Origin of the sequence: Roseofilum capinflatum BLCC-M114 (assembly GCF_030068505.1) — a bacterium.
Lineage (GTDB): Bacteria > Cyanobacteriota > Cyanobacteriia > Cyanobacteriales > Desertifilaceae > Roseofilum > Roseofilum capinflatum.
The window spans coordinates 1-46,248 of record NZ_JAQOSO010000032.1; the positions used below are offsets into that span (position 1 = coordinate 1).

Here is a 46,248-nt window from a genome sequence, read left to right on the forward strand (position 1 = left end):
AATGGGGAATGGGGAATGGGGAATGGGGAATGGGGAATGGGGAATGGGGAATAGGCAATAGGGGGGAAGGCAATAGGCAATAGGCAATAGGCTATCCTCCCCATCTCCCCACTTCCACTTGCTGGAATCCTAAAGAAAGAGTAAAGTTTCTTTAAGATTCCCTCACACACGCTCTGTTGATGATCAACTATGCACAAATCTAGCTTATTCTTGGCCACTCTATTGGTTTGGGGAGGTTTTCAGGGGGTTGCGCCCTCGACAGTCCAAGCCTCTGAAGGGGTAGAATGGATTGCCCAGCGATCGCCCAATAATGCCCAACTTGATGCCCTCTTAGAACAGGGGAATCAGTTTGTCGAAGCCAGAGATTATCCTAGGGCCATTCAAGTTTATCAACAAGCCCTGCGATTAGATCCTCAAAATGCTCGTCTCTATTCCGGTATTGGCTACCTGCAATCGATGCAAGGGAATTTTGCCGAAGCTGCCCAAGCCTATCGCCAGGCGGTGATATACGATCGCGAAAATGGAGATTTTTACTATGCCCTCGGCCATAGTTTAGCCAAGATTGGCGATAATGCCTCTGCCCAGATTGCTTATCAACAAGCCATTCAGTTAGACCAAAGCAATTTGGAGGCCTATCTGGGTTTAGGGGTGGTGCAATGGCGACAGAATAATTTTGATGCTGCAAAACGAACCTATGAACAGGTACTTAGTGCCGATCCTCGGAATTTTCAAGCCCATGAGTTACTCGGAGCGATGTACCTCAAAGTAGGGGAACTCGATACGGCGATTCAACACCTGCGACAAGCGGAACAACTCAATCCTCGTTTGGGTAGTATTCAGGTCAAGTTAGCAAGTGCCTGGTTAGCTCGCGGTAATCTGGATTTGGGCCAAGAAGCTCTGGAGAAAGCGGCTCAACTGGATTCCCAAAATCCGGTGATTTATATGACCATTGGTAAAATCCAAGAGAGTTTTGAGAATTGGCCGGAAGCCTATCAAGCCTATCAACGGGCGGTATCCTTGGATCGGAATTTGGTAGATGCCTATCGAGCCATGGGGGATATTCTGATGCAACGGAATGATATCCTGTTGGCGATCGCTACCTATCGTCAAGTGGTGCAATTGGCTCCCCAAAATCCTGAAGGGTATTATAAGTTGGCGTTGGCGCTGAAAGAGCGCGATCGCACTCAGGAAGCGCGTTCCTTTTTAGAGCGTGCCCTACAACTGTATCAGGTTGCCGGCGATCGCGAGGGCATCGACCAGGTGAAAGCTCTGATGGAGGAGTTAGATTGATAATGAACAATTAACAATTTTCATGTCGGCGACAGCCGAAACAATTAACAATGATTCATTTGTAGGGGCGATTTTTTTTTCACCCCTGCTTCTAAATGCTCTTATTCCAATATTCCAAACCAGTCAAAATCATCTCTTCTAACCACTTCTGAAAACGTTCGATTAAGTTGTCTTGTGCATCTGCATAGGAAAATTGGAATGGAGAATCTGTCAAAGACTGAATATCGCTAATATTGCGCTCTCCTTCCTCCCCATTATCTCTATGGTAAGCACATGCTGTGCAGACCAGTAATCCTTGATATTCACGACCTAGAACATGAAAAGAGAGCAGAAGAGTCGTTGCTGCGCCTACATTGAGGACTAATTGTAGCCAACTGTGATAAGGGCGAAGATTGGCAAAATAATCCAACTGTTTCGCGGTTTCTAAAACTTGGTAGCGATGGTAATCTGATCGAGGATCGCCAATGGGGGCAGCTACGGTAAAGACTGATGCATTATCGACCACATTTTGCAGCGATCGCCGAATTTCCTCCGCTATGGCTTGTAAGCGATTAGATGCCACATCAAAAAGAATTGAAGCAAAATGCTCTACTTTCTGACACCGCTCTTGCAAAGAAGCTGACTGATTCTGCTTTAACTTTTCGGCAATTGAAGCAATAATCACTTGGGTGCGTCTACCCTCAGATAGCACTTGTTCTGATAAACCCAGACTTCTTAAAAAAGCTTGTTTTTGACTCTTCGCAAAGAGATTCACTAAACTTGACAAATTCCCCCGATCGCCCTCTTCCAACGCTGCAATGTAAACCGCACGATCGTCACGGGTGAGAACCAAAGGAAACCAACTCGCTTGGATAAACACTAAACTCGCTAAACATCGAGCTACCCGACCATTTCCATCCTGAAAGGGATGAATTTGGGTAAAGCGATGATGTAACCAAGCGGCTTCAATTTCAGGAGGAATGTTTTCAGTGCTATGTTGATGATGCAGCGAGATCAGTCGATCCATTTCAGAAGCGACTTGTTCTGGGGGACAATATTCATGAACCGAACCATCGAGTCGTAGAGGATTATTCGGTTGACGTTTATAATCGCCTTGAATTAAGGAGACTTGAAATATTTGGTCGGTGAGTGTATCTAGGGCTTCTATACTGTCTTGACTTTGAGTTAACAGTTGATGGAGTTGCTTGATATAAAAAGTCGATAGGGTTCGTTGTCCCCCGACAAAATCAAATAACCCTTCGATCGCCGCTTCTTGATCTTTAATCAGCGAAATGACTTGTTTAACGGGGCGATCGGTCGAACCATGGGGAATGAGGGCCTCATTAATTCCCTGCTCAATCAGTAGACGAGTAATCCCGCGATCGATGGTGTATAAACGCTCAATAATTCCGGTTTCGATCGCGATTTCTCGCCGCAGTTTGTCGTTAAATGTTTGAAATTCACCAGACTGACGCAATCGATCCGCTTGCTCGTTCCAAACGGTCACCAGGGGCGGTAATTCAGAACTGGCAAGGGTTTGCCAATTTAGGGGTAAGTCTTGGATCGGTTGCCAGGTCATGCTCGCTGTTGCAGAATGCGTTCGGCGATCGCCAAATCAATGGGAGTGGTAACCTTAATATTGGTTTCTTCTCCCCTCACAATTTTTACCGGTAACTGGCATTGCTCAAATAAGGCGGCATCATCGGTGACTTCCCAGCCATTAGCGCGTCCCTTCTCATGGCACGCTTTAATCGCTTCTACCGCAAAGCCTTGGGGAGTTTGGGCGGCCCAAAGATCGGCACGGTTAGGGGTACTTTCGATCCAGCCCTCGCCATTGACCACCTTAATGGTATCTTTGACGGGGATAGCGGCAATTAATCCTTGGCACTCTTGAAGGGCGATCGCGCACCGGTCAAATAAATCCGGAGTCGCCAAACACCGGGCCCCATCATGGATCAACACCCCTTTAGCGCCCTCTGGCAGCGCCTGTAAGCCGTTGTAAACCGATTCTTGGCGCGTTGAACCCCCCACAATCAAATGGACGGGTTTTTGCAAGCCTAAGCCGCCGATAATCTCCTCGAAGGCCGGAAAATCCGTCGGTTGTCCCATAATCCCCACCCATGCCACCGTTTCAGCCGCTTCCGTTGCTCGTAGCGTCCAAGCCAGCAAAGGATCGCCCAATACGTTCAACAGCATTTTATTGCGATCGCTCCCCATCCGCTTCCCCATCCCTGCTGCTGGAATCAATACATGCATAATCGTTATCAATTAGAAATTAAAAATGGGTCGGTAGGGGCGGGTTAACTCATAACTAGAATACACACCAGCCCAGTAAACTCGCCTTCTTCCTTTGTCTCCCCATAGTTTACCATCCTAATATTAGCGATCGCCATATTCATAACCGTCTTCATAGCCTTTAACATAGCCTTCTGCCCATCCTTGGATCAGGGGACGGGGGTTAGTGTTCATCAGCATTTGATAATTATTTTGGTTGGGTTGGTTCGCTGTTCTGGCAGCTAAACCCGCTTCAAAACCTTCGTTGAAGCCTTCATTAAAGCCTTGATAATACTCGGCATTTCTGGGGCGAGTATCCATAGTTTCTAGTTGGGCGCGGATCGTTTCTGGAGAAAATGGGTTGTCTGAGGGAAGGGTTTGAGCCTTAAGAGGTAGGTAGGGGATTAAACTCAACAATAAGGTAGTCATTGATAGAATTTGGTATTTCATAACCCTGATACTCCGGTAAACTTGATATCTTTACTTTCACCGGATTGGGTATGAAGGGGGGCACAGATCGTGCCACTTTTAACGCAGGCGCAAGTGGACAGGGGGTAGAGGGTTCTGGACAGACGGATTTAGGCGATCGCCTTCAGGACAGTTGCACGACTGGCGATCGAGGCTTTGTCTTATTCCTAGTCTCTCCCCCTACTGGGTAACCTATGCCTATTGCCTAGCTGTCTGGGTTAGTCCACTAGACCTTTAATCTTCAATCAACAGGGCAATTTTGCCCATCATTGAGCCTTTCTCTAATAGCTCATGGGCGGCTGCCGCATCTCTGAGAGCAAAGGTGGTTCCTAAATGGATTTTCAGGTCTCCCCGGTCAATTAAACGGGCGCACTGCTGGAGAATTTTAGCTTGATCTTGTTGGGCAGAGACCAGACCTTGCACCATGGGGGTGAGCATTAATTCTAAGCTAATGCTGAGGTTTCGGTCTCTGGCAATTTTCCAATTGGTCTCAGCAGCCGGAGACAGAATAGTGACCAGATTGCCATAGACGCGAACAGCCGGAAAAGTTTGGGCAAAGGTCGATCCGCCTACGGTATCGAAAGCAACGTCAACCCCTTCCCCCGATGTCCAGTTGAGGGTTTCTTGAACAAAGTCCGTATCTTTGTAAAAGATGGCTTGGTCTGCTCCCAAAGATTGCACAAAGTCCGCTTTTTCTACGGAACCGACTGTGGTGCAAACCGATGCCCCTTGCAGGGTTGCCAATTGTATGGCGACGTGACCGACTCCACCCGCACCCGCGTGGATGAGGGCGGTTTGCCCCGGTTGTAGCCGGGCCCGGTCATAGAGAGATTCCCAGGCAGTAATTAGCACCAAGGGAGCGGCGGCAGCTTCGGCAAAGCTGAGGGAGGTGGGTTTGTGGGCCACAAACCGTTCGTCAACGGTGGCATATTGGGCGTAGTTGCCTGGATGGCCACCGAGTCCGGCGTTGCAAAAGTAGACGGCATCGCCCACTTTGAAGTTTTGTACCCCTGAGCCGATCGCCTCCACAATGCCTGCCCCATCACAGCCGAGAATGGCGGGCATTTGATCGGGATACAAGGTTCCTCGGTTCCGCAGCTTGGTGTCAATGGGGTTGACTCCGGCAGCTTTGAGATGAACGAGTAGTTCCCGGTTTCCTTCGAGTTTAGGGTCGGGGACATCCTGGAGTTGTAGCACGTTTGGCCCTCCAGGAGCCGTCATGACAATAGCTTTCATCAGCACCTCCGAATAATTAACGATGGGAAACTAAAACTCCAGGTTCTTTCTGAATGGGTAAAACATAGAGACTATCGAGTTGGGCGCAATACTCAAGATCCGCCGTACCATTTAAGCCCAGTAAACGTTTGCCATGACTGGCTTGTTGCAGCAGATCGACTAATTGTTCTTGCCATTGGCGATAGAGGGCAACAGCAGCGATTACTTCGTCGTTGACTTCGGAGATGGGAGAAGAAAGGGTAAATTCTGTTAATAGACTATGGGCGATCGCTCCCGCACAAACTGTATCTTCTAGGGAGAATTTCCCTTCCCATCCCGATCCCACGATCCAGATGCTCTCCGGTTGGTGGCTGGTAATATAATTAACGACAGATTGACGATTAATCAAGGCTCCAGTAAGGACGGTTTTAGCTGCTTCTACCCGTTGCAGAGCGCGAGTCCCATTGGTTGTACTCATAAAAATACGCTTCCCTTGGACAACCTCTGGAGTACAACTTAAGGGAGAGTTCCCCAAGTCACATCCTTCAACCTTTGCTCCCCCTCGTTCTCCAAACCGGAGACGCTGTTCTTGGGGCCATTCAGCACTGACATCCATCAGTTTTTGGATATCGCTAAAGACTTGCACCGCTTCTGCCCCAGCGTGGAGGGCAGTGGCAATGGTAGTTGTCGCTCGCAGGACATCTACGGCGATCGCACATTCGGGTAAATGATCCGTGGGGGTTAATTCGGGCGTATGGTAAACAAAGAGTTTCACAACCTAACCTGGAGTTTTGAGTAACAATCAACATCTCATTTTAGGATTGTTTGAACCTTTCCGCTCTTGAGAGGCGGCAATAATCTGATTCTTTGCTCTAGATACAGCCTACATACAGGACTAATGGGTGTATCTAGATAGCTAGGGATACCCAACGGTGCGTGTCTTTTAAGATAGAGTTATCAGTAATCTCTATCTAGTACACTTAATCATACATTCATGCCTGCTAAAGATTTCTTTCATCAAGCTGTACGCCATGCCTTAGAAAAAGAAGGATGGATAATCACCCACGACCCTCTGATGCTAAGATACGACCTTGGTAAACTTTATGTTGATCTGGGTGCAGAAAAAATCCTAACCGCAGAACGAGAAGGGCAGAAAATTGCCGTGGAAATCAAAAGCTTTATTCAAAACTCTACGATTTCCGAATTTTATACAGCGGTTGGGCAATTTATCACTTACCGTACTCTCCTACACAAGCAATACCCAGAATATAATCTTTATCTCGCTATCTCTCTAGATACTTACACTTCTTTTTTTGCCATAGAGGTAGTCCAGGAGATTATCGACGCTCAACAGTTAAAACTAATCATCTATGAAGCTCAAAAGGAGAGCATCAACCGATGGATACCCTAAACCACTATCGCCAAATTATTCAGCAACTCCTAGAAGACTATGCTTGTTTAAGCGCCGATAGTCAAGACGGAGTGGAAACCCAATTGATTTTTGATCCGGCCAGAGATCATTACCAGCTTTTTCATGTGGGCTGGATAGGAGATTACCGAATTTATGGCTCGATCTTACACTTTGATATTAAAGACGGGAAAATTTGGATACAGCACAATGGCACAGAACAGGATATTGGCCAAGACTTGCAAAATAGGGGAGTGCCCAAAACAGATATTGTTATTGGTTTCCATACGCCATTTAAGCGACAGTTTACCGAATATTCTGTAAGCTGAAGGGTGATTAACGAGAAAGCAATTGTAAACTGGGATGAAACCCCTCTAGCGATAAGCGCTAGGGAATAGGGAATACGATGGTGGTCTGTAGGAGTGTATATGTTAAGTTGGTTCGTTCTGCTCTTGTTTGCGTTCGATGGTCTGCTGTGGGCAGAGTGGATGAATACAGTGGATCGGTTGAGTTGGTTGAGTTTAGGCTGGGGATTGCTGGCGATCGCCGCAGTGGAGTGTGTGCGCGATGTCTATCATGCTTTCTGCCATGCTTGGAAACCTCTCTATCGCTTGCATGTTTGGCATCATCGGGTGTTTCGCCCCGATTTAACCCCGGTCAATGCAGAGATTTATCAAAAGGCCCATTGGTACAATGATGTGCCCGAAAGTGTGGTGATGATCCTCTCGGCCAGCTTAGGGTCTGCCATAGCTGTATACTTCAACGATCAACTTTGGGGAACGGGAGCAGCCATCATTTATTCTGTTACATTTCTCTTGACTGCCATGGGACGAGGATGGGGGGTTCCGGGAATGGAGGAGTGGACAGACTCAACCCATCGTCCGGGGGCGTTTGATGCCATTCCGAGCCAGGGAATGGTCAATCGTAGTTATCATTGGCGACATCATTTTGATAATCAGAATGCTTATTTTTGTGGCACGTTTACCTTGGTGGATCGAATTATGGGAACAGCTTTATCTTTGAAAGGGAAAACGGTAGCGGTAACCGGTGCGTCTGGAACGTTGGGGCGATCGCTCCTTTATCAGTTACATCTACAGGGTGCAAAACCGATCGCCCTCACGTCTGGCGATCGCCCGATTCAGATTACCGTTGACGATCGAGCAGTGGAGATCCCCACGGTTTCTTGGCAAGTGGGTAAAGAGTCGGAACTCGAAGAGCAATTCAACTCGATTGATATTCTGATTCTCAATCATGGGATTAACGTCCATGGCGATCGCACGGCAGAGGCGATCGAAACATCCTACCAAGTTAACGCCTTTTCCACTTGGCGCTTCATGGAACTCTTCCTCAAAACCATTCACAGCAACCGGGATATGGCCTGTAAAGAAGTTTGGGTCAATACCTCAGAAGCCGAAGTTTCCCCCGCCTTTAGCCCCTTATATGAACTCACCAAGCGCACCATCGGCGATTTAGTCACCCTGCGCCGTCTGGATGCTCCTTGTATTGTCCGCAAACTGATTTTAGGGCCGTTTAAGAGCAATTTGAATCCCATTGGAGTATTATCGGCTAATTGGGTGGCCGAGCAAATTATTCATCAAGCCAAAGCCGATAGTCGCAACATTATTGTCACCATTAACCCGCTCACCTTTTTAGCCTTTCCGATTAAGGAATGGTGCAATTCCTTATATTTCCAATTCTTTAGTCAAAAAGCGTCTGATCTCAGTCCAGACCCAGAAACAGAGCAACAAGGGATCTAGAGGAATAGGGAGAGGTTTACAATCAATTCTTTAGTCCTTTTCTGTTCCCGATTTCCCTGACTATGAGATCCAGATTTTCTTTATGCAATAAGCTTTCCCTGCGTGCGGTCTTAATTGTGCCGTTTATTTTGCAAATTTCTGCCGCCGTGGGGATTACTGGATATCTGTCTTGGCGCAATGGACAACAGGCCGTTAATGATTTAGCCTATCAGTTACGGGATGAGGTGACAAAACGAACTGAGCAACATCTCACGGATTATCTACAACAACCCCCTAGGATTAATCATGTGAATCGGCAGGCAGTGGAAGCGGGTAAATTGGATGAGGATAACTTTCAGCAGTTGCAAAACCAGTTTTGGCAACAAATGCAGCTTTTCCCGCGATCGCGGGAAATCTATGTCGGTAAACCCAATGGCAGTTATTTAGCCGTCAGTCGGGAACCCGATGAAAGCTTAATTGTGAAGGAAGTTTTTGGTGAAGGCGATCCCATCGGGCGCTTCTATAGTCTCTCGGAAACCGGCGATCGCCAGGATCTGATTCGGGAAACGGCTCCCTACGATCCCCGCCAAAGACCTTGGTATAAAGCTGCCCTCGAAACCCGGCAGGCAACCTGGAGTGAGATTTATTTATTTCGCTATGGCGATCTGGGAATCACTGCTTCTGAATGGTTTTTGAATACGGATGGCAATGTCGGTGGGGTGATGGCAGTGGATTTGGTTCTCAGTGGGATTAGTGAGTTTTTAGCGACGATTGAAGTCAGTCCTTCCGGAAAAATCTTTATTGTGGAGCGATCGGGTTTTCTGGTGGCTAGTTCTAGCGAGGCTCCCCCTTTTCTCTTAGGAGCAGGGGGAAGAAATCCTGAACGATTAATGGCTACAAACATTTCCGATCGCCTCATTCGAGCAACGGCTGAATTTTTGATGGAGGACAATAAACTAGAGGCGATCGCCACCCCAACACAATTTAATTTCGAGCAAGGGGGCGATCGCTCCTTTGTACAAGTGGCTCCCTACCCAGATGACTCCGGTTTAGATTGGTTAATTGTGGTCGTGGTTCCAGAATCCGATTTTATGGCCCAAATTCACGCCAATACCCGCCGCACCATTGAACTGTGTGTCCTTGCTTTGCTCGTAGCTACCGGATTTGGATGGATGACAGCCCATTGGATCAGTGAACCCATTATGCAATTGATTGCCGGCAGTCAAAAGTTAGCCAAAGCCGCCTTAAGTCGGTGTGACAATCAAACCCTAGCCCAGAATGTGGAAGTGAGAGGGGTAGAAGAGGTGAAAATTTTAGCCCACTCTTTTAACCAAATGGCCCAACAGCTTCAAGAATCCTTTGCTGCCCTAGAAAGAAGCAATCAAGAACTAGAGTTACGGGTCGAAGAGAGAACCGCCGACTTACGCCGGGAACAGGAAAAATCAGAAGAATTACTGCTCAACATTTTACCGGAGGCGATCGCCGAGCAATTGAAACAGGAGACCCAGGCGATCGCTGAATACTTTGAATCCGTCACCATCCTCTTTTCCGATATCGTTGGCTTTACCTCCTTATCCGCTCGCATGGCTCCCATTGATTTAGTCAATTGTTTAAATGAAATGTTTTCCAGCTTTGATTATTTAGCAGAAAAACATAGCTTAGAAAAAATAAAAACCATTGGCGATGCCTATATGATTGTCGGCGGACTCCCCATCCCCCAACCCGATCATGCCGCCGCCATGGCCGCCATGGCCTTAGATATGCAAAAAGTCCTGCAAGATTTTGCCCTGGAAAATGGAGAATCTCTACAAATTCGCATCGGTATCCACACCGGGCCCGTAGTGGCCGGGGTGATAGGAGTCCGCAAGTTTAGTTACGATTTATGGGGCGATACAGTCAATACCGCCTCGCGCATGGAATCTTCCGGAACGCCAGGGCGAATTCATGTCAGCCATCAGGTTTATGAAGTCTTAAAAGACCGTTTTCAATTTGAAGAGCGGGGCATCATTTCCGTTAAAGGAAAAGGTGAAATGAAAACCTATTGGTTAGTTGACCATGTGATGGGGTAATATCAAGTCCGTTGGAACAGTTACAGCAGTTTTCGCTGTTATGTTAGGTTTGCTATAGTATGTCATTGCGAATGGAGCGGAGCGGAATGAAGCAATCTCCCCAATTTTGGAAATTTCAGCGTTAGCGAAGCTTGCGTGAAACGCGAAGCGCGAATGCTTCCCTGCGGTCGCAATGACAACTATTCAAACGGACAGGATATCACCCCATATCATCATCTCCTTCTTTTGTCTGCACACCTCGAACAATCCGCGACAGTTCACTTTTTTCATTCACAGAAATTCGACTCGGTGAACCACTAATAATCCCTTCATAGTGACGGAAAGAATCCTTGATTTCTGCACCATGCTCCGTAATCGCATATTCACGAATCCCTTTATCATGCCAGGAGCCGCGCATTTTGAAAACATTAATAGCTCGCGACATTTCTCCACGAATTTCCACATATTGCAACATTAAAATCGTATCGGTAATTGTCGAAATATGGGATTCCGTAATCGAATGAGATCCCATAAACTGATCCGTCGTATTAGTAAAGAAACCAGTGATTTCTTCCTGTTTGGCATATCCCGTCACCCCAATCACGAATTGACGGAAAGCATTATTACTAACCCCCCGTGCTAAAGCTGAAAGAGAATCAATAGCAATGCGAGACGGTTTAAACTCTGTAATTTTAGATTTAATCATTTGTAAATGATCTTCTAATCCTGCCGACTCTGGATAAGCACAGAGAATTTTCAGCAGTCCTTGATTTTCCAGAGCCTCAAAATCAATTCCCCACGAGTTGGCATTGCGGAAAAGCTGGGCCCTAGATTCTTCATAGGCAAATAAAATCGCCCGTTCTGAGTTTTTACAGGCATTTTCCAAAAACTTACTAACCAATAAGGTTTTACCTGTTCCTGTTGCTCCTGTAGCCAAAATAATCGAATCTTTGAAAAATCCGCCGCCACACATTTCATCTAAGGTACTGACTCCAGACGAAACCCTAGCATTAGAAGAGCGTTGAGTGAGTCGCATCGCACCAAGTGGAAAGATATTAATTCCATCATCAGTAATAGTAAAAGGATATTCTCCTTTCATATGTGTGGTTCCCCTAAGTTTGAGGATTTCTACGGTTCTGCGTCTTCGTTCCCCTTCTAAAGCATTGCGAACAATTACCACATTATCAGAAACAAATTCTTCTACCCCAAAACGAGCGACTTTTCCATATTCTTCTTCTCGTTCTGTAGTCATCACTGTGGTTACACCCAACTGTTTAAGTCTGGCAACCAGGCGAAAAATTTCCCGGCGAACCACAGACACAGCATCATATTGTTGAAATACAGCCGTTACGGAGTCAATCGAGACCCGTCTAGCTTTGTATTTACGAATTGCATATTGAAGCCGTTCTATCAGAGCAGAGAGATCGAAGTTACCGACAATATCTTGTCCTTCTGGGTCAGGGGAAGCATCTAATATAAAAAGTTTTCCATCATCTATGAGTTGCTGTAAATCCCAACCAAAACTGGCAGAGTTCTGAATAATATCTGTAGGGGATTCTTCAAAAGTCACAAAGATTCCAGGTTCATTAAAATAGGTAATTCCATTATAGAGAAATTGAATAGTCATCATCGTTTTACCTGTGCCTGATGTCCCGCTAACCAGGGTGCTACGACCTTGGGGCAGACCGCCATGACTAATGTCATCAAATCCTTCGATCAAGGTTCTGATTTTGGTAATGCCGGTGAGTTTTGTATTTACCGTTTTTTCGGGTTCACTCAATTGTTCAAATGTATTCATAGGTGATCTGGCTCTAAATTAGAATAATAAAAGGGATGATGGGACGCTCCAATGGTCTCAATTATTGCTGTTTTAGACCATATTTTCATCATCGCGCAGTTCATCATATAATAAATCGAGTCCAATCAGCACTTTTTCGCGATCGGAAAGATCTCCAATAATTTTACGGACGGGAGGGGGGAGTATTTTAGCAAGGGTAGGAGTCGCTAAAATTTTGTCTTCTTCCGCCAATTGAGGGTTTTTGAGGACATCAATCACTTTCAGGGCATAAACTCCTTGAAACTCCTGCTCTAGAATGTCATTGAGAGTTTTTAACGCCCGCACGGAGTTGGGGGTGTTTCCGGCAACATAGAGTTTGAGGATGTAGGTCTTTTTCAGAGGACTCATGGTAGTTCTGTGTCAATGGGTTCTAAGGTAACGTGGTCATTCAAGACTTATGAATTAACAAGATTTAGGATTGGCGAGGAATTGAGCGTCGATACATTTCACATAAATGGGCAATGGTATCGATTAGGGTTAAACGATAGTCAAGTAAAATTTCTTCACTTCGTCCTTCTAGCTGTAACTGCTTGGAATATTCTTCCATGAGTTCCATGTGAATTTCAACGATTTGAGACACAGAAATATCAGCGAAAAAAGCAATATTTACAAAGTCGTCAATTTTGGCATTAGTTCCTTCATCGTCGGAGAAGTAGTTTAGTATTATATCCTCATAGTCTTTTTTTAAGCAATCCAGTAAATCTTGTTGTTTTTCATGAGACAAACGACGGAAAAAGTTTTTGGGGTCTCGTTTGTAATACACGCCGAGATATCCTAGTCGTTCTTTGAGCTTTTCCCCTAAACGTCGTTGTTGACGTTTGAGGGAGTGTTGGGTGGCGATCGCCTCGATCGCGTTTCCCTGTTGTGTGCTGGTCGATTTTGGAGTGGTTGATAATTCCAGAAATTGCTCGATCGCCCGATCGATGACGGATGCAACTTGTTGAAGCCGATCCGTTGTGACTTCTAATATGGCATCGTGGTATAATCGCCTCATCCCTGTTAAATCCGGAACGTCTATACTGCCTCTTTCTTCTGGATTCTTTGAGTCAATAGGGAAGATTTTGGCATTTTCAACAGATTCCCGGATCGCAACCATAGGTAAATAGGTTTTTTGTTCCCGTAATTTACTTAAAAGTTCCAGGATCTCAGGCATCTGTTCAACCACCAAACAGTCAATTTGCTGTCTGTGTTGATCCAAATATTCTATCAACTCACCTTCAGAACCTAGGCGAGTGTGGGCATGGCGAGTATCATCTAGGTATTGATCCATTGAATGACCTAGAGACTCCGATCGGATAAAGCTACAGATAGACAGTTGAGAGGGCACGCCAAGGTGTTAAAAGAAACTACAGGTATCAGCAACACTGATATAAAAAAGTGTTGATTCAATAATCCAGGAAATCAGGTTTTGTTACAAGTCTTTATATAAATGTAAACATTGTACCCTTAATTGTAAATAACTTGTTATGTTTTGACGAGTTTTTCCGATTTGCTTGCACTGCTCTAAGACTGAAGCCACCAGATGTTGCTAACATTGTGGTTACTGAAACTTATGAATTCTCCTTTGCTCCAAGCTTTTACTGCTCCAGTTGTTGTCTGTGTACAAACCACTCTACTCGAAAGGGCCTTAATGGAATGGAGTTTAACTGACCAAGCGCTTTTGGTGGTTATCGATCCGGCCCAATTTCCGATCGCCTGTATTCAGTTTTCTCGCTGGTTACCCTATTGGCTAAAACCCAGCTCCCAAGGGGTTCAGACTTCCTCGTTACTCAAGATTAACCCCCAATTATACCAAATAGGAGAACCCATTCTCGAACCGATCGCCTGTTTTTCTAGCGATCTAGAGATCGGCGAACTTCAGGAACAACTGAAACAGTTGAACCCAGCGATTACCCGTCATTATGCCCTCATTAACCAGAAACAGGAATTTGTGGGATTACTGGATAATCAACGGTTGCTTCAGTATTTTTTGGAACAAAGTACCGATTATGGGCTGGAGTCACAGGAAGCACCCGCGAGATCTACACTTTTAGAACATCCACAGAGGGGAAACCCGACTCTCGATTGGCTCGTCTCGCCCCAGTCTAGATTCACTTCTGAGGGGATAGACTCAAGGACTCAATCCAAAACCTCTGAAGACTCTACAGCAGACTGGCAACTTCAGGCCCTCTTAACCCGCGTGACTCAACTGGTTAAGGAAAATCAAAAAAAAGACCAGATTCTAGCCTACATCAGTCATGCTCTCAAAACCCCGATCACCAGAATTTTAAGCCTATCCAAGCTCCTATTTCACCCCAATCAGTCCCTGGCTAATCCTCGGCAAAAGCAGTATCTAACGTTGATTCATCAAGGGGGAAAACAACTAAGAATGATGATTGATGATATGGTCACGTGGACGCAGCTTGAACTCGGAGAGGTTGGGTTAAATCAAGTACAATTAAAATCCTCTCAATTACGAGAGCGCATCCTCTTCACCTTTGCAGAACTGGTACAAGATGTACCCCAACCTCCCCGCCTCAATGTTTACTCCGATCCACAGATTACAGAGGTGATGGCCGATGAATTTTGGCTAGGGCAAATGATGAATCGACTCTTATCCTACAACCTTTGGGCGATCGGCGATGCCCAACATTATCGCTCCACCCCTCTCCAACTTGAACTCCAATCTCAAGGTGGATTTTGGATTAGCTTTCGGTTAACCAATCCCTACTTAACCACCCCCATCAATCTGACCCCTTGGTTTTCCTCATCAAGTCACCCGAACGCCTCCCCCTGCTCCTCCACTTGGGAATTAGGATTAGTCATTGTCAGTCAACTTGCCCAACTCCATGGCGGCGATCTCATGTGTTCGGTTACCGAAAACAAAGGCGCAGAATTTACCCTCCTCTTACCCTCACAACTCCTCCATCAACCCTCAGAACCGGAAATCGACTCTTCTTTTCCGCAAAAATTAACTCTGTTATGTTTATCTCCCGGTACACCCCAAAAGGGAACCTATCAAGAATGGGTACGGGGATGCCATACATTGAAAGGTCAAGATTGTCGCCTTCTGGAAGCGGAAGATTTAGATCAGGCAGAAATTTTAGCCAGGGTCTGGGAACCCCAAGTTTTAGTGTTTAATGATGCTGGATTAGATGATGTGAGCGGTTATTTAAACGCTTTACGTCAATCGGAATCCCTCTGTTACCTGCCCCTGATTACCCTCAGTCAAGAAACCACCCAACTCGCCAATCAAATTCCAGGATTACTGGTTTTTCCTTGCTTGGTTTCCCCGGATTCTGAGTTGGCGGTTTCTACGTTGTTACAAGTGATTAAGATCGCTGCGAGTCAGGGATAGGGGGCGCTCCCTGAGCGGAGTCGAAGGTAATGGGTAATGGGTAATAGGAAAACCATTTTTCACGCTGTAATGCCTATTTTCCAGGCTTCTTATAGGAATGCACTTTCAAGCAAAATTGGGATCATCGTACCTCAGAACAGCGACAAGTGTTGTATTGCTTGCCATCCTGCTCCATTTATTACCAAAGTTTATCGAGATGGAAGAATTCAAGCCTCGAAGAAAGCCCAAGAATTGCTTGAGGAGATTCAGTGATCTGCTGTCGGTAAAGCCTGAATCTGATAAGCTATGCTAAAGAGGCCGATACATTGTTAATAAGGCGTTGATCAGGCTTATGCACCCAATCTTTTCTGGCCCGCTAACTGTTGAAAATCTCACGGTTACCGTGAAGAACTTACCTCCAGAGTTACGAGGACTGAAGATTACCCAGCTATCTGATTTTCATTATGATGGGGTTAAACTTTCTGAGGAACTATTAGCTGAAGCTATTCATACCAGTAATAGCATGAATCCCGATCTGGTGGTCTTAACAGGGGATTTCGTCACCTATGAACCCGATCCTATTCATGACTTAGTTAAACGGTTGAAACGGCTTGAGTCTCGGCGAGGGATTTATGCGGTTTTAGGGAACCACGATCTTTATTATCCTACCACTAAATTTATTGTGACTCAAGCCTTAACTGATATTGGCATTCAAGTATTATGGAATCAGGTCAGTTATCCTCTGGGAAAGGGATTAGCTTTAGTCGGATTGCCTGATTTTTGGTCGCCGGATTTTAATCCAGCTTCGGTGTTAGATAATCTCGATGAACAAGTACCGCGAATTGTGCTGTCCCATCAACCGGATAGTGCGGAAGTTTTGCAACAATGGCGCGTGGATTTACAATTATCGGGTCATACCCATGGGGGTCAAATTGTGTTACCTGAATTGGGGCCATTGATAGCGTATCAAGAACGAGCAATTTTGGCGACACCTAGTTGGTTACGGCAGTGGATACCTTTACTGCAACGGAAGTGCGATCGCGTGGTTAAGCATTGGGAATGGTATGCTGGATTTTACCAACTGAACCAGAATTGTCTTTATGTGAATCGGGGATTGGGAACGTATCCCCCTGGTCGATTATTTTGTCCTCCAGAGTTAACGGTTATTACTTTAGTTTAAGCAAAAATGATCAAACTTTATGATTTTTTACCCTCTGGAAACGGTTATAAAGTGCGCCTCTGTCTTACTCAGTTAGGGCGAGAATTTGAACGAGTTGAGATCAATATTCTGAATGGGGAAAGTCGCACAGTTGAGTTTTTAGACAAAAATCCCAATGGTCGCATACCCGTCATTGAAGTTGAGCCAGGAAAATATTTGTTTGAATCGAATGCAATTTTGGTTTATCTGAGTCAAGGAACCCAGCTCTATCCCCAGAGTTCATGGGAGCAGGCACAGGTTTTGCAGTGGATGTTTTTTGAACAGTATAGCCATGAACCCTATATTGCCACTCCTCGGTATTGGATCTCGATTTTAGGGAAAGAAGAGGAGTATGAAGAAGCGATACAACAAAAACGCCAGGGCGGATATGGGGCTTTAGAGGTGATGGAAAGGTATTTAAGTGTTCATGATTTTTTTGTCGGAGAAGGCTATAGTGTAGCTGATATTGCCCTGTTTGCCTATACCCATGTCGCGCCTGAAGGGGGTTATGATTTAAGTGGCTTTCCAGCAATTCAAAACTGGATCGGTAGAATTGAAGCACAACCAGGATTTATCCCGTTAATGTTTGATCGATTTTAAGGATGAATTTTAATCCGTGAGTAAACCAAAGCGATAGCCTTTTCCATAAACGGTATGAATTAAGGGGGATTCTCCGGGCAACTCTATTTTTCGGCGTAGTAAACGGATTTGGGCGGCTAAAACGTTGCTGTTGGGGGATTCATCGCTACTCCAGAGGGCCTGATAAATTTGGTCATGGGTGAGAAGTTGGCCGGGATGTTGCATAAAATAGGCGAGGAGACGACATTCTTTTTCCGAGAGTTGAATTAAGCGTCCTTGACGATCGCCCATTTGATTCTCCAGATCTAACCGTAAGTCTTCTACCTGTAACACGGAACGGTTGGGGGCAGCAAAACGGCGCAATAACGCCCGTACCCTAGCCAGAAACTCCCGCAACTCAAAGGGCTTAATCATATAATCATCTGCACCACTATCGAGTCCGATTACACGATCGTCTAAGGTATCTTTCGCCGTCAGAAACAGAACTGGGGTAGAAAATTGGTGATTTCGCAGCGATCGGCAAATGTCTAATCCAGAGCGATGGGGTAACATCCAATCTAGAATGAATAAATCGTATTCTCCTGTGGTGGCTAACTGTTCTCCCTGTTTGCCATCAGTGGCAACATCAACGTCATATCCTTCTCGTCTGAGGACTTGACTGAGGGACTCGGTTAAGGCAACTTCATCATCAACTAAGAGAATCTTCATACCTTCAGCTCTTGTGGGTCAATTGTTAAACTAAGCCGGACAGTCGCCCGTCCGACTCGTCTTCAAAACCGGACGTGAGACTTTCACCTCATCCGGCTCCTCAATTGAACGGTTCTTGCCACGAATACTAATCAACTCCGCAGCAGTTTTGCGGTCATGGCAATGCCGATGGAGTAACTGCTTGTTTTCTCTGCGATTGCTACCACCCAAAGCTTTGGGGATAACGTGGTCGATTTCCATCAAGTCTCCATCTCTAAAGTATTGTCCACAGTAATTGCATTTGCCTTTTTGTTTTTTAAGCAGAGCGGCTTTTTCGTTGGGCATTTCAGGATGTTTGCCCATTCGACTACTCCAATAAGTTAATTCCCCATCGTATGGACTCTTCATTCCTTTGACCTTGACATGCCTAACAATTGGTGATGATTTGTGTCTCGCTATGACCTCTCCCAACTTTTTGATGTGGGCTTTGACTTTATCTTTGTTCGGTTTGATGAGGGTTTTGAATCCAAGCCTTTCCCCCTTCGGTGATTTTCCTGAATGATTCTTACCCATTTGATATTGGGCAATGTTGAATCCTAGGAAATTGAGGTCTTTGTCACCGTCTTTAGTATGGGTGATTCTCGTTTTACTTGGCTTAAGTTCAAGTCCCATTTCTGCCAACCAATCCCTTATGACCAATGAACAGTCCCTTATCACTTGCTCATCTTTATGTAAGATAACGAAGTCATCTGCATAGCGGATGAGGGATAAAGCGTATTGGTTATTCATTTTATTTCCTGGGAGAGTTTCGGCGAATTGCTTAACCTTCTCTTCCATACCGTGTAGGGCTATATTAGCTAGGAGCGGACTGATTACCCCTCCTTGCGGTGTGCCTTCATTGGTAGGGAACCAGGAGTTCCCTTGAATGACTCCAGACTTTAACCATGCTTTGACTTGTCGTCTTAAGGTAGGGTAGGTCTGGAGTTTATCCAGGAGTTTTTCGTGATTGATTTTATCGAAGCATTTGGCGATGTCAGCATCAAGAACATACTTAGCTTTCTGTTTGATGCTAGAGAATATGGCTCCGATTGCGTCGTGGGCTGAACGTCCTGGTCTGAATCCGTAACTGTTTGGTTCAAACTTAGCTTCCCATTCGGGTTCCATTGCTTGTTTTACTAACGCTTGTAGAGCGCGTTCTTCCATCGTTGGGATACCTAATGGTCGTTTTTCGTTTGTTCCTGGTTTAGGAATCAGAACTCTACGGGTTGGTTTGGCTTTGTGACTGAGATTCAGGTTGGAAGCCAGGATAAGTCTTTGCTTGGGAGAAAGAGATTTAACCCCATCAATCCCTGCTGTCTTCTTACCTTGGTTATCCTGTGAAACCCGACGTGCCGCCATTAGCTTCCCGTACCAGGAGTTAATGAGTAGTCGCTGCAATCTGTGGACTAACTTGACATTGCCCTGTTGACTAGCTTTGAATATTCTTTTTTGGAGCTTGAAGACGCATCGTTCGACTTTACGCCAATCGATGTCCCTCCATTCATACATCGAATTAAAATTCGTGTTCATGACTTATTCACTCTTAGTTGAGACTATTCATTCCATTCAATCGGACTCACGTCAGCTTATCCAACTCATTACAACTTGGCGTTTGCTTCTTGAGTCATCCTTCCCCTATAAACCTTGCGCTGGTTACTGCTCAAGCGAATCGACCTTTGCCTGAGAGATTTGTAAGGGTTACATCGTTCCCAATTTCCGTCTTCTTAGTTTTAGGGTCTCTCTATCTACCGAATCCTTGTGAATGTTCCCAGTTAAGATTGGGAAATCTTCTGGCACTTTGGATTGTTGACCTTTTGTCTGCTGCCAATAAACCGAGTAGGCAACTTAAGAGTAACGATAGTTCAAACGAGAGTTCGTATTCCTGCCCATAACTAAATGCTAGACGGGATTCTCTGTCGGATTCAGAGTTACCGCCGTTTAGCCCCGCTTCACCCATGAGGATTACCAGTTCCCAAGAATGGGGGCTATGCTGTCACTCCAACATCTAGAGGGATGGACTTTCACCATCACGGAAATTGAGTTGTCAAGGTTCATTAGAATCCTTGCTCTGCCTACACTTTAGCCATTAAGTGGCTTCCATTTTCGCAGAAACGAATCGCACTCCCAATACTCTATTGTCTATTATGGTGAGGCGATCGCCCGATCGGAGCTGAAGATAACCATACCAACAGCCGAGTTTCGGTAAGATAGGGATCAGAAGACTCGATCACTGAACTCGTAACTATTTCCTAATCTGTGTTGAACCGTTCTCCAGCTCTTTCCTTATTCGCGATTTTAATGGCGATCGCTCCCTTAACGTCCTGCGCTAATAGCTCTGGAGGTCAAAGTCTAGAGCAACTGCTTGCACCCGATCCCCAACTGCAACAACCTCCTGCGTCCCAACCCTCTCCCTCTCCCCAAGCGTCTGTCCCTCCTGCTCCTGTTGCTGCTGTTAGCCTTCCGGATAGCTTTCCCTCTGCTATTCCCCAATATCCCAACGCTACTCTAGAATTGGTTTCTCCCTTAACATCTGCCCAAGAAGGACTGATCACCCGTTGGTTTAGTCCTGACTCCACCACAGTAGTGAGGCGCTATTACCAAGAGCAATTAACCGAGAACAACTGGGAAATAACCAGCGCTCAAGATGCACCGGAGCTGTCTGCGCGTCGGGAGGATCTACAACTAACTCTGAGTTTTGCGCCCCCGACTTCTGGACAAACGACTTATACCTTAACTTATCGTATAGAAACTATAGAAAATACGCCCACGGTCATCAGTTCTCCAAGTCCTTCCCCTTCTCCTACTCCGTCGCAAGTTTCGACTCCTCTATCGCCAGAAGTCAAACAATTGATCGCCCTCGGAATTACGAATGATGCTTCTGTAGAAGCATTTGAAGCCAATGAAATCATTACCCGTCGAGAGTATGCTCGCTGGTTAATCAACGCCAATAATCAAATCTATGCAGACGATCCGGGTAAACAGATTCGGTTAGCGTCTGGGACTGGAGATCCCGTATTCCAAGATGTACCGAAAAGTGACCCAGATTTTGCGTACATTCAGGGTTTGGCGGAGGCGGGGTTAATTCCCAGCGCCCTAACTGGAGAGGCAACGGAGACTCGGTTTCGTCCCGATGCTCCCCTGACGAGGGAAAGTCTCATTGGTTGGAAAGTCCCCTTAGATACTCGTTCGGCACTGCCAAAAGCCACGATAGAGGCGGTCAAAGACACTTGGGGATTTCAGGATACGAGTAAAATTAATGCCCAAGTTTTATCAAGTATTTTGGTGGATTTCCAAAATGGGAATAATGCCAATATTCGCCGGGTGTTTGGCTATACTCGGCTATTTCAACCCCAAAAAACAGTGACCCAGTTGGAAGCAGCAACGGCTCTAACGTATTTTGGGACACAAGGAGAGGGGCGATCGATTAATACAATTAATAATGAGTAATTAATAACAAAGTATTGACTGCTCCCCGTTCTTCCAAGACGGAAGGTTAGCGCGGTGATTTAATATAGAGGCTACACTGTAAAGGTTGAGGTCTGTCGGACTTCAATCGTTTTTGATGTGTATTTTCCTATTTGCCATGTCCCGGACGAGCGGTGTGCTTTTGTGTCTGGCTTATATCATGGGGTTGCTGCTGGTTCCAGTTCCTGGGGGAAGTTATGGGATGCTGGGGTTGGGGGCGATCGCCGCTTTGACTCTTCCCCGATATTGGCGCATGGGGCCGAAGTCTGGGATGTGGTTACTGGCGGGAATTCTGGGGTTTCTAGCCAGTTTTTATTTTCATTTTCGCACGCCCCAACTTCCAGAAATAGACTTCAGCCCTTGGATCGGTCAACCGGTGACGGTGCAGGGAAGGGTACTTAATGAGCCTCAGTTGACGCGATCGCACCGTATCCGGTTTACGCTTAATGTCAGTCAGATTGGAAACCAGCCGGTTCAGGGAAAGTTCTATACCACGGTTCCCCGACTGCAAGCCACGGGATTACATCCGGGGTATGGGGTGGAAGTGCGGGGGAGACTGTATGAACCGCAACCAGCAAGTATCCCTAGAGGGTTTGATTTCCGCCGCTATTTAGCCCGTCAGGGGATGTTTATGGGGCTGAGTGCTGAAACTGTCACATTTGACGCGAATCAAGGTTCCTGGGGCTGGTGGTGGGTGCGTGAGCGGATTTTGCGCTCCCTGGTGCAGGGGTTGGATGTGCCGGAAGGGGTGGCGATCGCCTCGATGGTTTTGGGACGGCGATCGGTAGATTTGCCCTTTGATATCCGGGATGATTTTATTCAGGTGGGACTCGCTCATGTATTGGCAACTTCTGGGTTTCATGTGTCCCTCTTGTTGGGGTTTGTATTAACTCTAACTCAGAGATTCTCGAAGCAAATGCAGTTTCGGGTGGGGATGATTACCCTGATTTTGTATAGCGGATTAACGGGGTTTGCGCCTTCGGTGTTGCGAGCGTCATTAATGGGATTTGGAGCAGTTTTAGGGAAGTTATTAGACCGTCGAGTGAATATTTTAGGCTCCTTATTATTGGCGGCAACCCTATTACTTTTAGTTGACCCGTTATGGATTCAAGATTTAGGATTTCAGTTGAGTTTTTTGGCGACATTGGGGTTAGTGGTGACGGTTCCGGTGTTGATGGAAATTGGGGACGGTTTACCCCCGGCGATCGCCTCCGCATTCGCAGTTCCTGTCAGTGCTTTTCTTTGGACATTTCCCCTACTGTTGTATCATTTTGGCCTATTATCGCCCTACGGAATTTTAGTCAATTTGGTGACCCTGCCCTTAGTGGTGCTACTCACGCTGGGGGGGATGGTGGTGGCTTGTGTGGCAGTGGTTTGGCCCGGTTTAGGAAGTTGGGTGGCGACAGTTTTGTATTATCCGACGGTGGCGTTTCTAGGAATTATTGATAGGTTTACTCAGCTACCGGGGAATTGGGTAGCGGTGGGTAAGATTTCTGAACTTCAGTTGCTGGTTTTGTATGGCGTAATTCTGCTGTTTTGGGTGAAGGGGAGAATTGAGCTTAAGTCTAAAATAGTGCTGGGAATGGCCGTTGGTTTGGCGATCGCCGTCGTCGTCATTCCCCTAGGGTATACTCAAGCGTATCAGTCTCAAGTAACGGTGTTTGCGACTCGCACCCCAGTAGTCGCTATTCAGGATCGAGGTAAGGCGATTTTGGTGAATACTCCCGATTTTGGAGTCGCTCAGTATACCCTGATTCCGTTCTTCCAGTCTCAGGGGGTGAATCAATTGGATGCTGGGGTGACGATCGATGGGGGAAATGCTCCCATTGAGGGATGGTTAAGGATTTTAGGGACATTACCCATACAGCGATTTTATCAGATTGGTGACCTTGTAACTCAGGCAGAGCCAAAGATTGAGGAGCAGGTGGAAACTTATCAAGTGTTGCAGGTGAATCAGGGGTTAAGCTGGAAAACCCTGAGTATTGAAGGCTTGAGTTTAGATCCGCAGGTATTGGAGTTTGAGTTAAAAAATCAACGTTGGATTGTTTTTGGATCGGGTGAGTTCACGGAGGTATTCTGTCAGGTTCAGTCCTGGTGTACTTCTGAGGGTGGCAATACAGTGTTGATTTGGTCGGGTCGGGGGTTGGGTTTGGAGGTGATAGAAAAAATACAGCCGAGGGTGGCGATCGCTCTTTCTGAGGATCTCGATCCAGCTATTTTATCCGCATTGCAAGCTCAAAATACGACAGTCTTTTTAACGGGAAGGGATGGAACGGTTCAATGGAATGCTCAACGAGGGTTTAGCACAACTGCTGATGTGCAAGCACAGAATGATTTTGCCTTTTGAGAGGGAGATGCAGCGTAAGTCATGAGTAATGAGTAATGAGTTTTGAGTAAGAGTTTAAACTATTAGGAGGTGTTCGGGTTGATGGCTCATCTGCAAGTTTTAACGATTTGTTATTTTAACAAAATTGAGGCGATCGCCAATCCCCCCATTCCCCTATCCCCCCAATTGACTCGGTAGAGTCAGTTGGCGGGGATGAACAAATTTACCGTCGAAGCTGAGGGCTTTGTCTTGGAAGGTGCGAGCATTGGCGAGGTCTTGGCGCAGTTGGGCCCTTTCTAGGGTGTCGGGGGTGTCGTCGATCAGGTGGATCAACAGACGGGTGGCGAGATCCCGGCCGGAGACTTGGATGCGTTTTTTGGTGGGGTTGAAGAGGATGCCGTACCAGAGGGATTCGGGGTGATCGATATGACTGAAGCCGCCTTGAGTGTCGTAGGTGCAAAGTTGGCTGAAGATGCGGGTTAAGCTGAGGTTGTGTTGGTACACGAGGATACCGATCGCCCGAACGAGGGCGATTTGACCGACGGGACGGAAGAGCATGTGACCTTTGCCGCCGATACTCTCAAAGCTGAAGCGGCGTAGGTCGGTAGATAAGGCTCCGGTTTCGAGGCTCTGGTAGCTGGGAAGGGTGGCGAGGTGGTCGAAGAGGGTGGAGAGGGTGTCTATGGCTTCTTGGAGTTCTTCGTCTTCGGGACGCAGGGGGATCAGGCCTTTGTCGGTTGGTTTCCAGTGGGGATAGGGATGCTGGAGATAGGCTTGGGCCATGTCTTTGAGGGCGGGGAGGGTGGTGAGTACGGTGGATTTGGCGGAGACGGTGGCGCTGTCGAAGTTGACTCTGGGGTGGCGATCGCCGTCTGCTTTCAGTAGGGGATGGTGAACGGCAAGGCGACGGGCGACAATAGAGAAGCCATCATCTTCATTCAAGAGCGCCAATTGACCGGCACTCAGGCGCACAGCCATCAGGTTGACATGGACGAAAATAGAGCGGATGCGACCCCTGGCTTGGTCGCGAGTTTCCCCAGGGAGAACGGCGGGCAGGATCTCTAGGCCGATGGTTTCTTGGGCCAGGTTTTGTAGTTGGCTGGGGGTAATGGGGTAGTGCTGATAGAGGTCTTCGGCGGTGATGCTGGAGCCGGTGGGCTTTTTGTTTTTCTTGTATTTGGGCAGGGAACCGGTGCGGATCAGTTCCATCAGGCCTTGGATACCCATGAGCCGATGTTGGCCATCGAGGGCAAAGAGGGAAAAGGTGCGATCGAGGTTGAGCTGGCCCAGGGTTGAGTGCCCTTCGACTTCGCCCAGGTCGAGGGGGGTGAATTGGGCGGCAGACTCAGTAGCCCGATCTTGGCTGTCCCATTCAGGAGCATGGGGTTCATCGACCCAGGGGGGACTGATGACGGCGAGGATAGGGGGGAATTTGTGGTTGGGACGGACGGCGAGATATTGGGCCAGGGGGGCTTGGCGCGACCAGTCGAGGGGGCGCTGTTGCAATTGTTCGATGGTGTCGGCATCCCGGATGGGGTTGTGGGTTTGGGGGTCGAATTTGTGTTGAAACAGGGGCAGTTGGTGGGCAAACCGGACATGGTTAGCGAGCCATTCGAGGGTGACGGAGGTGAGGTAGGCTTGGCTTTGTCCCATTTGGGTTTTTTGCACGAGGAGTTGGGTCATGTTTGAGTAATGAGTAATGAGTGGGGGAATGGGGAATTTGGGGTTAAGGTTGATTATCTCATTGATATTCGTCAGGTTGCCCTCTTCCCCCTGCCCCCTTCTCCCACAGGAGAAGGGGGTTCAAAGTCCCTCTCCTTGGGGAGAGGGCATTTTTTCTAAAACTTTGGAATCTTTTTAAAAAACTATGTCATACTGGAGGGGTCGCGGGGGGGGAAAGGGTGATGTTGACTGCGTTTGAGTATGTGTTACCGGTGGTGCGGGGGATTCAGGCGGGGTATGAGTATTATACGTCGATGTGTCCTTTGCGGTTTTTACCGAAGTTGTTTCCGGTGGGGATGGGGAAGAGTGACCCGGTGTTGCGGGTTGGCCGATCGCCGTCTCGATCGCGAATTAAGTCTTTGTCTCGTTATATTTTAGACCATTCTCAGAGTTATGTTTTACCGGGGCTGATGGTGGCAATTGATGGGGATACGCGGTTTGAACCAGTGAGCGAGGAGGGGGAAGATTGGAAGATGGGGCGCTTGTATGTGCCCATGGATGCCACGTTGACGATTAATGATGGGATGCATCGTAGGATGGCGCTGGAATGGGCAGTACAGGAGCGTCCAGAGCTGGGATATGAGACGATCGCGGTATGTTTCTTTTTGGGGATGGGGTTGGAGCGATCGCAGCAGATGTTTTACGATCTCAATCGCTATGGGATGCGCGTCGATCCGGGTTTGGGGTGGTTGTATAACCATCGAGAGCGGGGCGAGGGTTGGGTGTTTCATGTGATTAAGGAGGTTGAGTGCTTACGGAAATTAACGGAGATGGAGCGCAGCCGTTTAGGGGCGAAGTCGGGTAAGTTGTTTACGTTGTCTGGGGTGTATCCGGCGATCGCCCAGATGTTGGAGCAGGGGGTAACGGTGGCAGAGGCGGTATTATTTTGGCGGGGGGTGTGGGAGGTAATGGGGGTTTGGCGATCGGTGTTGACGGGGGAGTTGATGGCGTGGGAGGCTAGGGAGAGGTATGTCTGTTGTCAGGCGATCGCCTTTTGGGGGTTGGCTGACGTGGGGGTTACCCTGTTGTCTCTGTATCCAGAGTCTTGGGAGAATTGCTTACAGGGTTTGGCGCGGGTGGATTGGTCAGTGGCTAACCCAGTTTGGCAAGATTCGATTATGATTAAGGGACGCTTTCCAGTTTCTGCTGCGACTAGGGTTTGGATGCGCGACTATTTGATGGGGTTTTTGGAAACATGAGTCAGGTTAGATCTGAGGAAGACCAACGGAATTTAGCTTATTATTGCAAGTGCTTTTCAACGCTTAAAGTCCACAAAACAAAGGAACTCGGTAAAGCTTTTCATAAACCAATTCTTCTTTTATCAGTTATAGATTTGATTGGTCAGGGTTATATTCAAAACAATCGCATTTTTGTTTCAGAAGAACTTGAAAAAATATTTGATAAATACTGGAAAATTATTGTTAAAGAATCTAGACGATTACCTAGACTTTATTACCCGTTTTTTCATCTTAAAAATGAAGGATTTTGGCATCTTGAGTTTAAGAAGCCATTTAAAGATACTCAAATTAAAAGTAAAACCAAGCTCAATGAGTTTGTAGAGTATGCATACCTTGATAATTCTTTATTTAAGTTACTACAAAATGACCAATACCGAAATCAGCTTATTGATACTTTGATTGCGTCATGGTTTAGTGTTAGTCAAACCAAGCTAGAAGAAATTTTAGACATTAATGATCGATTTGTAGAAGATCCTGAAGACTCACAGGATCTAGCAAATCTCAGTTTAAGAGATTCGGTAGAAACGCCAACTTTTAGAATGAGTAAATCTGTTGTAAGAAAAGCCTTTTTTCGTAAAAGTATTGTCCATATCTATGATTACCGATGTGCATTTTGCCGACTTAAAGTACAAAGAAGTTTGAAGCAGTTCATTGTAGATGGGGCACATATTAAACGACTATCAGAGTTTTATGATAATAGCATAACTAATGGTTTATCCTTGTGTAAGAACCATCATTGGGCTTTTGAAATGGGTTGGTTTTTCATTAATGAAGATTACAGAATCATAGTAGCTGATGATTTAGAAGAAGACTCACCTTATGCACGTCCTATGAAAGATTTTCACGGAGAACGTATACTGTTACCGAGTTTACAGAAAGATTTTCCTAGCCTTGAGGCCTTATACTGGCATCGTAAAAAAGTATTTGAAGCATACAGTTAAGAGGGATTCAAAGTGCTAGAACAACCCATACTTGAAAAAGAAACAACTGAATCGCGCACTATTCAAGAATTTATTGATGATCTGGAAACACTGACTCTAGAGATTCAAGAATTATACTTAGATAATGAAATTCCGTTTATTGTGGGTTTGTCTGGTGGCAAAGACAGTACAGCCACATTGCAGCTTGTTTGGAATGCTATCGCTAGGCTCCCCGAAGAAAAGAGGACTAAACTGATTTATGTCATTACAACTGACACTCTGGTAGAAAATCCGATTGTTTCTCAATGGGTTAGAAAATCTATCGAATTGATGAAAGCATCGGCCAAAAAGCAACGGATGCCGATTGAACCTCATTTACTCATTCCAGAAATATCAGAAACCTATTGGGTCGGATTAGTGGGTCGAGGTTATCCTGCACCGCGTCATAGTTTTAGGTGGTGTACTCCAAGATTAAAAGTTCATCCATCGAATCATTTTATCCGGGATATTGTCCGGAAAAATGGAGAAGCAATCGTAATTTTAGGAACCCGTAAAACGGAAAGCACTCGCCGTGCTGCCATCATGAACAAACGCGAGCAAGGAAAAGTAAAAGATCGGTTATGTCCTCATGTACACTTACCCAGTTCTTTACTCTATACCCCAATTGAAGATTGGCGAACGGATGAAGTCTGGATGTACCTCATGCAATGGGAAAATCCTTGGGGAAACAACAACAAAGATCTATTTTCCATGTATCGGGGAGCAACTGCCGATAACGAATGTCCCCTAGTCGTCGATACCTCAACCCCCAGTTGCGGAAGTTCTCGCTTTGGGTGCTGGGTTTGTACCTTAGTCGATAAGGATAAATCCATGGAAGCCATGATCCAAAATGACGAAGAAAAGGAATGGTTACAACCGCTTTTAGATATTCGCAGTGAACTCGATCCAAAAAATGATCGCGATAAACGAGATTTTCGGCGCATCTATGGAAGAGTCGAACTCTTTGAGCGCAAAATACAGGGAGCTGATAAAAAAACTGAACTCCAACCTATTCCCGGCCCTTATAAAAAAGAATGGCGGGAATATCTGCTCAGACGACTGCTCGAAGCACAGGTACAAGTTCGGCAAACTGCACCGCCAGAAATGGGAGAAATAACCTTGATCACCCCCGAAGAACTGAGCGAAATTCGCCGCATTTGGCTAGAAGAAAAACATGAATTCGAGGATAGCTTACCGCGAATTTATCAAGAAGTCACCGGAGAAGCATTTATCGATCGCCGTCCAGAAGGCGATCGCACCCTCCTCGGTTTAGACGAGTGGAGCGTTCTCGAAGAAGTCACCGATAAAGACTCCATGGAATTCGAGCTACTCGCCAGACTCCTCAACACCGAACGCCAATATCAAAACAAAGGCAGTCGTCACGGCATTTATGAAGCTCTGAGCAAATGCTTTGATATCAGTTCCCGCGAACAAGACAAAGCCATTACAGATGCTCATTTTCAACGAGCCATAAAAACCGCCACTTTGGAAGGAAACGCGGAAAAAGTGGAAGACTTCATCAAACACCCCGAAAAAGCCGATCCCAACCATCCCGACAACCAACCCAAACCCGAACCCCCACCCCCAACCGAACAACTCAGTTTAGGTTGGGGAGACATCAAATTTGGCTCGTCTGCTGAGAATGGTTAGCCCTCATCCCCCTGCCCCCTTCTCCCACGGGAGAAGGGGGTAAAGTCCCTCTCCCCGTGGGAGAGGGATATAGGGAGAGGGCACACAACGCTCGATACCCCACAAAAAAGTCCCTCTCCTGTGGGAGAGGGATATAGGGAGAGGGCACAACGCCTCATCCCCCACAAAAAAGTCCCTCTCCCCGTGGGAGAGGGATATAGGGAGAGGGCACACAACGCTCGATACCCCACAAAAAAGTCCCTCTCCCCGTGGGAGAGGGATATAGGGAGAGGGCATAACGCTCGATACCCCACAAAAAAAGTCCCTCTCCTGTGGGAGAAGGATATAGGGAGAGGGCACAACCATATTTAATTGTTAACTGACATGATCTTCCTCGAACTCGTATTAGAAAACTTCGGCCCCTACAGGGGTAGACAAATCCTCAACCTCTGCCCCAATGATGGTAAACCCATCCTCCTCTTAGGGGGAATGAATGGGGGAGGAAAAACCACCCTCATGGATGCCATTCGCTTAGTCCTTTATGGCCATCGTGCCGAATGTTCCACGCGGGGAAATCTCAGTTATGCCAACTTCCTGAAACAATGCGTTAACCGCCATACTCCCAACGGAGAAAAAACCCGGTTAGAACTGTTAGTACAGATCGTTTCTAGCGATAGCAGTAAGTTAGGACAGCAGGGTAGGGGCGAACGGCCGTTCGCCCCTACGTTCAATGTTTCTTCTGACTCTCAATTCCATACCCAACTGCGAATTATCCGCCATTGGACAACAGCAGACAGCAAAGATACCCTAGGCATTCTTAACGGTGAATTTCCCGAAAATGCCCTCAGAGATACTTGGGATGATTATATTGAAAACCTGTTACCTTTGGGCATTTCTAACCTGTTTTTATTCGATGGGGAACAGGTGAAAGAATTGGCCGATCTCGATGCTCCTCCTCCCTTAGTCGTGCAAGCGATTCAATCCTTATTAGGCTTAGAATTAGCCGATCGCCTGGACACCGACCTAGACATCCTCTCCCGTCGTCAGCAAAAGAAGATCGCCGATAAGCAGGAATTGGGCAATTTAGAGGACATTGACCACAAACTCAAGGGTTATGACCGGGAGAAGGAGCGCATTACCCAAGAGAGCAAGAATATAGAAAATATGCTCAAACGGGCCCAAAAAGCCGCTAAACAGGCCGAAAATGAGTTTGTTTCCGAAGGAGGAAAAATTGCAGCCGAACGCCATCAGCTTGACTTGGAGAAAAAGAACCAAGAGGCCAAAATTCAACAGACTCGCGACGCACTGGTGAATTTAGCCGCCACCTCCCTGCCCCTGAGCCTGATTGAAGATCTGATCAACCCGGCGATCGCCCAAGGGAAAGCGGAACAGGAGTCCCTCAAAGCGCAAATTTCCCGCGATCGCATTCAGGAGCGCGATCGGCGTTTACTCAACCATCTGCAAACCCTTAATCTTTCCGACTCCCAAACCACCGAAATTGAAGCCTTTTTACAGCAAGACTACTACCATTTAGAACAGGAAATCTTACCCCCAGAAAAAACCTGGCTACAAGCCACCCCGGAAGAACTAGAAAACCTAGAAAAACTGATCGCCTACGACGTTCCCACCCAACGACAAAAAGCCCAAGCCGAATCCGAAGCCCTGGAAAAATTAGAGCAGCAACTGATGGATATCGAGCGCAAACTCACCGTCGCCGCTTCTCCCGAAATCTACCAAAAATTAATGGAAGCCAAAGAACAAGCCAACGACAAAAAGACCAAACTCGAAATCGATTTAGAATACAAACATCGGCAACTGCGAGACATCGAGCGCAGCATCGACGAGGCGAAAAAAGAACTCAAAGACTACAGCGATAAATTTCTGGCTAGGGAAAGCGAGACCCATATGGTCAACTCCATCGCCAGAGTTAAAATAATACTCACTCAATACCGAGAAAAACTCACCCTCAAGAAACTCAACAAGCTCGAAAACCACGTCACCGAATGCTTCCGCTACCTGCTGCACAAATCAGACCTCGTTCACCGCGTCGTTATCAGTACCGAAGACTACAGCCTCGCTCTGTATGATTGCGAAGGTCAACCCCTGCCCAAACACCGCCTATCTGCCGGAGAAAAACAACTTTTGGCGATCGCCTTTCTCTGGGGTTTAGCCAGAGTCTCCGGCCGCCAACTCCCTGTTGCCATTGATACCCCCCTTGGTCGCCTCGACTCCTCCCACCGGCAAAACCTAATCGAGCGCTACTTCCCCAGCGCCTCCCACCAAGTCATGCTCCTCTCCACCGATACAGAAATCGCCCAAACCGAAGTTAAAAATTTACGAGAGCAACAAGCCATTACCCGCGAATACCTGCTCAAATACGACCCCACCACCGGCCAAACCACCATTCAAGAGGGTTATTTTTGGGAATAGGTAATCGGTAATGAGTAAGACTTGAAACTCTTCTGTCTTCAAGTCTTGATTTTCAATGCTTGCCAGCAGAGCGCTTTTCATGTCTGCGAAGCCCTGTATCATTGAAAACCCCCCTGAACAAAGGGGGGTTAGAGAAAATCAAGCTATAAGTCGATTTAAATGGATAAGCCCAAGTTCAGACCTAAAAAGGCATGAACGAACAACAGTGCCAAAGCTGCCGTACCCAAATAAGCATGAACGGTACGCAAGGAAGGTTTATTATCTCCCCCAAACTTGGTAATCGAAATTGCCCCATTAATGCCCAACAGCACTAAGACAATCGAACCCGTCCAAAAGTGCGGACTCTCTAGAATAGGCTGCCCTTGCATCACTAGAGATAAAACCCCTCCGGTATATCCGAGACCCAAGAATAGGGTTAAAAATGGGGCAAGTTTGCGGTGATTGAGCAGATTTTGAGTTTTCTCCTCTTCATTAGTCGCACTCCGTCCGCGCCATCCGACAAAGGCAACAAAACTGCCCAACACAAAAACCACAATACCCATCATCAGGGGGTGTCCCCAGTGGGTGATGGGTTCAGGAATGCCCAAACTGGCGAAATAATCAGCAATGGGGTCAACAATGGGGTGTAAAAAGTCTCTAATGGTGTCCATGGAGTAATCCGAGTAATATTTTCAGTCGAGTCGTTTACGATTCCCAGACTTTGAGATCTAAAAGTCTGTGGGGTGTTTCCGGAAGTCTTGATAAGACTCCCATACTTTATTAGTGTAAACAGCAATGTCCCCTTGATCATACAAATTGGGATTACCCGACACCCACCAAGCCGCCGTTCTACGGATGGCAAGGTTTTCATCTTGAGCGCTGGTGGCATATTCTTCGGCGAGAACATCCCCGACAATACAGACTAAAACGGCTCTGGTTTGCTCAAGATTGACTGCAAAGGCTTCCGGAGCGACTGATTCCCCCAGACACCATCGAGACCATCGGGTAATATTATTCGGTCTAATTTTCCACGGGCCATAGAGCATTTCTGCGGTTTGCCCTTGGGGGGCTGAAATTCGCAAAGCTTCGACTAGGGCTATAATCTGATAGCGCTGTAGCTCTGCCCAAGCAGGAACGACCCACAGGACTAGGCCGGCGATCGCCCCTAGTCCTCCTAATCTCCAATATTTAGTTTTCACTCCTCATCACCTGTTAATGGTTAGGTTTAATGCTCACACTCTTTAAAGCATAGGCTTAACCATATAAATGAGCCACCCATTCCCCATAGCCGTTATAGTGCAAGGTCGGTTGTCTGGGCCAAGTGAACGGCGCTCCTTCACTAATAAGCCGTTCCGTGGCTTGAGACCATCGGGGATGGGGTTTATCGGGATTCACATTGGCTTCAAAACCATATTCACTGGCATCGATCGTATTCCAAAAGGTAGCCGGTTGAGTGTCGATAAATTCAATCTTGACAATAGATTTTGCGCCCTTAAATCCATATTTCCAAGGAATGACTTGACGAATGGGTGCGCCATGTTGTTTGGGCAAATCTTTGCCATAAATTCCCGTGGCAAAAAAGGCGAGTTCATTGGCCATCTCGTCAATTCTTAAGCCTTCAGTATAGGGCCAAGGAATGCTAGAAAAGGGACTCCAGGAGGGGCCGGTACTAATAGCTTTATCATACCAAGAGGTAAACCGGACAAATTTCGCCTCGGAGGTGGGTTCGACCGCTTCGATCAGTTTCCGCATAGGGAACCCTAACCAAGGGACAACCATAGCCCAAGCTTCGACGCAGCGAAACCGATAAACCCGCTCTTCCATCTCAAATTTTTTGCGTAAATCATCGATATCATAGGTTTGGGGATTTTTCACCAATCCTCCCACTTCTACTTTCCAGTTTTCGGTCGGCAACGCTTGGGCCGCTTGCTGAATGGATTTGGTGGTTCCAAACTCGTAAAAGTTATTATATTGGGACGATAGGGCCTGGGGGGTAATTTCCAAATTGCCCTGGAGAAAGTCTGGATTTTGAGCGATCGCCTCTGGCGTGGTATAACCATATTCAATATTGCCCGGTTGATTTTGCTGGCCACAAGCCGTTAAAGGCAGCAGACTAGCGGTAATTCCCGCTCCCATCAGCCCCTTGAGCAATTTCCGACGATTCATGAAGACCGACTCTGGGGTGATCTGGCGATCGGGAATATCCCAGATTTGGGGAACTTTGATTAAGGTCATGGCAATTGGTAAACACTCAATGCAGCAAGAATAACGATTTTTGGTTCTATTGTAGTCTAACTTGAAACATTCGACCGTTTAGATCAACCATAATAGAGGAATTAAAATCAAGGTTAATAGACCTGAAATTATTAATGCTTTTTCCATGGTTTTATTGATCATTCCTAGAATAATGATTATAGTTACAATCAATAAAAATACACCAATGTAAACAATCGTTTGTCCACTATCAGAAACCAGATCTACGGGTTCCGGTAAGGATTCCGGACTCGGAGAAATAGTTGGGCTTTGTACAAGAAAGTGTGGTATATCATACATAAAGTGTTCTGTCCTACTAGATAGCAATCGAATAATTCTATCATTAGAATCAGAAAAAGTTAATATTTTTTTAAGCTTAAATTTCTCGATGTAGGAGCTATGATTATACTCAAAATAGTTGAAGTTTCTTCACCTCTTTACGACCATGCTCAAACTCAAAACGACTCTAGCCACGGTTATCGGGATAAGTCTAGGATTAACGACTGTAGCGATCGCCGCTAACCCCGATCATGTTTCCCAACTGCTCAACGGAGGTCGCACCTGTCAAGGATGCGATCTAATTGAAGCTGATTTAAGTAACATTACAGGCAGAACCGTTAAAGGCTCGCAATTACGGCAATCTCGGTTAATGAATGCCAACTTAAGTAACAGTAACTTTGAAGGGTCTTACTTCACTTGTGCCGATTTAAGCAACGCTAATTTACAAGGCGGTAACTTTAGATGGTCTAACTTTGTAGATGCTAAGTTGCAAGGAGTCGATCTGCGCGGTGCAGACTTAAGAAATACAGACTTAACCGGAGCCGATTTTACGGGGGCGATCGTTGATAATCAGATTAAGCTCAATGGCGCTAAAATGCCCGATGGCGCAACGATTTACCAAGGCGATCCCGAAACCCCAGACGAGATGCGAGAACCCGTTGATTTGAATACTTTAGATTTTCAAAGAGCGAGAGAAGAACGGGAACAGCGCCGCTATTGTGAATCGACAAATAACCAGTAATGTAGCGCTACGCGCTAGGGAATAGGGAATGGGCAATAGGCAATAGGTAATCCCCGCGTCTGAAGTGTCTCCCTATCCCCCCATTCCCCCACTAAAGTGCCTCACGCTGCAATAACTCTTGTGCTGCTTCTAGCATCTGTGGAGCCAATTCTTGTAAATCTTCCCGATTGTCTAAATAAGCTTGCAGAGCTGATAGAGGATCGACTTCCTTCCCTTGGCCTAATTCTGGGAGTCGCGTGCGGGAAAGTTGACTGACTAATTCCGGTTGAATGGTATAACTATGGGCAGCTTCTAGCTGTTGATGGAGTTCCTGGGAATCGATTAAATCGAGCTGTTCCGAACGAATTTGATAAATCAAACGCACTACAGCATCTTGAATGGATGATTTTTCTAGGGTATGGTTGAGTTTGTCTTGGGGGTTTTCTGCCTGGGTGAGATCCACTTTAATGGTCTTAAATGCCCGCACATTTAAGGGACAAAACTCTACATGGGTCTGCCTTTTCTCGATGTCCACCAGCATATAACCCTTCTGTTCTTTCTCTTCACTAAAATCGACCCGTTCAATACTACCCGGATAGACAACCGGGGGGCGATCGCATAAAATTTGATGTTTATGGACATGGCCCAGGGCTACATAGTCGAAACAGGGACGGGCTAGAATCGACAAGGGAATGGTAAACCCTTTACCCACAGCTAAAAAGCGCTCTGCCCCATAATGGGCATTATCGACCATCACATGGGCTAAAAGAATGGTGGGAATATCAGAATTGAGGCGGCGAATTTGGGCTTCGAGGGCAGTTCGCAAACGGTCGATTAACTGATGATTAATTTCTGATAGCGATAATTCTTTGGTTTCTGGACGAGTGAATAAACTCGAACGGGTTAACCAGGGTAGGGTAATCACTTGAACGGGGCCGTGGGGGGTGGTAATCTGATGCAAAGCTAGGCGATCGCCCACAATAAACCCTGGAACCCCCAAAGTTTGGTAAATCGATAAACTCGCCCCCCCCTTCCCTTGAGCATGTTGGTCATGATTTCCCACCAATAACACCGTCGGAATATTCGCCTCCACTAACCGGTAGAATTGCCGCGCAAACGCTTGACTCACATAGGGAGGAGGAGTCGCATCCGGGAAAGCATCGCCCCCAAATAAGACTAAATCCACCGGTTCGGCGATCGCGCGATCGATACATTCCGACAAACTCCTGATAAAATCTTCCAAGCGCGTATTCAGCCCAGTTTCCGGATTCACCCGTCCATGACTCAACCCACTCCCCAAATGGATATCCGATAAATGTAAAACCTTAATCATATCCAGTCCAATTAAACGGTTATCCTTCCCAATTTATCCTAGAGCCTTGACACAGCTAAAAATGTGCATTAGCGTAGGGTGGGTTAGGCGGCTAAAACCTAGACTCTGACAGCAATCTATCAATCCGCCGTAACCCACCATTTTAGGGTTGTCACGGCACGAGAGCCGTTTACCCATCACCCATGACAAAAATACCCCCATAAAGACTATGGGGGACTATAGGAGCTAAAGCTGATCATCATGGTATTAGAAGTGCAGGACTAGACAGTATTCCATCCCGACTATCCCTTTAAGTTGCCTGATTCGAGTCAATTCGCCCACTACCCCGACGAGCAATTTCTGTGCTATCAAAAGATTGGGAAGAAGGGCAACCGTTATCACAGCGTCCGCTTCCCCGATGGTCTTCTGCATAGGTAGCAGATTGACCGAACTCGGAACCAACCGTGGCACTGGTTTGCAGGTTAACCCAACCTATTGAACCAATAACCAAGGACAAAAACAGAAAACGATTAACTTTAATGGAGTTGTAGATACGCATGGGAAACATCTGCCTTGAAGTAACTGTTCTACTTCTCATCGGTTTCCCTAGTTCATCCGGATAAACTCTAGAAGTTTATCAACTGAAAACGTCCGTAATTTCTTCCACAATCATCCAACCCCCGGCTAAATTCATCCGTCCGCGCAGACGAACCCGTTTTTGATCTGCCAGCGTCTGTAAAGCTGCATTGACTAGGGGTTCAGTGGTAATCAGTCGCCAAGTACGCCCCCCCCACTCAGAAGGAGTGCTGACCTGCAATTGATAGCTTTGTTCCTCTAAACGCTTAAACAGTCCTGATACCTCTAACCCATCAGTACAAGGGTTTCCTAAGCGAGCTAGAGGCGAGGGAACATCGCCACTTTTGGGATACTCCTGGCCATGGTCTAAATAATAAAATTGCCATTTTTGCCAATCTGGGGAGCCATGGGTCAGATTAAAACAGGGAATAACGGCTGCTGGGGCGCTTGTATCGGTCAATAAAGCTGATTGTAAGACTTGCACCGGCAGAGTATGGGGGTCTTCCTGGCGTTGAACACACAGCGCTGCCGCCATTCCTGCGGCTTGACCAATATTCATCACCACCGGTTGTAAGCGGGTGGCTCCATTAGCAATATGGGAGACAGAAATATTCTTTTCGCAAACAAGAAATCCGGTAATTTCTTCTGGAACTAAACAGCCATAGGGAATAGCAAAAGGCGTTCCCGTCCATCGTCCCCCCCAGCGCACAGCTTTGGGAGCCAGACGGAAGTCAACCCCTGGATAATGATGGTCGTTGGGATAGTTGGCAATAACAATACTATTAATCTTTCCCGTCTCATCTCTGGGTAAGAGCGCCACATTGCCCTCCGGTTGGGGCAAAATATCCTGTTCTCGTAGGGTAACTTTGCCTTTAAGTCTCCGACTTTCCCGAAAATAGGGGTAAAGAGCAACTCCTTGTTGAAACTGGGGAAGGAGTGCAGAACGGGGGGAGGTGGTGGAGTCGAGGACAGGAAATTGATTAACCGCTAACCCGTAGCGCTGTCCGAGTTGGCTTTGAATCGTGCGCCCAAAGTTGAGACTATGTTCTAGGGCTTCTTGTAAGAGGATAAACTGGTCTTGGGGCGACTCAATCAGGCGATTCAGATTTACTCCATAGTCATTGCCCTTAATCGGCCAATTCATCATCATTGTGCCACCCGGTAAACGGCCATAGCTCAAGAATTTCTCTACACCATGGTTTTCCCATGCACCCGCAAAGGCTGATTCATCAACAGAACCGGGAATTTCTGGCGCACTGACTCCTTCTCCATAATCTTGCAGATGAATTACCCAAGTGGGCGCTTGCACGGGATACTTTTGGGTGAGTTCATTGGCTTCTTTAGGAGCGCTCGGTTCTCCCCATTCCCCTTGCAGTTCCCACCCCCAACGATGGGGAATATCGGCTAAGGCAAGTAAATCTCCCAGTTCAGTTCCATCTAGGGTAAGTGTGGCGTTTACCCGCAAGTTTTGAAACCGAACACCGGTTACCCGGTTACCCTTTCGATACACTTCCAAAGGTGTTTGTCCCCAAATCCAATCTAGATTGGGCAGCGCGTCTACCCAGTCCCGGAAAATTTGCGCTCCTATTTGGGGACTAAATCCAAATAAACTCACCCAATTATGGTCTAATCCTCCCGGTTGTTTCTGCCCTAATTCCCGCACAAATGCCCCCCACATTCCCGTTTGAAAGGCTGCCAACTCGCTACCATCGGGAGCAGAGACTCCGGCTGCGGTTAACATGCCCCCTAACCAAGGAAATTCACTGACGAGCAGGGTTTGAGCGCCCCTGCGAGCGGCTTGGATGGCGGCACAAGTGCCCCCCGTACCTCCACCGACAACGAGGATTTCTACGGTGCGTTCTTCTATTTGTATGTGGTTCATGTCTTGCCTCAGAGTTGGATACTCTGGGCATTATGGCAAGAAAGGGCTTCGCTTTGGTCGAGGAGGTAGGGGCGAACGGCCGTTCGCCCCTACAGATTTTGGGTTTGATTAAGTTATCACTCCATCGATCGCCTCTGACTCAACCAAGGGTATAAATCTTCTAAACTCGTCCAATCCACAATTGAGTTTGAGTCAATTGACGGTCATTCCATCAGGTCTATACAATTCTAGGGCAAACTGATTGAGAGATTGTAGTCCATGGCCCCATCCCTATCTGCCCCTATTCTCGGTCTAATGGGTGTAATTGCATCACTGCTGATGCCGATGGAGGCGATCGCCCAACCCTCACCCATGACTGAAAACCCAACATCTGAACTCCAACTGTATGGTGGCCCAAGGACGCGATCGCCGTTAGTCCAATGGTATTTAGAAGAGCTAAACCTTCCCTATCAGTATATCTCCCTCAATATCCAGGAAAATGAACACCGCAAACCAGAGTATTTGACCATTAATCCCATGGGTAAAGTGCCTGCACTGGTGGATGAGGACTTTACCATCTGGGAGTCTGGGGCGATTTTGCTGTACTTGGCAGAAAAGTATGGAAATTTACCGGATGATTTGGAAGGGCGATCGCAGCGAGTACAGTGGGTTTTGTTTGCCAATGCCACCCTAGGGCCAGGGTTATTTTTGCCCGATCGCCGCGATCGAGAAATGCCTCGTTTATTAGCACCACTGAATCAGATTTTATCTCAACAGCCGTTTTTATTGGGGTCAAACCTGGATGTCGCCGATGTAGCGGTGGCTTCGTATCTGTATTATGCCCAGATGTTAGCCCAACTTGATTATGGTGATTATCCCGCTATTGTGGCTTATCTGGAACGCATTACGTCCCGAAAGGCGTTTCAAAACACCTTGGGCCAAAGGTTTGCCGGTTCATAGGTATCGCTCCTTTCTGAGGATAAACCTGACATTAGGGGTTATTTTAGGGTTAATGGACGGGAATGGTGTATTCCCTGGCGATCTGTTCAAAGAGGGGATAATATTGGGCGAACTCGGAACTGGGCGATCGCCCCTCCCAAACATAATAGACTTGATTACTATAGATTCTCAGGGTTAACCGGCTGGTGGTGGTCTCCACGGTGGGGGTTAATACGGCTTTGATTCCCTGGTTGGTGACGAAGTTCGGGCCAGGCTCTAAACCCTTGAGATCGACCTGGGAGCGGGCAAACCCTTGGATCTGAATCTCTGGGCGATCGGGATGAGTGAAAATTTGCCCATCTTGATTTTCCGGTGGGGGTAGGGCTTGCCATCGGTGGGGATAGGGGAAGGTAAATCCATAGCGGGGATTTTGATAAATTTTCCAGTTACTTGATGGAGGAGTGGCAGAGCAAGCAGAGACTGAAATCAAGACACACAAAGGGATTAGCGCTTTTAACGCCTTCCTCCATCCTCTCTGTTTTGTAAAGTAATGTAACAATATTGCCGTCATACAGTCTTTACGTCTTGACAGCTAATGATAGAATCGATAAGGTAATAAGGCATAGCCGGATAGGACGACTCCAGAGCTATATGCAAGACAAGCAAAAAGTTACGCTGTACATTCCCCCAGAACTCCATCGTCGGCTAAAAATACAAGCGGCGGTCGATTTAGAACCGATGTCAGCCATTGTAGAACGAGCAGTTTCATTCTACCTGGAACACCCAGAGGTTGTGGAAAATATGAACGATTCCCACGGGAAGACATATCAAATCCATACCTGTCCAGAATGTAAAAGTTCAGTCGTTATCAATGATGGAGAACTGGTCACTCTTAAGAATCAGCCCACTGTGCTGTCTGAAGAGGAACTGCCAGTTGAACGGGTTTCAAATCTTAACCCCACTTCTCAGTCTGGCGAGGAAGAATTAGTTCCGTGCTAAACATTGTCGGATCGTATCCGATTAGGAACGGCCGGGCTAATCCGATATTTAAGCTAAACCTTTAACCCTTAGTTATCGATTTAGTCCCATCAGGTTAGTCTAGCCGCAACCCATATCCCCACTGTTGCAAGTAGGTCGATCGCTATGCGAGAGCAGCTTAGTATTCTGATTAAAGCTCAATATCCTCTAATCTACCTCGTAACCTCTGAGGAAGAGAGGGCAGAGCAATCCATAGCCAACCTTGCACAAGGCAAGTCTCCCAGACGACTCTACGTTTGGACAGTGACACGAGGAATGGTCGAGTACGGAGAACCTCGCAGCGTAACCCAGCACAATACGTTGTCACCGGAAGCGGCGATCGAATGGGTGATTCGCCAACCTCCCAAAGAAGGCGCGATCTTTATTTTTAAGGATTTGCACTCTTTCTATACGCCAACAATCGTGCGGTGGTTACGCGATGCGATCGCCAATTTTAAGGGAACGCAGAAGACAATCATCTTGATGTCTCCTGTCCAAGAAATTCCCATCGAACTGGAAAAAGAAGTCATTGTACTTGACTTTGCCCTACCCGATTTAGAGGCACTCAATCAAGTCTTATCCACCCAACTCGGTTCGAGTCGGATCAAGACCAATGTGCGAGAAAAACTCCTGAAAGCAGCTCTAGGCTTAACCCTAGACGAAGCCGAAAAGGTGTATCGCAAAGCCCAAGTGACAGCCGGTCGATTAACAGAATCTGAGGTAGAAATTGTTCTATCTGAGAAAAAACAGTTAATTCGCCGTAACGGTATCCTGGAATACATTGAAGAAGACGAAACCATTGATGCGATCGGTGGCTTAGAGGAACTCAAATCATGGCTCAAACAGCGCTCTAATGCATTTACTGAGCGAGCCAGGCAATATGGCTTACCCCAACCCAAAGGAATGCTCATTCTAGGAGTTCCCGGTTGTGGAAAATCCTTAATTGCCAAAACCACCTCTCGCCTATGGGGATTACCCCTACTCCGATTAGACATGGGTCGAGTCTACGATGGTTCCATGGTCGGTCGTTCAGAAGCGAACCTCCGAAACGCCCTGAAAACGGCTGAATCCATTTCCCCAGCTATCTTGTTCATTGATGAACTCGACAAAGCCTTTGCGGGAGGAACCGGGTCTGCGGACTCCGATGGGGGAACCTCTAGTCGGATCTTTGGCTCATTCCTCACCTGGATGCAGGAAAAAGACTCTCCCGTATTCGTGATGGCAACCGCCAACCGCGTGGAACGCCTACCCGGAGAATTCTTGCGTAAAGGTCGCTTTGACGAAATCTTCTTTGTTGACTTACCCAACGAACAAGAGCGTACAGATATTTTCACTATTCATCTAGAAAAACGTCGCCGAGATGTGTCCCGCTTCGATCTTGAGCAACTCTCAAAGATTTGCGATGGTTTTTCTGGAGCCGAAATTGAGCAGGCCATTATTGCAGCCATGTATGAAGCCTTTGCCCAGGATCGGGAATTTACCCAACTGGACATCATTGCTGCCATAAAAGCCACGTTGCCCCTGTCGAAGACGATGCAAGAACAGGTAACGGCCCTCAGAGATTGGGCCAGACAACGGGCTAGACCTGCGGCCGCTTCCGTTGCTGAGTATCAGCGACTGGAGTTCTAACAGACTTTCTCTCCTGCTCCCAACAGGAGGAAAGACTAGCGTATCCCTCGCTAGTTTCATTTAAAGCCAGCGATCGCCAAAAACGATCAACGGCATAGTTTCAATCCATAAGTTGTCGTTTCTCTCAAACACCGTTTTCTTAGGAGGAAATCTCAAATGTCTCACTTTAGCACCCTGCGTACCAAAATCACCGACGCTGAAATCCTCAAGTCTTCCTTGCGTGACCTGGGTATCTCCGTCAAGAGTGAAGCCAATGTGCGCGGATACAACGGCCAACAAGTTCGTGCTGACCTCGTTGCTGTTCTCGAAGGCGAGTATGACCTCGGCTGGTCTCGCAATGCGGATGGTTCTTTCGACCTCATCGCTGACCTCTGGGGTGTAGCTAAAAAGCACAACCAAACCGAGTTGATCAACTCCATCAACCAAAAGTATGCAGTCAACAAGACCCTGAGCGAAGTTAAGCGTCCTGGTCTGCAAAACGCGAACGTGAAATTGGTCGTACAAAAGTAATTTCTCTAGCGCGTTTCCAAGTTAACGGGTTAACCTAATGCTGGTTACCCCGTTTTTTTATGTCGAGAGAGCTATGGATGACATTGCATCTGAGTTTAATCCCAAAATCACTCAAGTCTTACAAGAGTGTGGTCAACAAATTGAGTTGCTCAGTCAATCGTTTGAGGTGGATGAAAAAGGGCCAGGAGATTATGTCACCAATGTCGATCGCTATTTAGACCGGAAATTAGCCCAAGTTTTTGGTAGCATGTTTCCCCAAGATGGCATTATTACTGAGGAAAATGAAGCATCAAGGGGCTTATTTCACCAAGCCTATGAACACTTATGGTGTATTGACCCCTTAGATGGTACAGAAGGCTTAGTCAATGGCCGTCAAGATTATGCTGTTATGGTAGGACTATTGCGAAATTATCAACCGATCGCCGGTTGGATTTATGCCCCAGCACGGGCCAGATTATATTATGGGGGCTACGATTGGGGTTTGTTTGAAATCCGCTCTCAAGAACTGCCTAAAGCCATTATCCCCCAAATCCCTCCCCCCCCGTCTGCCTCATTCTGTCCCGTGCAAATTGGCTTTCAAGACCGAAAAACCTATGGCCAAGCCTTAACCGAGTTTATTCCCCACATTCAGTTTAATTCTTTAGGCAGCTTTGGCTTAAAGGTGTTAGAAGTCATTTTTGGCCGGGTGGGCTTGTATTTTTACTTTAATCGTCGGGTGAAACTCTGGGATACTGTTGGCCCGATCGCCTTAGCTCAGAAAGCCGGATTAGTCTGTTGCGATCTTGAGGGCCAACCCCTAGAGTTTACCCCCAATGCCATCGATCCAGATAGCCTCGCCCACCAACAAATGATTGTCATTGGTTGGCCCGATTATATTGATGCACTTCTACCCGGCTTACAAAAAGCTGTGTACTCCATTTAGAGGTTAACGGAAATAAACAACTCTGGCATTGGTAAATCCTCGAAATCGCAACCAAGCCGACTGACTCTCCGCTTGATCTCGATTACCATAGGTTCCCACATAAATATATCGGCCTCGGCGATTGCGGTAGAGTTGTGCCCCGGAGTTAACTTCCTGAACTCTAGTCACCAGAGTGTTATCGCCTGTGGGAATAACGACCACATATCCTTTGGGCGTAAACCTGGGGATGGCCATATTGTTTCCCGATCCACCCCCATATAATGCTTGTATAGTTTCGGCATCAGCGATACCATTAGCAAATAAACCCCTAGATAACTGAAACTGCTCGACAGCATCTCTGGTAAGCGGGCCATAATATCCATCAATGGGGCCTGGATTAAAACCGTTATTGATTAATAGTCTTTGGAGTTCTACAACATCATTTCCCTGAGCGCCTGGTGCTAATTGACGGTTAATTGTCCCAAAGGATTGAACCGACGGATTATATACATTGGAGCCGAGATAAGAAGGCGTGTTGAAATTCGGTGGAGGGGGAGGGGGAAGGAAGGATGAGACAGGTACGGTTGGGATTCTCGGAGGTATTCCCAAACGTTGACTAATAGCCCACGTAGTATCCTGTCCAACGACACCATCTACCTGAAGGCCAGCTTGTCTTTGTAAATTCCTGACTGCTTGATCGGTTGCCCAATCAAAGTTACCATCTATTGGGCCTTGATAGTATCCCAACTGCTGTAGCTGCCACTGAAGTTCTCTCACCTCCAGGCCAACACTTCCCCTTTGTAATAAGGCGAGAGCAGCTTGGGCTAAAGTCAGAATCGTCAGAGCAGTGGCTACAGACAGTAATCGCAGGATAAAGCGACTAGAGATAGGTTTAGAGAGCCACTGTTGCCAGAATTGCTTCAGCCATTTGCCCAAGATCAATTCAGGGCTGGTGGGGTCTTGATAGGCGAGGGCTAGATGTAGATAGGCTAGAGAGTCCATAGGAAATAAGGGATTTTAATCCAGATGTCTATGTTGCCCTTATTCTAGGCGATTTTTTCCAGTAACATGACTCAAAATGACTCACTATGGATTTCTTTTGCTCAAGGATTGGTTGCTCAGGCAGCGAATTGGTGCGTTACGCTTCGCTAACACACCCTACCGATAGGGACTCAATCCGCCGTAACCCACCATTTTAGGGTTGTCACGGCACTACCGATAGGGACACTCAGCGAATATCTTCGGGGCTAATGCCATAGCTCTCTTGCGCTCTGGATATAGCTGCTTCAGTTTGGGGGCCTAAAATGCCATCTAAGGGGCCATCATAAAATCCCCTGGCTTTTAAGCGGCGCTGTAATTCTAGAACATGGGGATCTGACCCTGCACTTAAGGCGTTCCCCATGGGCGCTCCATTTTCGAGTCTTGCTTGGGTGCGGCGGCCATAAATGCCATCTGGGGTTAAGCCTTGAGATTGTTGATAGGAGCGAACCGCTTCCTCGGTTAAGGAGCCATATAATCCGGTAATGGGGCCGTTAAAGAAGCCTGTGGCCATCAATTTTTCTTGTAGAGCAGTGACTTGAGGGCCTTGGTCTCCGCGCTGAAGTAGGGGAGAATTGTCTAAGGTCGATCGCCCTGTGCCTGCTGAACGTAACCGACTCCAAGTTTGTGCGCCCACAATACCATCGGGAATTAGGCCCTGGTCTTCTTGAAAGCGAATTACTGCATCTCTAGTGAGTTCTCGAAACAGTCCGGTGGGTTGTAAATTAAAGTACCCTAATCGTTGCAACTGTTCCTGTAATTCCCGAACTTGCGGCCCATCTTCTCCCATTTCCAGAGCTTGGACTGAGAGAGTTACCGAGCCTATAATTAGAGTAGTTGTGAGCAGCACTCGGATAAACTGAGAACCTATAGCGCTTCGCGCTAGGGAATAGGGAATAGGGAATAGGGAATAGGGAATGTGGTACATGGCTTTTAGCCTTTAAGACTCTACACCATAACAGCGCCAAGCGCTGCAAGTTTAAGCGATCGCCCGATCGATTAACCAAGCCGAGATCCCCGCAAACAGGGTAATAGCTAGACCCACGAGGGGATGTTGCCCTTGGCTAACGGCAAAAGAAGTAACAATACCTGCGCCAATACTGCCAGTCACGATCGCTTCGAGCCAATCTGAATCAGAACGCTTATTATGCATAGAGGATCACTGCTTGGGTGAGTGTCGATCAATTTTGTCTTCTCAGGGTATCACCCAAATTTCTCCAGAGTACGTGATCGCCCCTAAATTGCAATCAACCTTGAAATTTAGAGATTTTTCTTAACATTTACAGCATTTCGCGGGGTAATGGGTAATGGGTAATATGGATTCTTTACTGGGTTTTCCCCATTCCCCATTCCCCATTCCCCATTCCCCATTCCCCATTCCCTATTCCCC

Annotated in this window: 42 protein-coding genes; 21 read left to right on the top strand and 21 right to left on the bottom strand. The window is 46.9% G+C overall.

Annotated features, from left to right (window positions below):
- Nucleotides 1-189 precede the first annotated feature (189 nt).
- Complete coding sequence (locus PMG25_RS07210) at nt 190-1,290, top strand: tetratricopeptide repeat protein (RefSeq protein ID WP_283766223.1); 1,101 nt, start codon at nt 190-192, stop codon at nt 1,288-1,290.
- Between the two features lie 91 nt (nt 1,291-1,381).
- Here PMG25_RS07210 and PMG25_RS07215 read toward each other — a convergent pair whose 3' ends face one another.
- The 3 genes from PMG25_RS07215 to PMG25_RS07225 form a co-directional block, all read right to left on the bottom strand.
- The gene (locus PMG25_RS07215) at nt 1,382-2,848 is read right to left on the bottom strand and encodes a Fic family protein (RefSeq protein ID WP_283766224.1); all 1,467 of its coding nucleotides are present in this window, start codon (nt 2,846-2,848) and stop codon (nt 1,382-1,384) included.
- Complete coding sequence (ispD, locus tag PMG25_RS07220; protein ID WP_283766225.1) at nt 2,845-3,525, bottom strand: 2-C-methyl-D-erythritol 4-phosphate cytidylyltransferase; 681 nt, start codon at nt 3,523-3,525, stop codon at nt 2,845-2,847. Before ispD ends, PMG25_RS07215 begins: the two co-directional genes overlap by 4 nt.
- 123 nt (nt 3,526-3,648) lie before the next feature.
- Nucleotides 3,649-3,972 carry a FliH/SctL family protein gene (locus PMG25_RS07225; protein WP_283766226.1) on the bottom strand — a complete coding sequence of 108 codons (324 nt, stop codon included), beginning with the start codon at nt 3,970-3,972 and terminating at the stop codon, nt 3,649-3,651.
- A 71-nt stretch (nt 3,973-4,043) separates the two neighbouring features.
- Between PMG25_RS07225 and PMG25_RS07230 the strand changes: the two genes are divergently transcribed.
- Nucleotides 4,044-4,202: a hypothetical protein gene (locus PMG25_RS07230; RefSeq protein ID WP_283766227.1), complete on the top strand. Its 159-nt coding sequence runs from the start codon at nt 4,044-4,046 to the stop codon at nt 4,200-4,202.
- Between the two features lie 43 nt (nt 4,203-4,245).
- Here PMG25_RS07230 and PMG25_RS07235 read toward each other — a convergent pair whose 3' ends face one another.
- Both PMG25_RS07235 and PMG25_RS07240 read right to left on the bottom strand, forming a co-directional pair.
- Nucleotides 4,246-5,247 carry a zinc-dependent alcohol dehydrogenase family protein gene (locus tag PMG25_RS07235; RefSeq protein ID WP_283766228.1) on the bottom strand — a complete coding sequence of 334 codons (1,002 nt, stop codon included), beginning with the start codon at nt 5,245-5,247 and terminating at the stop codon, nt 4,246-4,248.
- Nucleotides 5,248-5,263: 16 nt separating this feature from the next.
- The gene (locus PMG25_RS07240) at nt 5,264-6,001 is read right to left on the bottom strand and encodes a 2-phosphosulfolactate phosphatase family protein (protein ID WP_283766229.1); all 738 of its coding nucleotides are present in this window, start codon (nt 5,999-6,001) and stop codon (nt 5,264-5,266) included.
- Nucleotides 6,002-6,220: 219 nt separating this feature from the next.
- On the opposite strand from PMG25_RS07240, the gene PMG25_RS07245 reads away from it, so the two are divergent.
- From PMG25_RS07245 to PMG25_RS07260, 4 genes are all read left to right on the top strand, one after another.
- A complete protein-coding gene (locus PMG25_RS07245) occupies nt 6,221-6,637 on the top strand; it encodes an element excision factor XisH family protein (RefSeq protein ID WP_283766230.1) in 417 nt (138 codons plus the stop codon).
- On the top strand, nt 6,625-6,963 hold the full coding sequence (locus PMG25_RS07250; protein ID WP_283766231.1) for a XisI protein: 339 nt from the start codon (nt 6,625-6,627) through the stop codon (nt 6,961-6,963). The genes PMG25_RS07245 and PMG25_RS07250 overlap by 13 nt, the downstream gene beginning before the upstream one ends.
- A gap of 177 nt (nt 6,964-7,140) precedes the next feature.
- Nucleotides 7,141-8,391, top strand: coding sequence for a bifunctional sterol desaturase/short chain dehydrogenase (locus PMG25_RS07255; protein ID WP_347178768.1), 1,251 nt, complete (start codon nt 7,141-7,143; stop codon nt 8,389-8,391).
- Between the two features lie 62 nt (nt 8,392-8,453).
- Nucleotides 8,454-10,439, top strand: coding sequence for an adenylate/guanylate cyclase domain-containing protein (locus PMG25_RS07260; RefSeq protein WP_283766233.1), 1,986 nt, complete (start codon nt 8,454-8,456; stop codon nt 10,437-10,439).
- A gap of 199 nt (nt 10,440-10,638) precedes the next feature.
- Here PMG25_RS07260 and kaiC read toward each other — a convergent pair whose 3' ends face one another.
- The 3 genes from kaiC to PMG25_RS07275 all read right to left on the bottom strand — a co-directional run bounded on the left by kaiC (nt 10,639) and on the right by PMG25_RS07275 (nt 13,582).
- Nucleotides 10,639-12,216 (bottom strand): circadian clock protein KaiC, encoded by a 1,578-nt coding sequence (gene kaiC, locus PMG25_RS07265; RefSeq protein WP_283766234.1) that lies wholly within the window; start codon nt 12,214-12,216, stop codon nt 10,639-10,641.
- 72 nt (nt 12,217-12,288) lie between these two features.
- Complete coding sequence (gene kaiB / locus PMG25_RS07270; RefSeq protein ID WP_283766235.1) at nt 12,289-12,603, bottom strand: circadian clock protein KaiB; 315 nt, start codon at nt 12,601-12,603, stop codon at nt 12,289-12,291.
- Between the two features lie 64 nt (nt 12,604-12,667).
- Entirely contained in the window at nt 12,668-13,582 is a 915-nt protein-coding gene (locus PMG25_RS07275) for a circadian clock protein KaiA (protein WP_347178766.1), read from the bottom strand.
- Nucleotides 13,583-13,807: 225 nt separating this feature from the next.
- Between PMG25_RS07275 and PMG25_RS07280 the strand changes: the two genes are divergently transcribed.
- The 3 genes from PMG25_RS07280 to PMG25_RS07290 all read left to right on the top strand — a co-directional run bounded on the left by PMG25_RS07280 (nt 13,808) and on the right by PMG25_RS07290 (nt 17,369).
- Nucleotides 13,808-15,592, top strand: a complete 1,785-nt coding sequence (locus PMG25_RS07280; protein ID WP_283766237.1) for a sensor histidine kinase — start codon at nt 13,808-13,810, stop codon at nt 15,590-15,592.
- Nucleotides 15,593-15,923: 331 nt separating this feature from the next.
- Nucleotides 15,924-16,751: a metallophosphoesterase gene (locus tag PMG25_RS07285; RefSeq protein ID WP_347178767.1), complete on the top strand. Its 828-nt coding sequence runs from the start codon at nt 15,924-15,926 to the stop codon at nt 16,749-16,751.
- A 6-nt stretch (nt 16,752-16,757) separates the two neighbouring features.
- Nucleotides 16,758-17,369 carry a glutathione S-transferase family protein gene (locus PMG25_RS07290; protein WP_283766239.1) on the top strand — a complete coding sequence of 204 codons (612 nt, stop codon included), beginning with the start codon at nt 16,758-16,760 and terminating at the stop codon, nt 17,367-17,369.
- Between the two features lie 9 nt (nt 17,370-17,378).
- Here PMG25_RS07290 and rppA read toward each other — a convergent pair whose 3' ends face one another.
- Both rppA and PMG25_RS07300 read right to left on the bottom strand, forming a co-directional pair.
- Entirely contained in the window at nt 17,379-18,056 is a 678-nt protein-coding gene (rppA, locus tag PMG25_RS07295; RefSeq protein ID WP_283766240.1) for a two-component system response regulator RppA, read from the bottom strand.
- Between the two features lie 30 nt (nt 18,057-18,086).
- Complete coding sequence (locus tag PMG25_RS07300; protein ID WP_283766241.1) at nt 18,087-19,604, bottom strand: group II intron reverse transcriptase/maturase; 1,518 nt, start codon at nt 19,602-19,604, stop codon at nt 18,087-18,089.
- 726 nt (nt 19,605-20,330) lie between these two features.
- Here PMG25_RS07300 and PMG25_RS07305 point away from each other — a divergent pair.
- Both PMG25_RS07305 and PMG25_RS07310 read left to right on the top strand, forming a co-directional pair.
- A complete protein-coding gene (locus PMG25_RS07305; RefSeq protein ID WP_283766242.1) occupies nt 20,331-21,521 on the top strand; it encodes an S-layer homology domain-containing protein in 1,191 nt (396 codons plus the stop codon).
- 136 nt (nt 21,522-21,657) lie between these two features.
- On the top strand, nt 21,658-23,886 hold the full coding sequence (locus PMG25_RS07310) for a ComEC/Rec2 family competence protein (protein ID WP_283766243.1): 2,229 nt from the start codon (nt 21,658-21,660) through the stop codon (nt 23,884-23,886).
- 153 nt (nt 23,887-24,039) lie between these two features.
- Here PMG25_RS07310 and PMG25_RS07315 read toward each other — a convergent pair whose 3' ends face one another.
- Nucleotides 24,040-25,548: a DGQHR domain-containing protein gene (locus PMG25_RS07315; protein ID WP_283766244.1), complete on the bottom strand. Its 1,509-nt coding sequence runs from the start codon at nt 25,546-25,548 to the stop codon at nt 24,040-24,042.
- A 221-nt stretch (nt 25,549-25,769) separates the two neighbouring features.
- Between PMG25_RS07315 and PMG25_RS07320 the strand changes: the two genes are divergently transcribed.
- The 4 genes from PMG25_RS07320 to dndD all read left to right on the top strand — a co-directional run bounded on the left by PMG25_RS07320 (nt 25,770) and on the right by dndD (nt 31,843).
- The gene (locus PMG25_RS07320) at nt 25,770-26,786 is read left to right on the top strand and encodes a DNA sulfur modification protein DndB (RefSeq protein ID WP_283766245.1); all 1,017 of its coding nucleotides are present in this window, start codon (nt 25,770-25,772) and stop codon (nt 26,784-26,786) included.
- Nucleotides 26,783-27,766 carry an HNH endonuclease gene (locus PMG25_RS07325; RefSeq protein ID WP_283766246.1) on the top strand — a complete coding sequence of 328 codons (984 nt, stop codon included), beginning with the start codon at nt 26,783-26,785 and terminating at the stop codon, nt 27,764-27,766. Before PMG25_RS07320 ends, PMG25_RS07325 begins: the two co-directional genes overlap by 4 nt.
- 12 nt (nt 27,767-27,778) lie before the next feature.
- A complete protein-coding gene (dndC, locus tag PMG25_RS07330) occupies nt 27,779-29,434 on the top strand; it encodes a DNA phosphorothioation system sulfurtransferase DndC (RefSeq protein ID WP_283766247.1) in 1,656 nt (551 codons plus the stop codon).
- A 363-nt stretch (nt 29,435-29,797) separates the two neighbouring features.
- A complete protein-coding gene (gene dndD / locus PMG25_RS07335) occupies nt 29,798-31,843 on the top strand; it encodes a DNA sulfur modification protein DndD (RefSeq protein ID WP_283766248.1) in 2,046 nt (681 codons plus the stop codon).
- Nucleotides 31,844-31,998: 155 nt separating this feature from the next.
- Here dndD and PMG25_RS07340 read toward each other — a convergent pair whose 3' ends face one another.
- Genes PMG25_RS07340 through msrP form a run of 3 tightly spaced genes read right to left on the bottom strand, consistent with a single transcriptional unit; the run spans nt 31,999 to nt 34,057 of the window.
- Nucleotides 31,999-32,493, bottom strand: coding sequence for a DUF4079 domain-containing protein (locus tag PMG25_RS07340; protein ID WP_283766249.1), 495 nt, complete (start codon nt 32,491-32,493; stop codon nt 31,999-32,001).
- 57 nt (nt 32,494-32,550) lie between these two features.
- Nucleotides 32,551-33,021 carry a hypothetical protein gene (locus PMG25_RS07345; RefSeq protein WP_283766250.1) on the bottom strand — a complete coding sequence of 157 codons (471 nt, stop codon included), beginning with the start codon at nt 33,019-33,021 and terminating at the stop codon, nt 32,551-32,553.
- A 55-nt stretch (nt 33,022-33,076) separates the two neighbouring features.
- Nucleotides 33,077-34,057 (bottom strand): protein-methionine-sulfoxide reductase catalytic subunit MsrP, encoded by a 981-nt coding sequence (gene msrP / locus PMG25_RS07350; protein WP_283766251.1) that lies wholly within the window; start codon nt 34,055-34,057, stop codon nt 33,077-33,079.
- A gap of 463 nt (nt 34,058-34,520) precedes the next feature.
- On the opposite strand from msrP, the gene PMG25_RS07355 reads away from it, so the two are divergent.
- Nucleotides 34,521-35,096 carry a pentapeptide repeat-containing protein gene (locus tag PMG25_RS07355; protein WP_283766252.1) on the top strand — a complete coding sequence of 192 codons (576 nt, stop codon included), beginning with the start codon at nt 34,521-34,523 and terminating at the stop codon, nt 35,094-35,096.
- Nucleotides 35,097-35,187: 91 nt separating this feature from the next.
- Here the strand turns inward: PMG25_RS07355 and sbcD are convergent, their stop codons facing one another.
- From sbcD to PMG25_RS07370, 3 genes are all read right to left on the bottom strand, one after another.
- Complete coding sequence (gene sbcD / locus PMG25_RS07360; RefSeq protein ID WP_283766253.1) at nt 35,188-36,408, bottom strand: exonuclease subunit SbcD; 1,221 nt, start codon at nt 36,406-36,408, stop codon at nt 35,188-35,190.
- Between the two features lie 289 nt (nt 36,409-36,697).
- Nucleotides 36,698-36,946, bottom strand: coding sequence for a hypothetical protein (locus tag PMG25_RS07365; RefSeq protein ID WP_283766254.1), 249 nt, complete (start codon nt 36,944-36,946; stop codon nt 36,698-36,700).
- 78 nt (nt 36,947-37,024) lie between these two features.
- Nucleotides 37,025-38,845: an FAD-dependent oxidoreductase gene (locus PMG25_RS07370; RefSeq protein WP_283766255.1), complete on the bottom strand. Its 1,821-nt coding sequence runs from the start codon at nt 38,843-38,845 to the stop codon at nt 37,025-37,027.
- Between the two features lie 258 nt (nt 38,846-39,103).
- On the opposite strand from PMG25_RS07370, the gene PMG25_RS07375 reads away from it, so the two are divergent.
- Complete coding sequence (locus PMG25_RS07375; RefSeq protein WP_283766256.1) at nt 39,104-39,784, top strand: glutathione S-transferase family protein; 681 nt, start codon at nt 39,104-39,106, stop codon at nt 39,782-39,784.
- 49 nt (nt 39,785-39,833) lie between these two features.
- Here PMG25_RS07375 and PMG25_RS07380 read toward each other — a convergent pair whose 3' ends face one another.
- Entirely contained in the window at nt 39,834-40,253 is a 420-nt protein-coding gene (locus PMG25_RS07380) for a hypothetical protein (protein WP_283766257.1), read from the bottom strand.
- A 161-nt stretch (nt 40,254-40,414) separates the two neighbouring features.
- On the opposite strand from PMG25_RS07380, the gene PMG25_RS07385 reads away from it, so the two are divergent.
- From PMG25_RS07385 to PMG25_RS07400, 4 genes are all read left to right on the top strand, one after another.
- Nucleotides 40,415-40,762, top strand: a complete 348-nt coding sequence (locus PMG25_RS07385) for a slr0373 family blue light stress response protein (RefSeq protein WP_283766258.1) — start codon at nt 40,415-40,417, stop codon at nt 40,760-40,762.
- 144 nt (nt 40,763-40,906) lie between these two features.
- Complete coding sequence (gene ycf46, locus PMG25_RS07390; RefSeq protein ID WP_283766259.1) at nt 40,907-42,409, top strand: stress-responsive protein Ycf46; 1,503 nt, start codon at nt 40,907-40,909, stop codon at nt 42,407-42,409.
- Nucleotides 42,410-42,565: 156 nt separating this feature from the next.
- Nucleotides 42,566-42,919 carry a DUF1257 domain-containing protein gene (locus PMG25_RS07395; RefSeq protein ID WP_283766260.1) on the top strand — a complete coding sequence of 118 codons (354 nt, stop codon included), beginning with the start codon at nt 42,566-42,568 and terminating at the stop codon, nt 42,917-42,919.
- 73 nt (nt 42,920-42,992) lie between these two features.
- The gene (locus PMG25_RS07400; protein ID WP_283766261.1) at nt 42,993-43,841 is read left to right on the top strand and encodes a 3'(2'),5'-bisphosphate nucleotidase CysQ family protein; all 849 of its coding nucleotides are present in this window, start codon (nt 42,993-42,995) and stop codon (nt 43,839-43,841) included.
- Between the two features lie 3 nt (nt 43,842-43,844).
- On the opposite strand, the gene PMG25_RS07405 is transcribed toward PMG25_RS07400, so the two are convergent.
- From PMG25_RS07405 to PMG25_RS07415, 3 genes are all read right to left on the bottom strand, one after another.
- Nucleotides 43,845-44,822: a peptidoglycan-binding domain-containing protein gene (locus PMG25_RS07405; RefSeq protein WP_283766262.1), complete on the bottom strand. Its 978-nt coding sequence runs from the start codon at nt 44,820-44,822 to the stop codon at nt 43,845-43,847.
- 226 nt (nt 44,823-45,048) lie between these two features.
- A complete protein-coding gene (locus tag PMG25_RS07410; protein ID WP_283766263.1) occupies nt 45,049-45,786 on the bottom strand; it encodes a peptidoglycan-binding domain-containing protein in 738 nt (245 codons plus the stop codon).
- Nucleotides 45,787-45,837: 51 nt separating this feature from the next.
- Nucleotides 45,838-46,011 carry a hypothetical protein gene (locus PMG25_RS07415; protein ID WP_283766264.1) on the bottom strand — a complete coding sequence of 58 codons (174 nt, stop codon included), beginning with the start codon at nt 46,009-46,011 and terminating at the stop codon, nt 45,838-45,840.
- Nucleotides 46,012-46,248: the final 237 nt, after the last annotated feature.

What these genes read in the sequence shown, in the direction of transcription:
- PMG25_RS07210 (WP_283766223.1), top strand. Translation starts at nt 190, where the DNA reads ATGCACAAATCTAGCTTATTCTTGGCCACTCTATTGGTTTGGGGAGGT.
- PMG25_RS07215 (WP_283766224.1), bottom strand. Translation starts at nt 2,848, where the DNA reads ATGACCTGGCAACCGATCCAAGACTTACCCCTAAATTGGCAAACCCTT.
- ispD (WP_283766225.1), bottom strand. Translation starts at nt 3,525, where the DNA reads ATGCATGTATTGATTCCAGCAGCAGGGATGGGGAAGCGGATGGGGAGC.
- PMG25_RS07225 (WP_283766226.1), bottom strand. Translation starts at nt 3,972, where the DNA reads ATGACTACCTTATTGTTGAGTTTAATCCCCTACCTACCTCTTAAGGCT.
- PMG25_RS07230 (WP_283766227.1), top strand. Translation starts at nt 4,044, where the DNA reads ATGAAGGGGGGCACAGATCGTGCCACTTTTAACGCAGGCGCAAGTGGA.
- PMG25_RS07235 (WP_283766228.1), bottom strand. Translation starts at nt 5,247, where the DNA reads ATGAAAGCTATTGTCATGACGGCTCCTGGAGGGCCAAACGTGCTACAA.
- PMG25_RS07245 (WP_283766230.1), top strand. Translation starts at nt 6,221, where the DNA reads ATGCCTGCTAAAGATTTCTTTCATCAAGCTGTACGCCATGCCTTAGAA.
- PMG25_RS07250 (WP_283766231.1), top strand. Translation starts at nt 6,625, where the DNA reads ATGGATACCCTAAACCACTATCGCCAAATTATTCAGCAACTCCTAGAA.
- PMG25_RS07260 (WP_283766233.1), top strand. Translation starts at nt 8,454, where the DNA reads ATGAGATCCAGATTTTCTTTATGCAATAAGCTTTCCCTGCGTGCGGTC.
- kaiC (WP_283766234.1), bottom strand. Translation starts at nt 12,216, where the DNA reads ATGAATACATTTGAACAATTGAGTGAACCCGAAAAAACGGTAAATACA.
- kaiB (WP_283766235.1), bottom strand. Translation starts at nt 12,603, where the DNA reads ATGAGTCCTCTGAAAAAGACCTACATCCTCAAACTCTATGTTGCCGGA.
- PMG25_RS07280 (WP_283766237.1), top strand. Translation starts at nt 13,808, where the DNA reads ATGAATTCTCCTTTGCTCCAAGCTTTTACTGCTCCAGTTGTTGTCTGT.
- PMG25_RS07285 (WP_347178767.1), top strand. Translation starts at nt 15,924, where the DNA reads ATGCACCCAATCTTTTCTGGCCCGCTAACTGTTGAAAATCTCACGGTT.
- PMG25_RS07290 (WP_283766239.1), top strand. Translation starts at nt 16,758, where the DNA reads ATGATCAAACTTTATGATTTTTTACCCTCTGGAAACGGTTATAAAGTG.
- rppA (WP_283766240.1), bottom strand. Translation starts at nt 18,056, where the DNA reads ATGAAGATTCTCTTAGTTGATGATGAAGTTGCCTTAACCGAGTCCCTC.
- PMG25_RS07300 (WP_283766241.1), bottom strand. Translation starts at nt 19,604, where the DNA reads ATGAACACGAATTTTAATTCGATGTATGAATGGAGGGACATCGATTGG.
- PMG25_RS07310 (WP_283766243.1), top strand. Translation starts at nt 21,658, where the DNA reads ATGTCCCGGACGAGCGGTGTGCTTTTGTGTCTGGCTTATATCATGGGG.
- PMG25_RS07315 (WP_283766244.1), bottom strand. Translation starts at nt 25,548, where the DNA reads ATGACCCAACTCCTCGTGCAAAAAACCCAAATGGGACAAAGCCAAGCC.
- PMG25_RS07320 (WP_283766245.1), top strand. Translation starts at nt 25,770, where the DNA reads ATGTTGACTGCGTTTGAGTATGTGTTACCGGTGGTGCGGGGGATTCAG.
- PMG25_RS07325 (WP_283766246.1), top strand. Translation starts at nt 26,783, where the DNA reads ATGAGTCAGGTTAGATCTGAGGAAGACCAACGGAATTTAGCTTATTAT.
- dndD (WP_283766248.1), top strand. Translation starts at nt 29,798, where the DNA reads ATGATCTTCCTCGAACTCGTATTAGAAAACTTCGGCCCCTACAGGGGT.
- PMG25_RS07340 (WP_283766249.1), bottom strand. Translation starts at nt 32,493, where the DNA reads ATGGACACCATTAGAGACTTTTTACACCCCATTGTTGACCCCATTGCT.
- msrP (WP_283766251.1), bottom strand. Translation starts at nt 34,057, where the DNA reads ATGACCTTAATCAAAGTTCCCCAAATCTGGGATATTCCCGATCGCCAG.
- PMG25_RS07355 (WP_283766252.1), top strand. Translation starts at nt 34,521, where the DNA reads ATGCTCAAACTCAAAACGACTCTAGCCACGGTTATCGGGATAAGTCTA.
- sbcD (WP_283766253.1), bottom strand. Translation starts at nt 36,408, where the DNA reads ATGATTAAGGTTTTACATTTATCGGATATCCATTTGGGGAGTGGGTTG.
- PMG25_RS07365 (WP_283766254.1), bottom strand. Translation starts at nt 36,946, where the DNA reads ATGCGTATCTACAACTCCATTAAAGTTAATCGTTTTCTGTTTTTGTCC.
- PMG25_RS07370 (WP_283766255.1), bottom strand. Translation starts at nt 38,845, where the DNA reads ATGAACCACATACAAATAGAAGAACGCACCGTAGAAATCCTCGTTGTC.
- PMG25_RS07375 (WP_283766256.1), top strand. Translation starts at nt 39,104, where the DNA reads ATGGCCCCATCCCTATCTGCCCCTATTCTCGGTCTAATGGGTGTAATT.
- PMG25_RS07385 (WP_283766258.1), top strand. Translation starts at nt 40,415, where the DNA reads ATGCAAGACAAGCAAAAAGTTACGCTGTACATTCCCCCAGAACTCCAT.
- ycf46 (WP_283766259.1), top strand. Translation starts at nt 40,907, where the DNA reads ATGCGAGAGCAGCTTAGTATTCTGATTAAAGCTCAATATCCTCTAATC.
- PMG25_RS07395 (WP_283766260.1), top strand. Translation starts at nt 42,566, where the DNA reads ATGTCTCACTTTAGCACCCTGCGTACCAAAATCACCGACGCTGAAATC.
- PMG25_RS07400 (WP_283766261.1), top strand. Translation starts at nt 42,993, where the DNA reads ATGGATGACATTGCATCTGAGTTTAATCCCAAAATCACTCAAGTCTTA.
- PMG25_RS07405 (WP_283766262.1), bottom strand. Translation starts at nt 44,822, where the DNA reads ATGGACTCTCTAGCCTATCTACATCTAGCCCTCGCCTATCAAGACCCC.
- PMG25_RS07410 (WP_283766263.1), bottom strand. Translation starts at nt 45,786, where the DNA reads ATGTACCACATTCCCTATTCCCTATTCCCTATTCCCTATTCCCTAGCG.
- PMG25_RS07415 (WP_283766264.1), bottom strand. Translation starts at nt 46,011, where the DNA reads ATGCATAATAAGCGTTCTGATTCAGATTGGCTCGAAGCGATCGTGACT.